Consider the following 57,671-nt stretch of genomic DNA (forward strand, 5'->3'; position numbering starts at 1 on the left):
GTAACGATATTATTCGTGATGAAATGAGTGCGCTTGAGCCTATCTCTTCATCAAAAAGCGATTTGCCTACGCCGGTAGAAATTACGGAATTACTTGATCAGTATGTGATTGGTCAAGAAAAGGCCAAGCGGATTTTGGCGGTCGCCGTTTACAACCATTACAAGCGCCTCAAGCATTTGGGTAAGAAGGATGATGTTGAACTAGCTAAAAGTAATATTTTATTAGTTGGACCAACAGGTTCCGGTAAAACTCTGTTAGCGCAAACATTGGCGCGTATGTTGAATGTTCCCTTTGTAATCGCTGATGCGACTACATTGACTGAAGCTGGGTACGTTGGCGAAGACGTTGAGAATATCATCCAGAAGTTACTGCAAAACTGTAATTATGAAGTCGAGCGTGCACAAAAAGGCATCGTGTATATCGATGAGATCGATAAAATCTCGCGTAAAGCAGAAAATCCATCGATTACTCGTGACGTTTCTGGCGAAGGTGTGCAACAAGCCTTGCTTAAATTGATCGAAGGTACGATGGCATCTGTCCCTCCACAAGGCGGACGTAAGCACCCGAATCAAGACTTCATTCAAATCGACACGACCAATATCATGTTTATTTGTGGTGGTGCGTTTGATGGTTTGGCGAAAATTATTTCTGATCGCTCTGAAAAAGGTGGCATTGGATTCGGCGCAAGTGTTAAGAGCGAGAGCCAGAAAAGTGCTAGCGAAGTAATTTTGGATGCAGAGCCACAAGATTTAATTAAATTCGGCATTATTCCAGAATTGGTTGGACGTTTGCCTGTAATTGCGACCTTGATGGAGCTGGATGAAGCGGCATTGATTCAGATTTTGGTTGAACCGAAAAATGCCTTGATTAAGCAATATGCAAAATTGCTTGAAATGGAAGGTTGTGAGTTGGAGATTCGTCCGTCAGCATTACAAGCAATTGCGAAGAAGGCTATTGCACGTAAAACTGGGGCGCGCGGTCTGCGTTCGATTCTGGAGCATGCATTGCTAGACATTATGTTTGAGCTACCTAGCGAGAAAAATGTATCTAAAGTGGTGATTGATGAAAATACTATCAATAATGGCGCAAAGCCTTTATTGATTTACAACGAGCAACCCAAAGTCGCTGGTGCTTAAGTTGCGTCAGCACAAAAATATCAAAACATTGCGCGATTCTTAGGACTTTCTCTGTGAATCGCGTAATTAAGCGGTACAATTTATCCAAACAATAGAAAATTTTGGCTTCAACCGAAAAGCTACCCGGAGTTCTCTCTGTGTGGCTTTTTTTATTGTTTTTTAGGATGACGGGCTTGAGATTTAGCCTAGTGCGCCAATCTATTGAATGAAAGTTTTTTTAAAAAGGTGCGCCATGACAACTTCCACTATTACTGAACGTACAGAATTACCATTGTTGCCACTGCGCGATGTCGTGGTATTTCCTCACATGGTGATCCCATTATTTGTAGGTCGTCCCAAATCAATCAAGGCTTTAGAAGCGGCGATGGAGCAGGGCAAGTGCATCATGCTGGCTGCGCAAAAGGCTGCAGCAAAAGATGAGCCATCAGCCGAAGATATATACGAAATTGGCTGTATTGCGAATATTTTACAAATGTTGAAGCTGCCTGATGGCACCGTCAAGGTGTTAGTTGAAGGGGCGCAACGTGCACGCATTCATCAGATCACTGATTCCGAGTCCCACTTCGTTGCAGATCTCACACCGATTGCTGCCGAGGATGCAGAGGATGCTGAAGTTGAAGCGATGCGTCGTGCCATCGTGCAGCAGTTTGATCAATATGTGAAATTAAATAAGAAGATTCCGCCAGAGATTTTGGCATCTCTGTCAGGTATCGATGATGCTGGGCGTTTGGCAGACACTATTGCTGCCCACTTGCCATTAAAGTTAGAGCAAAAGCAGGTCATTTTAGAGATTGTTAGTGTCGCCAAACGTCTTGAGCATTTGCTTGGTCAGCTTGAAGGTGAGTTAGATATTCTTCAAGTAGAAAAGCGTATTCGTGGTCGTGTAAAGCGCCAGATGGAAAAGTCGCAGCGTGAGTATTATTTGAATGAGCAAGTCAAAGCGATTCAGAAAGAGTTAGGCGAGGGCGAAGAAGGCGCAGATATCGACGAGCTCGAAAAGAAAATCACCGCTGCAAAAATGCCGAAAGAAGCGCGCGACAAAGCAATGAATGAGTTGAAGAAACTCAAAATGATGTCGCCTATGTCCGCAGAAGCGACGGTTGTTCGAAACTACATCGATACCATCGTCAATTTGCCTTGGAAGAAAAAATCCAAAGTGAATAATGATTTGACCAATGCTGAAAAAGTGTTGAGTGATGATCACTATGGTTTGGATAAGGTGAAAGAGCGCATCTTGGAATATCTCGCGGTTCAACAGCGCGTTGATAAATTGAAGGCGCCGATTCTTTGCTTGGTTGGTCCTCCAGGTGTAGGTAAGACTTCATTAGGTCAATCGATTGCGCGCGCAACCAATCGCAAGTTTGTGCGCATGGCTTTGGGTGGCGTACGTGATGAAGCGGAGATTCGCGGTCACCGTCGTACTTACATCGGCTCAATGCCAGGAAAGATTTTGCAAAGTTTATCCAAAGTAGGTGTACGGAATCCTCTATTTTTGTTAGATGAAGTTGATAAGATGGGCGCCGATTTCCGTGGCGATCCTTCTTCTGCGTTGTTAGAGGTGTTAGATCCAGAACAAAATCACACATTCTCAGATCACTATATTGAAGTTGATTTTGATCTCTCCGATGTGATGTTTGTTGCGACATCCAACTCCTATAATATTCCTGCTCCTTTGTTGGATAGAATGGAAGTGATTCGTCTTTCAGGCTACACAGAAGATGAAAAAGCAAGCATCGCTCAACGCTATTTGCTGCCTAAGCAAATCAAGAATAACGGCTTGAAAGAGGATGAGATTTCGGTATCGGAGTCTGCGATTCGCGACATCATTCGTTATTACACCCGCGAGGCCGGTGTTCGCTCTTTAGAGCGCGAAGTTTCAAAGATCTGCCGTAAGGTAGTGAAGATGCTACTGTTGAAGAAGAGCGAGAAGAAGGCCACGATTACCTCGAAAAATTTGGATAAGTTTTTGGGTGTGCGTCGATACGATTTTGGTGTGGCGACTAAAGAGAATCAAATTGGTCAAGTGGTTGGACTGGCTTGGACAGAAGTAGGTGGTGATTTGTTGACGATTGAAGCTGTCTCCATGCCGGGTAAAGGTGCGACCATTCGCACCGGTACGCTTGGTGATGTGATGAAGGAATCTATCGAAGCTGCTCGCACCGTCGTGCGTAGCCGTGCAGCTCGTTTGGGTATCAAAGCCGATCTGTTTGAGAAAACAGATGTGCATATTCATGTGCCTGAGGGAGCGACACCGAAAGATGGTCCATCAGCAGGTATCGCGATGACGACTGCAATGGTTTCTATTTTTACCGGAATACCAGTGCGTGCTGATGTTGCTATGACGGGTGAGATTACGCTTCGTGGCGAGGTTCTGCCAATCGGTGGTTTGAAGGAGAAACTTTTAGCTGCACATCGTGGTGGAATTAAAACCGTGTTGATTCCAGAAGAAAATGCAAAAGATCTGACAGAAATACCAGATAACGTCAAAAACAAATTGGAAATTATCCCAGTGCGTTGGATTGATAAAGTTTTGGAAATCGCGTTAGAACGTCAGCCGGTTGCATTGACTGAGGAAGAATTGGCGGTTCCGGCAGTTGCAAAAAATGATGCTGGCACTGATACATCAGCCATTAAGCATTAATTTGACACTGTCTTTTATAACACTTGATATAGATTTTTTGTGCTAACTTTTCGAAAAGCCAAATTTTGATTTTCAAGATTTGGCTTTTCTATTTTGGAAATTGAAAAGGCTTAAGCCATCATTGCCTTAAGTGAAAGCAGCTATTTCTATTCGCTATAGTTTTGCTTGTGTAGCACGCCAGTCAAGATCACTTAGAAATTTAGTGACTCCCACAAATTGTCCCAGTCTTCTGCTTTGAGTGTGCCTTCGCGTTTCAGGCTTAAATTGCCATCGGCTTGAATTAGAAAGTGGGTAGGATCGGTGTTAAGCGTGCCGAAGCCTTTTATGCTCTCTGCATTTCCACGCCACATCAGAGGAAATTGTTGGTTTTTCGGGATGCTTGCGGACACTATTTGTGTATATAAATCAAATTCGGGTTTGGTTTTGTCGAGATTAACGCCAATCAGAACAAAGTTTTTGTGATTGTTATCTCTGTAAAATTCACGCATGAGTTTGAGATCGCGAGCACAAACCGCACAGCCTGCGCTATAGAAGCTAATTAAGATTGTTTTTCCTTTTAGCTCTCCCAAATCGATTTTTTTACCACTGTAGCTAGAGCCTATTAACTCGAATTGAACGGGAGTATGTAGTTGTTGCGCAATCGTATTTGAGCTGAATACGATAGAAAGACAAAATATTGATACGATTATTGTTAATTTACGCATGATTTGATCGACAAAGTTGAACCTTCTTTTTGTCGTGTCAGCATGCGAGAAACTTACATTGATAAGTAAAAAAGGCTCTCATCTGAGAGCCTTTAACTGTTTGCCTACTTACGAATGCGATTGTTTCGTAATGGGTGTGGTTCTATATCAAGTATCCGACCACTGCTGATGCTGAATGCTGGTGCTGGGGCGTAGCCGCTTGGACCACAAACGCCCGATTTACTGTAGCTTGCTGCATTTGCAAGCAGTCTTTCATTTAAAGAGCCAAGTTCGTTTTCTAGGTCATCAGAAGCAGGGCAGGTTGCGGCAAAACCGTTGACGTAGCCTCCAGTTCCGGCATCATTGATGCCACTAAATTCAATCGCAAAGTATGCAGTGCCGCAATTATCTTTTTGGCTGAAGCCATATGGTTTGCCGCAAGTGGTACCGCCAATCGTAATAACTTGTACGAAAGGAGCTAAACCATTAATGATGGATTCGCTGGCGGAGCAGGTTCGAGAACTAGTTAATACAAAGACTCTCGATAAGTTTAATTGTGGCAAATCTTGTCCGGAACGAGCTTTGTTCGTGAAGAAAAATTTACTTTCGGCTGTCCAGTCGGGATGCTTGTCATTGTATTGAAGTTGTTCAAAGACTCGTCCTTGTGCTTTACTACCCGCTATCATAGAAGCGACTTCATTTGCAATGTAAATATAGCCGCCGCCGTTATATCTTAAATCTAAAACCAAGTCGTCAATACCTTGTTGTTTGAATTCGCGCATGCTTTCAACAAGAGGATCTGAGGCGGTCGCGATGTGGTCGGTGAAAACGATGTAACCAAGGCGTTTGTTATCTGGTGTGGTGATAATTTTGTTTTGAAGAACTGGCTTGGTCGTGACCTTGGTCGCTTTCATTTCGACTAGTCGAGTGCTGCTAGCCCCATTATCACGGATCTCGAATTTCGTGACAGTCTGTGAACTCGTTGGGTACAGGGCGGCAATTTGATTATTGTAACTGACTTGTTCAATCGGTACCCCATTCAAGCCAACGATTTGAGCACCACGCTTTATTTGTTGTAAGTCGGCCGGCGAGTTTGGCTGTACAAAAGTGACGCGTAACTTATTATTTTGATTCACTAATTTGTAGCCAAAACTGACATCTTCACCCGCTTCAAAGTAGCCATCAATTTCATCTTTATCTGCGGTAAAACTGAAGCGATCATTTGGCTTGACAAGTAGTGCATCAAAGTACGACTGTGGTGTGCTGTAGTTGGCTACTGGTACTTCCACTATCTGTTTATACCAGAGGTACACATCATTCAAATGTGCTCGAACCCAAGTCTTTTCGACGCTAGGCGTGCAAATATTCGCATAGGTGCTAGGCAGGCCGATTTCGGTGCTAGTTCCATTGTTATTGCTGTTGTTGTTGCCAGTACTTCCTGAGTTGTTATTCGAGTTATTGTTACCCGTAACTGAGCAGGCACCTGCCCCGTTATTGCAGAGGCTCAGCGTATCGCTTCCCCCGCCGACACCACTACCACCACCGCATGCGCTTAAGCCTGTGATTAATAGAACTCCAAAGAGTTTGGATAATTGGATGGAGCTTGGTTTTGACATTATTAGGCCTTTGTATTCTTCGTCAAATCTATGAGTTGTATGCGCATTGTTCTTATGTAACTGCTTTGGGAAGTATAATCGAAGTTGTTTGGTGTTGATTGTGAACGTATCTAAAAAACAAAAATAATAATACGTAGAACTAAATTTAAGTAAATTGAAAGTTTGAGCGCATGCATGCTTAGAAAATTGACGAGGCCAGGGCTATGAGTAAACCGCGCTGTGGATGGGCAAATATTGCAAATCCACTATATTTACAATATCACGATCATGAGTGGGGCATCCCTTGTCATGATGAGCTCACATTGTTTGAGATGCTTAATTTGGAAGGCGCTCAGGCTGGCCTAAGTTGGGAAACAGTTCTCAATAAACGTGAAAATTATCGTTTGGCTTTTGATTCTTGGGATGCAAAAAAAATTGCGAGATATGATGCGTCAAAAGTAGAGAGCCTGATGCAAAATGCGGGCATCATTCGTAATCGATTGAAAATTCAAGCGGTCGTCTCAAACGCGAAAGCATATATGCAGTTGTGTTCTGAATGCGGAAGCTTGGATGCCTATTTATGGGCCTACGTTAACGGTGAGCCAATTATTAATTGTGGTGAGCGGATTATCACGACGCCGCTGTCGGATCAAATTTCGAAAGACTTAAAAAAACGTGGATTCAAGTTTGTTGGATCGACGATTATTTACGCCTACATGCAAGCGATCGGCATGGTAAATGATCATGCGCGCGATTGCGCTTGGCGTCATTCATCTTTAAACGAGTCATAAAGAGAAAAAATTGAATAGTAAAAGTGTAGATAAGTATCCCGAGGTTTTTATCTCTGAATTTAGAGGTGTTCGTTCTTTGCATCTTGCTAGTGATGTCAACAATGATACGAGTTGTGCGCCAATTCAGGGCTCAATGCGTCTTGCAGTGCCAGATCAAATTGAGCTTGAATATGTACAGCAGATGAATGTGTGGATGCTATTCAATATGCTGCCTAAGCATATTGTGCAATTGGGATTGGGAGCTGCATCGTTAACTAAGTTTTGCTATCGCAATTTTCTTGATGCAAAGATCACCGCAGTAGAGCTCAATCCGAATGTGATTCAAATGTGTCGGGAACAGTTCAAGTTACATGCTGATGATGCGCGGTTAAACGTGCTTGAGATGGATGCATTCGATTTTGTGAGAAATGTAAAACGTCACGGCACAGTTGATGTCATTCAAGTCGATTTGTATGATGCTGAAGCGAATGGTCCGGTGTTGAGTAGCCCTGAGTTTTATGAAGCATGTGCAGCATGTCTTACTGCGGAAGGAATGATGACAGTGAATTTGTTCGCGGATGATGTACAGCGCGAAAAGAACATTCACGCCATGCAGCAATGTTTCGACGTGGTGGTTTGGCTTCCCGAAGTACATGATGCTAATGTGGTGGCGATCGCGTTTAAGACAGCGCCAGTGATCGACTTTGAGACGCTTTATCAGCGCGCGGCAATTTTACGCGTGAACTACAAATTGCAAGCACCAATCTGGGTGAACGGATTGAAGGAGTGGATGCTGGCAGGCGAGGATTAATTAGTTTTAGGTATTTGCCTCAAATTCTTCGTCACGCAACACCTCTGGCTGCAAAGTGATGTGATCGATACCATGTTTTTCAAGTAGCATTTTTTTTATGCTTTCTAAAATTCTTGGCCATGCACTCAAGTCATCGATCTCTAAATGGCCAATTAATGCGGGTTGGCCTGGAGACATATCCCAAACATGCAAGTCGTGTACTGAAGCGACGCCAGGCGTTGTTTCTAGATCGGTGCCAATTTGTACGTAATCAATGTGATGAGGAACGCCTTTCATCAAGAAGTGAAATGATTCTTCCAGAACACCTACGGTTGACTTCAAGATGAGTAGCGAAACGAAGATCGAAAGTATCGGATCAATTGGCATCCAAGCAGTAAAGTAAATAATTGCGCCCGATACGATCGCTGCTGCGGACCCCAATAAATCTCCCATCACATGAATTAATGCTGCACGTGTGTTCATACTATCTTTGTCGTGAGATAGAACCCATGCTACGACGATGTTAATTGCTAGGCCAATCGCGGCAACAATCATGACGACTTTGCCTTGTACTACCTCTGGTGATTGGAGGCGTTGAATTGCTTCAATACTAATCCAAGCAACCACGCCCAACATCACCAATCCGTTGACGAACGCGGCCAAGGCTTCGGATCGTCCAAATCCAAATGTGTGTTTGGCTGTTGGTGGTCGTTTCGCAATTAATTGTGCCAGCAGAGCGAGTCCAAGCGCAGCGGAATCGGTGACCATATGGCCAGCATCTGAAATCAAGGCAAGAGAATTTGATAAGAAACCAAAGACAACTTCGACGCCTGCGAAAAATAATGTTAGACCTAATGCCCACGCCAAAATCGATTGGCTGCGATCTGCAAAGTAATGTTGATGTTCCGCATCGCCATGACGGTGTGCATGTAAATGTGCGCTTTTGGTGTCGTGGGTGCCTACTTTGTTGGGCGTGTGTGCATCGTGTGGCATGGTGAGTTATTTCTATAGATTTGATTTAGTATTGTAAGGCATTGGCGTTTTTCAGCGCATGTATCTTCGATTGGTTTTGCTCTGATTGGCAGGAACTCAGTCATGCTACGGTATTTTTGTAAAATGAATTACATCAGGCTTTTTTGAAATCGAGAAAAAGCACTTTACGATTTAGAGGTTGTTTGCTATAGTCTTACCTCTTCGGGCGGTTAGTTCAGCTGGTTAGAATACTTGGTCGACATCCAAGGGGTCGGGGATTCGAATTCCTCACCGCCCACCAGAATTTTAGAAATAGTAGTACTTTGTAAGAGCGAGAAAGGCATCATGGTTATGACACCGCGAACTACGATCACATTCCTTTGTGAGCGACGCTAGTCGAGGTGTTTTTTCGTCTTTAAGTACGATATGAAAACGCGGCTAGTCCGCGTTTTTTTTCGTCTATTGGTTTTGTTTTTTTAATTTTTTGTTTTTTCTTTGGCTTAGGCCCGTATGGAGATGAATATGATTTCAATTCGCTTGCCCGATGGTTCGCAACGACAATTTGAGTCCGCTGTCACAGTGGCGCAAGTCGCCGCCAGTATCGGCACGGGCTTGGCAAAAGCTGCCTTGGCTGGCAAAGTCAACGGTAAGTTGGTCGATACATCGCACTTGATCGAAGCAGATGCTGATTTGGCGATTGTCACAGACAAAGATGCGGATGGCTTGGAAGTTATTCGTCACTCCACTGCGCATTTGTTGGCGTATGCAGTCAAGGAGTTGTTTCCAGAAGCGCAGGTGACGATTGGTCCTGTGATTGAGAATGGTTTTTACTATGACTTCTCTTACAAGCGTCCATTTACACCAGATGACTTAGTCTCCATCGAAAAGAAAATGGCCGAGCTGGCGAAAAAAGACGAGCAAGTTGTGCGTAAAGTTGTGCCGCGTGATGAGGCCGTCGCTTACTTCAAGTCTATCGGTGAAAACTATAAAGCCGAAATTATTGAATCTATTCCAGTAGATCAAGACGTTTCACTCTATTCAGAAGGTAATTTTACCGATTTGTGTCGCGGTCCTCACGTGCCTTCAACAGGGAAATTGAAAGTATTCAAGTTGATGAAGTTGGCTGGTGCGTACTGGCGTGGTGATTCTAAGAATGAGATGCTGCAACGTGTGTATGGCACAGCATTCGCGAAGAAGGAAGATCAAGAGCAATACCTGCATATGCTGGAAGAGGCAGAGAAGCGTGACCATCGTAAATTGGGTAAAGCTTTAGATCTGTTTCACTTCCAAGACGAAGCTCCAGGCTTGATCTTCTGGCATCCAAAAGGTTGGACTGTGTGGCAGCAAGTCGAGCAATACATGCGTAAAGTTTACCAAGATTGTGGCTACCAAGAAGTTAAAGCGCCACAAATTTTGGACCGTACACTGTGGGAAAAAACCGGCCACTGGGAGAACTATCGCGAAAATATGTTCAGTACCGAGTCTGAAAATCGTAATTACGCATTGAAGCCAATGAACTGCCCAGGTCATGTGCAGATCTTTAATTCAAATATGCGCAGCTATCGCGAATTGCCATTGCGCTACGGTGAGTTCGGCCAATGTCATCGCAACGAGCCTTCAGGTGCATTGCACGGCATTATGCGTGTGCGCGGCTTTACGCAAGATGATGGCCATATTTTCTGTACCGAAGATCAAATTCAAGATGAGGTCATGGCTTTCCATCCGCAAGCGATGAAAGTGTATGATGATTTTGGTTTCGAAAATATTCAAATCAAGATTGCTCTGCGCCCAGATAATCGTATAGGTTCAGATGAAATTTGGGATAAAGCAGAAGATACTTTGCGTGCGGCATTGCGTAACTGCGGAATGACATGGGAAGAGTTGCCAGGTGAGGGCGCATTCTACGGCCCTAAGATTGAATATCATTTGAAGGATAGTTTGGGGCGTCCATGGCAGGTTGGTACGATGCAAGTTGACTTTTCTATGCCTGGACGACTGGGGGCAGAATACGTCTCTGATGACAATTCACGGAAAGTGCCTGTGATGTTGCATCGTGCAATTGTTGGTTCAATGGAAAGATTTATTGGTATTTTGATTGAAAATCATGCGGGCGCTTTACCAACTTGGTTGGCTCCAGTTCAAGTTGCGGTATTAAATATCTCGGAATCTCAGGTTGATTATGCGAAATCTGTGGCTGAAAACCTGAAAAAACAAGGGTTTAGGGTGCATACAGATTTGCGTAATGAGAAGATTACCTATAAAATACGCGAACATTCCATGCAAAAGTTGCCTTATATCATCGTAGTCGGTGATAAAGAACGGGATGCAAATACAGTGGCTGTGCGTACGCGCGGTAATCTGGATCTGGGTGTAATGACTCAGGAAGCTTTCTTGGATCGCCTTAAAAACGACTTGGAAACCAAGGCTTAACCAGCTTTTGCCCGCAGAAATGCATCGCTTGTTGATTTAATTTTTTGAAGGAAACTGCAATAGCTACCGAAAAGTCACATCGTATCAACGGTGAAATTACTGCGCCAGAAGTGCGCTTGTCAGGCGTTGATAACGAGCCGTTGGGCATCGTAAAACTGGGGGAAGCCTTTCGCTTAGCTGAAGAGGCTGAAGTGGATTTGGTGGAAATCGCGCCAACAGCGCAACCACCCGTTTGCCGATTGATGGATTACGGCAAGTTCAAGTACCAAGAGCAGAAGAAGGCGCATGAAGCCAAGCTGAAGCAAAAGGTTATTTTGGTGAAGGAAGTAAAATTCCGTCCAGGTACGGATGACGGTGATTACAACATTAAGTTGCGTAATCTCGTGAAGTTCTTGGAAGACGGCGATAAAACCAAAATTACTTTGCGTTTCCGTGGTCGTGAAATGGCTCACCAAGAAATTGGTATGCGTATGTTGGAACGCTTGAAGGTCGATTTGGATCCGTACGGTCAAGTTGAGCAGTTTCCGAAGATGGAAGGACGTCAGATGGTTATGATTCTGGCGCCTAAAAAGAAAAAATAAGTTGGTAAGCCCAAAAATCCAATTGTAGGGCGCATTACGTCGTTGTTTGTCCTCGCAATACAATCCTGCGGGAAACGCCTAGTACTGCATCCCTAAAATTGAATTTCTGAGCCCACCTTGTGGTCGTGATTTAGATCGCAAAAAAAGTATTTGTCGTGATGGTGATTCGTAAAAATCGCGATCACAACAAAGGGCATTGAACTCGATTTCAAGCCCAAGCTAAGTGAGAAGTAGGCATCCAAGAGTGGCGTCATTGTCACCACCTACCATCATATAAAAAGGAGCTGTCGTAAAAGACAGAGATGTTATGCCTAAAATGAAAACAAAGAGCTCTGCAAAGAAGCGCTTTCGTGTACGCCCAGGTGGAACTGTTAAGAGTGGTCACGCGTTCAAGCGTCACATCTTGACGAAGAAAACCACTAAGAACAAACGCCAATTGCGTGGCACCCGCAACATCAACGCGTCTGACGTAACATCAGTCATGCGCATGATGCCAACAGCTTAACCTCTACTCACTATTTTAAGGAGTTATCATGCCTAGAGTAAAACGTGGGGTTACCGCTCGTGCCCGTCATAAGAAAGTTCTCGATTTAGCCAAAGGCTATCGTGGTCGTCGTAGTAAGGTATTCCGTATTGCTAAGCAAGCAGTTATGCGCGCTGGTCAATATGCGTACCGTGATCGTCGTAACAAAAAACGTGTATTCCGCGCATTGTGGATTACTCGTATCAATGCTGCATCCCGTCAACACGGTATGACATACAGCGTGTTCATGAACGGCTTGAAAAAAGCGAACATCGAACTCGACCGTAAAGTGTTGGCCGATATGGCTGTGATGGACAAACCAGCATTTGCTGCGATTGTTAATCAAGTAAAAACGACTTTGGCTGCTTAATTAGTCATAGTCTGTAGCAGCGTTTTTGCGTAGCTACAACATGAGCGGGGCAGAGGTTCAATCCTGTGCCCCGTTTGTTTTTGTAGGGTTCAAACAAAATGGTTCGGCGATAGCTATCGAATTATTTTGTGTGAGTCTTTTGGAATTCAGCTTCCTCTTATTTAAAAGGAAGGTCGGGGTGGGGTGCAGTCGATTATTTAGAATCATAATTCTTGACTCGAATCCATTTCCGCATTGCCCTTCGCCTGAATGGGAAGGAGCGAAGTGGTGCGGCTAAGCTACCCCATCGTGTGAAACGAAGACTCTATATTTTCTATCATCCACATGAAGTGGGAAAATCGTATGAACTCATTAGATCAAATCGTAACGCAAGCTATCGCTGATTTCGCAGCGGCACCAGATGCAGCTGCTTTAGAAAATGCCAAGGCTTTGTACCTTGGTAAATCTGGTCAAATTACTGAACAAATGAAAGGTCTGGGCAAACTTGCTCCAGACGAACGTAAAGTTCAAGGTGCGGTAATTAATGTCGCCAAAGAGAAAATTGAAAATGCCTTGACGGCACGTCGTGATGCATTAGCGAATGCGCAGATGGAGGCGCGTTTAAATGCAGAAGCCATTGATGTAACTTTGCCAGGTCGCGGTCGAGGCATTGGTGGTATTCATCCAGTGATGCGCACTTGGCAGCGAGTTGAAGAAATTTTCCGCTCGATAGGTTTTGATGTTGCGGATGGACCAGAAATTGAAAATGACTGGACTAACTTTACTGCGTTGAATAGTCCAGAAAATCACCCAGCACGTTCGATGCAGGATACATTCTATGTCGAGGGTAACGATACCTCAGGCAAACCCTTGTTGTTGCGCACGCATACTAGTCCTATGCAAGTGCGTTATGCGCGCATGAATAAGCCGCCGATTAAAGTGATTGCTCCAGGTCGTACTTATCGTGTCGATAGCGATGCCACACATTCGCCTATGTTCCATCAAGTCGAAGGCTTGTGGATAGGCGAGGACATTAGCTTTGCCGATTTGAAAGGTGTGTATCTGAATTTTGTGAAAGCTTTCTTTGAAACAGATGACTTGCAAGTACGTTTCCGTCCATCGTATTTTCCATTTACCGAACCCTCCGCAGAGATCGATATTGCTTTTGGTAGCGGCCCTTTGAAAGGACGTTGGTTGGAAATCTCTGGCTCAGGACAAGTGCATCCTTCTGTAATTAAAAACATGGGACTCGATCCAGAGCAATATATCGGTTTTGCATTTGGCTCAGGTTTGGAACGCTTGACGATGCTACGTTACGGCGTTAGTGATTTGCGTTTGTTCTACGAAGGCGATCTACGCTTCCTAAAGCAATTTAACTAATGGGGGCATCTATAAATCCAATTCTCGGGCGCATATTTTCGTTGCAAAGGCACACAGCATTGAATATCGACGTATTGCTAGTTTTGTGTCTCAATCTGCACTCCGATAATTGAATTTCTAGACGCTCCATCGGCAAGATTACCTTAGATTGAATTTTCCGTACTGCAAAGTACACCATCAACATCACGGTTGAATTATGCAATTTTCTGAAAACTGGTTACGTACCATGGTTGATCCGAACATGACTTCGGATGAGTTGTCTCACTTGCTGACGATGGCGGGTTTGGAAGTAGAGGAAGTGGAGCCAGTTGCTCCGCCGTTTAGCAATGTAGTTGTTGCTGAGATTCGCGAGATCGCTAAGCATCCTGATGCAGATCGTTTAAACGTGTGTCAGGTTGATGTGGGTACTGGCACGCTGCTTAACATCGTATGTGGCGCACCGAATGTGCGCGTTGGCATGAAAGTGCCATGTGCGATGGCTGGCGCAGTATTGCCACCGGGTGCAGACGGTAAACCTTTCTTGATTAAGGTCGGCAAGCTGCGTGGCGTTGAATCGCAAGGCATGTTGTGTTCCGCTAAAGAGTTGAAATTGTCCGAAGAAGGTGGCGGTTTGATGGACTTGCCCGCAGATGCGCAAGTTGGTCAAAATTTCCGTGATTATTATCAGTTAAACGATCTCAAATTCACGATCAAATTGACGCCAAATAAAGCGGATTGTCTGTCCGTACTTGGTGTGGCGCGTGAAGTGTCGGCATTAACTGGTGCGCCTATGCGTTTGCCAGAGGCGCATATTATGCCTGTCAGTTTGACTGAAAAATTACCTGTGAAAATTAGCGCACCGGATTTATGCGGCCGTTTTGTTGGTCGTGTGATTCGTGGTGTGAACGCGAAAGCGCCAACGCCAGATTGGATGAAGCAACGTTTGGAACGTAGTGGTCAGCGCCCAATATCCGCACTCGTCGATATTTCCAATTATGTGATGTTGGAAATGGGGCGTCCTAGCCACGTTTTTGATATGGATAAAATACATGGCGGTCTCGATGTCCGTTGGGGCAAAGCGGGAGAATCCTTAAAACTTTTAAATGGCAACACAGTCGCGGTTGATGAGTGGGTCGGTGTGATCGCTGATCAGCAAGAAATTGAATCATTGGCTGGCATTATGGGCGGTGATTCAACTGCAGTTAGTCTGGAAACTGAGAATATTTATCTTGAGTCTGCATTCTGGTGGCCGCAAGCGATTCAAGGTCGCGCGCGTAAATATAATTTTTCTACTGACGCAGCACATCGCTACGAGCGTGGCGTGGATTTTGAATCTATCGTTGAGCACGTCGAACGTATCACTGCCTTGATTGTTGAAATTTGCGGAGGTACTGAGCACGTTAAGGTCGGCCCGGTGGATGATCTCGTCGTGAATTTGCCAAAACGTTTGCCAGTAAAATTGCGTACCGCACGTGCGAATAAAGTGATTGGTGTTGATTTTACCGACGCGCAAATCGCTGATATTTTCACGCGCCTTGGTTTGCAGTTCACCCAAGAACCTGGATTGTTCTCGGTCACGCCACCATCCTATCGTTTTGATATAGAAATCGAAGAAGATTTGATTGAAGAAGTTGTACGCGTGTATGGCTTTGAAAATATTCCATCCTTGCCACCGGTTGCAGCAAATGCGATGTTAATTGCGCCGGAGAACACACGCTCGACATTTACCTTGCGTCGTCAAATCGCTGATATGGATTATCAAGAGGTCGTCAATTACAGCTTTGTTGAGGAAGCTTGGGAGCGAGATTTCTGCGCAAACGACAACCCTATTAAGTTACAAAATCCAATTGCAAGTCAAATGAGTGTCATGCGTACCAGCTTGATTGCAAGTTTGGTCGCCAATGCGCGCTATAACTTAAATCGCAAGCTCAATCGCGTTCGTATCTTTGAAATTGCTGCGGTGTATCTGCGTGACGATTCTGTGCTTGATGGTGCTTTGAGTTTATCAGGCTACGATCAGCCTAAGCGTTTGGCGGCATTGGCGTATGGCTCAGTTGCTGCAGAGCAGTGGGGACAAATGACTCGGAATGTGGATTTCTTTGATGTGAAATCCGATTTAGAGAATTTATTTGCGCCCAAGGTTTTGCGCTTTAATAAAGTAGATCATCCAGCGTTGCATCCTGGACGTTCTGCGCAAATTGAATGTGATGGCCAAATCATCGGTTTAATTGGTGAGCTCCACCCGCGCCTGCAACAAAAATATGATTTACCTTTAGCACCTATCGTTTTCGAAGTTGCGCTTACTGCTTTGCAGTCCGTGGAGTTGCCTTGCCATCGTGAAATTTCTAAGTTCCAAGCGGTGACACGTGATTTGGCATTGGTTGTTAAGCAATCTGTTTCTGCCCAAGAATTAATCGATGTTTTCAAGGCAGAAATAAATAAAGCAGAATCTTGTAAAATCGTGCAAGACCTTGTTTTATTTGATGAATATCGTGGCAAAGGTTTGGAAAATGATGAGAAAAGTCTTGCTTTCCGCTTTAGCTTGCAAGATACTCAGAATACCTTACAAGATGAAACGGTAGAACTTGCGATGAATGCGCTAGTAGCTGCTGCTAATATCGGTGTATCGGCAAGACTTCGCTAACTCAATCATTTTTTTAACGCTCTGATTGCCAAGAATTTGGCAATTTGGAGCGTTATCGCTTTAAGCAAATAGAAAAATTTGTGGTGAATTTGGTTGTTGCTTCTTTGTGTTTGGAACAACAATTGCTGATTGAGACAGCGTGACTTAAATAGATAAATAAATTAGGTAAATCATGATGAACGATGTGACTTCTGCCGATCTTCAGACTCTATTAGATGAAGATTTAAAGCGTGCCGTGCGTGAAGCGCAGGCACGTTCAAAAGCGGAAAAAGATTTGCCCACCTTAACCAAGGCCGAATTAGCTGAACTGTTATTTGAACAAGTTGGTTTGAATAAGCGTGAAGCAAAAGATATGGTTGAAACTTTTTTTGGCGAAATTCGTGATGCGCTTGAACGTGGTGCTGAAGTGAAGTTGTCGGGTTTTGGTAATTTTCAATTACGTGATAAGCCACAACGTCCAGGACGTAATCCTAAAACTGGCGAAGAAATTCCAATTACTGCGCGTCGTGTCGTCACGTTTCACGCAAGTCAAAAATTAAAGGCCATGGTCGATGATTTGCATGCGCCTCATCAATTTAATAGCACTAATCCAGCGTAAATTCTCGAATGTGTGATACTTGTATGGAAAATTTTGTGTTACCTCCGATCCCAGCTAAGCGTTACTTCACTATTGGTGAAGTGAGTGATTTATGTGGTGTAAAACCGCATGTATTGCGTTATTGGGAGCAAGAGTTTGCACAGCTCAAACCTGTAAAACGTCGTGGAAATCGTCGCTACTATCAGCATCATGAAGTGCTATTAATTCGACGCATTCGTGAGCTGCTGTATGAGCAAGGATTTACGATCAATGGTGCGCGCAATAAGTTGAATAATCAAGCATCGCATGAAGACGTTGTGACAGAAGTGCGTGAACAAAGTCCGTTTAGTTTGCTGCAAATTCGCAATGAATTGCAGTCCGTATTGACTTTGTTAAAGCTGTAATTTAACGCCTCAATAAGTCGTTCAAACTGGATCGAACCACTGGGATTAATTCACTTGCAGTTAATCCTACAGGTCCTACGCCATTTTCAACACAAAGATCCGCTGCTTTTCCATGCAGGTAGACAGCTAGACATGCTGCTTGTGCGGCGTTTAATCCTTGTGCAAGCAGCGCACCGCAAATTCCCGAGAGAACGTCGCCAGTGCCCGCACTCGCTAAGCCTGCATTGCCGCTGCTATTGATCCAAGTCTGCGTCGAATCAACAATCACAGTTCCAGCGCCTTTTAGCACAACACATACTTGAAGTTCCTGTGCCAATTTTTGTGCAGATTTGTAGCGATCGGATTGTATTTCGTTTGCGCTTGTTTGTAGTAAGCGCGCAGCTTCTAAGGGATGCGGGGTAATGAGCGTTTGCCAGTGTTTTTGTGCGCGTTGGCGTACTAGTTCTTTCAGCGTTTCGTCGATCGCAATTACATTTAAGGCGTCCGCATCGATGACAAGACTTGGACTTTCCTCGAGTACTTTTTGTACGAAGTATTTTGCTTCTTCTGATGTGCCTAATCCAGGGCCAATTACCATGACTGGTCGATTCAAATCCGATGATCGTGCACTCGCGACCATGAGTTCTGGGTGGACTATGTCGATGCTAGGAAATCGTTCGTCCATCATGCCTAGGTGAACTTTACCTGCGCCGCACATTAGCGCAGCCCGTCCTGCCAAAATGGGTGCACCTAACATGCCTGAATTTCCACCTAAGATCAGAACTTCTCCATAACTACCTTTGTGGCTATCTTGTCGTCTTCTTGGTAGATATTGATCGAAGGACGACTCTACCAACAGATGCGCATCAGTGGGAGGATAGTCAGTGTGATCGAGGTTTAATGTGTTTAGAAAGATCTGTCCAGCGAAGTCTTTTGCTTTCGCGGTATGTAGTCCAATCTTGTTGCCGATGAAGGTTAGGGTATGGCTCGCACGTAAAGCAACTGCATTGTCGCCAAATATTTGGCCTGTATCGGCATTCAATCCACTGGGGACATCTAAGGCAAGCGTAGGTATTTTTTGTTGGGAATTTTGACGATTTAAGTATTCAATTAGTTCTGCAGCATCGCCTTCAATCGGGCGATTTAATCCTATCCCAAACAGACCATCGATGATTAAATCCCATACGTCTATACCGTGTTTTTTACAATCTTCAAGGTTGGTCCATTTGGCTGTGCTAGCAAGCGCACCTTGTAGGCTTTGATTCGCTTCTACCGAGTAGTTTGTTGTGGAGCCTAACAAAAGGATATGAACGTCGACTTCATTTTTGCACAGTAAATGTGCTGTTTCTAAGGCATCGCCACCGTTATCGCCAACTCCAGCTAGTATCAGTACTTTCCCTTTTTTTGCGCCTAATAATTCCAATGCGAGCTCTGCAGCAGCTTTTCCTGCTGCGCGCATTAAGGTGCCGGTCGCTAGTTGTTGCTTTGCCTCCGATTCGATAGAACGAATTTGTTCACGTCGATAAAGTTCAGTGAATTGCGTTCGCGCAAGCAGCTGATTATTTTGCATCGAGCTATGCATGTTCTGATGAACCCTTACGGTTGTTTGATCGGTACTGGATTTGGATAATTGCCAAGCGTTTTAACGTTGTCCAAACTGTGTACAAAGATGTTTTCTAGCGGTGCCAATAGATACGGCAGGATCAACATGAGCATAAGGAATCCGACCATAATCGTAATTGGAAATCCGATACCAAAGATATTTAATTGTGGCGCGGCACGAGTCAATATCCCAAGAGCTATATTGGTAATCAGTAAGGCCGCTACTAGTGGTATGGAGAGTAGCATGCCAATTTTAAATATTTCTTCACCCCAAATCGCTAGTCTTTGTACGCTAAAACCCATGCTTAACGAAGTCGATATAGGAATGTTTTTAAAGCTATTGATTAAGGCTTCAAACATCGCAAGATGCACGTTTAAACTAAGAAAGAGTAGGGTGGTGATAATTACCAAAAATTGCGCAATCGCTGAGGAACGGCCTCGTGTTTGTGGATCATAGAATGTAGCAAAGCCTAGGCCCATTGTTAGACCAATCACTTCACCAGCCATTTCAACGCCAGCAAAAATAACGCGAACGATAAATCCCATTGCTAATCCGATTACCAATTGTTGCATCAACACTGCAATTCCGGTAATCGAGAGTGGATCAACATTGTTAAGCGGTGGGATGGTTGGCGCAACGATCAGAGCAAGAAAGACGCCGAGTGCAATTTTGACGCGAACTGGAACGCCATTATTTCCAAATGGAGGTGCAATCGCAATGAAGCCGAGGATACGCGTTAGCGGCCACATGAACGAGGCAATTAGTGCGACCAACTCATTGCTACTGATAGAGATCATACGATGGGCTTATGTGGCTTATGTAGCTTTTGCAGCTTAACCAGCTAACAGCGCAATACCAGTGAACACTTCGCGCATATAGTCGCCAAGCACGCTAAGCATCCATGGGCCAGCAATGATTAGTGTCACAAAAATGCCAACCAACTTTGGAATGAAAGACAAGGTGGTTTCATTGATTTGTGTTGCAGCTTGAAAAATACTAACGATAAGACCGATGCCCAGCGCTACTAATAACAAAGGCGCTGAAATCAATAGCGTAATTTCCATTGCATGACGACCCATCGTCATAACACTATCGGGAGTCATAATTTACCTCTACTCAGTAAAAACTACGTGCCAACGAGCCAATCAGTAACTGCCAGCCATCGACCAAAACAAATAACATTAACTTAAATGGCAGCGAGACAATCGACGGTGAAACCATCATCATACCCATCGCCATCAATACACTCGCGACCACCATATCGATGATGAGAAAGGGTATGAAGATCGCGAAACTGATTTGAAAAGCTGTTTTAAGTTCGCTGGTAATAAATGCTGGAATCAGTACGCGTAATGGAATATCTTCAGGACCTTGTAAAGCAGGCGTGTTTGATAGTTTGACATACAAGGCAATATCCGACTCGCGTGTTTGTTTTAGCATGAATCCCTTTAAAGGCTCAACGCCTTTTTCCATTGCCTGTTGCATCGTAATTTTGTTCTCGGAGAAGGGCAGGTAGGCATCTGCATAAATTTTGTCGAACACCGGCCCCATCACAAACAGCGTTAAAAAGAGTGCTAATCCAACTAGAACTTGGTTCGGTGGAGACGATTGCGTACCGAGTGCTTGACGTAATAGGGACAACACGATAATGATGCGCGTAAAGCTGGTCATCATAAGCAAAGCTGCAGGAATAAACGCGAGCGAGCTTAAGAAAATTAAGGTCTGTATACTCAGAGAATAATTTTGGCCGCCACCAGATGCAGGTGAGCTTGTGATTGCAGGTAAGCCGCCGGACTGCGCAAATGCGGTCTGCGAAAACCCTAACAAAATGAGAGCGCTCAATAATGGTAAATATTGGAGCAAGAAGTGGCGCAAGTTTTTCATAAGCTACTTTTAATTTTGCGGCGGATTGCGCTTGTCCATCGTTTTTTTCAACCAATCAGCGAATGGTGCATTCAAGGTTGTGGCGCTGCCCTCAGCCTCTGGTAAGGCTTGCTTTTGCATACTTGAGAGCGTGTTGATTTGTTGTGCGGTGACTCCCAGTACTAACCATTGATCGGCAACCTCTACAACCATAACGCGTTCACGATTGCCTAAGTTAATTCCACCAATAACTTTGACGGGAAGCTTGTGCCCATTTGCAATTGGTCCTACGCGTTTCACCAGCCACGCAAACAGCAACATAATGGCGATAACAAATGCAAGTGCCAGAAAAATTTGCAGCAACCCGGTGCTAGCCGAAACTGTTGCACTTGATGATTGTGCATACACCAAATTACTGACAAACAATGTCGGCAATAGCCAAAGCTTCGTATAGCGCTGTTTAGCGTTGTTGAATATCTTGGACATTATTTATTCAGCTTACGAATACGCTCGGCAGGAGTAACGATATCGGTTAAGCGAATACCGAATTTATCATTAACCACCACCACCTCACCTTGCGCGATTAAACAACCATTCACCAACACGTCCATCGGTTCACCAGCCATACCGTCAAGTTCCACGACGGAGCCTTGCGCGAGTTGTAGCAAATTTTTGATCGCAATTTTTGTACGTCCAAGTTCAACTGTAAGCTGTACAGGAATGTCGAGAATAAAGTCGATGTCATTATGCGTCTGAGTTGCGGGCGCTTTCCCAAACTCTTGAAACATACTGGCACCAGACTGTACTGCGGGCGCAGCTTGAGCAGCCGCGGCGCGAGCAGCCGCTTCTGCATCCGCTTTTTCCTGTTCAGCAATCGCCGCACCCCAATCATCTTCACTGATAGGGCTGTCGTTATTGTCATCCATTGTTTTCTCCGTTTAGCGACTCGTGCGCTATATCATTGACACTTGAGCCTAACATTTTGTCTACACGCAATGCATATTGCCCATTGAATAAACCGTATTTACATTCCATCACTGGTGTTCCATCTACCTTGGCAGAAACGATTTCTGGGACGGAAATTGGGATAACATCACCCACCTTCATGTTCAAAATATCACCAAGCGTCATTCTGGTGGTGCCCAAATCGGCAACAATCTCAACTTCTGCGATCTGAATTTGTTGCGTCATCAAGCGTACCCAACGCTTATCGATTTCTAGTGTTTCACCTTGTAGGCTACTGGTAAGCAAATCACGAATGGGTTCTATCATTGAATACGGCATGCACATGTGCATTTCGCCACTGACTGGACCTAATTCAATCGTAAATGTCGTCGACACCACAACCTCGTTTGGTGTTGCGATATTGGCAAATTGGGTGTTCATTTCTGAACGAATATATTCAAATTGCACTGGATATACGGGCTCCCATGATTTCGCATAGGTTTCGTAAATAATCTCTAGAATGCGTTGAATAATTCTTTGTTCTGTTTGGGTAAAATCTCGTCCTTCTACACGCGTATGGAAGCGTCCATCACCACCAAATAAATTGTCGACTAATAGAAATACTAGTCCAGGATCGAGCACAATTAATGAAGTCCCGCGCAAGGGTTTCATGTGCGTTAAGTTGAGATTCGTCGGTACTACCAAGTTACGAATAAACTCGCTGTATTTCGATACTTTTACCGTGCCGACCGACACCTCTGCACTACGTCGAAGGAAGTTAAATAATCCTATCCGCAATAGTCGCGCAAATCTCTCATTGATAATTTCCAAGGTTGGCATGCGCCCACGAACAATACGTTCTTGGGTGGCCAAGTTATACGGCCTGACACCAGAGGTATCTTCGTTATCCTCTGATTCATCTTGATCGCCGGTGACGCCCTTTAGAAGGGCATCAACTTCTTCTTGTGATAGAAAATTATCAGACACGATTGTTATTGAACAACAAATGAAGTAAAGAATACGCCACTGACTTTTTGTGGCTCACCTTTTGGAACAAATGGAAGATTAACTTGCTCGGTAATTTCTTTGATTAATTCATCTTTCCCTTCAGGGGTCAATAAACCTTCTGCATTTTTACTCGATAACAGCATAATCAAGCGACTTTTTACTTGAGGTAAATTGGCTTTGATTATATTTACTTGCGCCTCATCCTCTACTTGTAAAGTCATTTGTACTTGTAAATATTTTTCTCCGAGCTCTGATTGGAGATTCACTACGAAAGGCTCTAAAGGTAAAAAAACTGGTGCCTTCGCAGGTTCGGCTTTCACTTCTTTTTCTGGTTTTTTCTTGGATAAAAACACTGCTGCTCCACCACCAATTCCACCTAAAAGCAGCACGGCTGCAGCGATGATAATAATTAATTTTTTCTTAGATTTACCTGCTGGGGCGGCATCTGCTGGTTTTGCTGGTGCTTTTGACATAAAAAATTCTCACCGATTTCAATTGTGTGTTTGATTAAGAAAAATTATCGCGCATCTGGACTCAATTTGATCTTCGAAATAGAGGCCAATTTCTTGCTCAACTCTAGTTTTTCTGATCGTTCCATTGCATGACTTATCGCATGAATATTTTTTGCGCTCACTTGGTGACGAAAGCCTGTCAAGTGAATGCCGTCTTCTACCCGGAAATACCAAGTAAAATATTTCTTGGTAGAAAGTATTCAGTACACAATTATAGTATCGTTTTCCCTTGGCTAGCCGTGAATGAAATAAGCGTGATGAAAATCAATGATTTTCACCACGCTTTGGCAACATTCATTCAAATATGCTAGTGCTTAGACGTACTGAATTAAACAAACGTATCGACTAAACCTAGATCTCTACCGGTATTCCGATTGCTTAATGTGTTTAAAACTTGATCTGACTCGATGTCAGTTCCTGACGATAGCGTGGTTTGTGAGCTGGTATTGCGAAATGACTTTTCAGCGCTAAATTGATTATTTGACTGTGCCGATTCTGCACTGACAGAAAATCCGGATAAAGAAATACCGGCATTCTCCATCATTTCGCGCAATTTTGGCGCGGCTGATTCTATCGCTTCTCTGACATCCAGATGTGATGAAACGAAGCTAGCATCAACAAAATTGTCGCTAATGCTTAAGACGACTTGCACTGGTCCCAAATCAGGAGGATTTAAGGTAAGTTGCGCACTCTGTTCACCACCCGCTACCATCCACACAATTTTTTGTCCTACTGCTTGATCCCATCCTTTAGTGCCGACGCGAGGTGCGATGTAGTCGGAGATAATTGGTGTAGCCAACTTCTCGGGTTTGATCGTTGTTACATGCGTGGTGTTGATGACTTCCTGTTTAACTTGTGTTTCATTGACATGGACTTTCACTTCAAGTTTGCCAAATTTTTCTAAATTTTGCTCGTCAAGCTTATTTGACGCTTGTGCTTCAAGCTCGTGTGCAAACGAATCAGAAACTACTGTAGCGGTATTCCACGTTTTTTCAGTTGTTTGACTATCTTTATTGTCTATTTTTGTCGTTGCAATATTTAATTCAACCTGAGATGCTTGTGACTCATTCTTGTTAGTCACTTGCTGTGGGTTGGTGTTGGCAACAAGCACTTGGGCTTGTTGCTGAAGTAGATCGGACTCAACTGGAGGCTCTGCTACATCGTTTGCAATTGGTGTCGATGATTTTGTATTATTTAGCTGTGGTTGTGGCGACAATATGAGATCGTCATGTGATTCTAATATCTCCTTGGCCTTGATATTAGGTTCAATGATTTGCTTCTCGTCTGTCAAATTGTTTAGTGGCGTGGAGAACATTACCCGATCATTTTCACCGTTATTTTTATTGATAGTTGAGAGGTCAGGCGTATCACTCGCGTCTATATCGGTGCTGATCAAGTCATCGTTCACTAAGCTGTCAGTTGTCGCTATTTTCTGAGTCTCTATACTTACATCAATTACAGAATCAGTCGTGTCGGCTTGAGACAAGGCACTAATATTGTTGACAAACATGAGTAGGGTAGTTGGATCGTTGATCGCAACGGTCGTTTGTTCATCGTCTTGCGGTGGTTTGCTTGGTTCAACTTCATTCAGTTCTTTTTGTTCCTCTGAAGTCATGGATTTATTGTTTTGAGTGACGACAGTTTTGTGCTCATTATTGTTTTTTGCAGATACTTCTGCACTTGTTTTCTTTGATTTGTTCGCCACCTCGTTTTTTAAAACTTGGTTGAACGTATTGGTATTTTTGGATTCCGTAGGCGCATTAGACGCCTTGTTTGCGACGATACCGGGCAAGACTGGATTGAGAGTTGGCGCATTGGGCATGTTGTCACCTACGGTATAGATTTGATCGATTGGTTAATAAAACGCGTTTTGATACTGTGTTTGTTTGTTTGTTTGTTTTGTTGAGTCTAATTACTTGTCTGTTCAGGCTTTACTTCTTATAAAACAGCGCTCGTGTCGCGCGTTCGTCGGTTTGTTTTTGATCGCGTTTGTTTTCTTTTTTTAATTCACTGGCGGCATTTCGATCAATTAAAGTCTTGTACGAAAGGCGTTTTTTTTCACATTCTTGCCAATTTTTTTTCGCGATTTCAATGCGATATTCGGCATCCTGAATTAGTTTTTTTTGTCCATCTACCGCTTGGTCAAGTTTCACAATAAATGCTTGAAAGTTGGTGAATTGTGTGACATTCAGTCCCTGTTTTGCATTGCTTTGAAATCTTAGTTCATAGTCACTGCGATACTGATTTAATAAATTTAATTGTTCGTTCGCATCATCTCTCGCCTTAATCATTCGGCCAAGATTTTTTGCTGCATTTTCTACTTCATTTTCAGCTAATTCGATTAATGTTGATAAGGCTGAATTTGCCATTTTCTTTGCTACCTATACCGATTGTACGGATGATTGTTTTTTTCTAAGCGTCGAATAGAGCGGAAAGTCCGGCTAAGCTCTCATTTATGGATGATTTTTCCGTGATTTCTTGTTGTAAGAAGGATTGGATTTGCGGATATTTTTTGATCGCTTCATCTAATACTGGATCAGAGCCGGCAGAGTAGGCACCGACATTAATCAAATCGCGACTTCGTTCGTATCTTGAATACAATTGTTTGAGCTTGCGAGATAGTCGCTGATGCTCAGGTGATGTAATGCCGTGCATTGCTCGACTGATGGATTGCTCAATATCAATTGCTGGATAGTGGCCACTCTCTGCTAATGTCCGGTTTAAAACGATGTGCCCGTCCAAGATCGCGCGTGCCGCGTCGGCAATCGGATCTTGTTGATCATCGCCCTCCGTTAAGACGGTATAGAAGGCGGTAATCGATCCACCGCCTAATTTGCCATTGCCAGCGCGTTCTACCAATATCGGTAACTTAGCGAATACAGATGGGGGATAACCTTTGGTTGCGGGAGGTTCACCGATCGCGAGTGCGATTTCACGTTGCGCCATGGCGTAGCGAGTTAGTGAATCCATGATCAACAAAACATTTTTGTCTTGATCTCGAAAATACTCTGCGATCGTGGTTGCGTAGGCAGCACCTTGCATTCGCATCAAAGGCGGTGCGTCTGCGGGGGCCGCGACAACAACTGAACGCGCTAATCCTTCTTCGCCTAGAATTTCTTCAATAAATTCCTTTACCTCGCGTCCCCGTTCACCGATCAGTCCTACCACAATCACATCGGCAGTCGTATATCGAGCCATCATCCCCAATAATACGCTTTTACCAACACCGGAACCCGCAAACAAACCTAGACGTTGACCGCGACCAACTGTCAGCATGCTATTGATCGCTCGCACACCGACGTCGAGCTTTTCCTTGATCGGCGCACGTGATAGTGGGTTATAAATTCGTGCACCTAAAGGTGCGGTGGCGCGACTGGTGAGTGGACCTAAAGAGTCTAATGGACGTCCATTGGCATCAAGAACACGACCAAGTAGCTCTTCACCAACCGGCAAATGTTTAGTTCGGTCAGCATTGCGTCTATGTTGCGTGCTTTCGCCTGAGGCAAATGGCGGTGTGACGGGAAATACTGGCGCACCTGGGATCACGCCATCTAAGTCGCTTTGTGGCATCAAAAAAAGCCGATCGCCATCGAAGCCAACCACCTCAGCCTCAATTTTTACGCCATTTTGCAAATGAATCAGACAGGCACTGCCAACTGGCAATTTGATCCCGACTGCTTCCATCACTAGCCCTGTCACTTTGACGATACGGCCCGAGATATTTTCACTGTGGGCCGTTGCTAGGCTTTTTTTGCTTATCGCAAATTGGTCTTTCCAAGCCTGTGATGAAAATAGTTCACTCATGGTGTGACTGCTTGGATATTGTTACTGTTTTCAAGAGCGTCTATCAGTCGAGCCCAGCGTGTCTCATAACTTGCATCGATTAGATTTTGGGCTGTTTCAATGCGGCAGCCACCTCGGCTTAGATGTTGATCTGGAATGAGTCGCCATCCATCTTTTTCAAGTTCATTACACATGAATTCCTTCAAAAGATAAAGGTCGTCGGGGTGTAAATAAATCTGCGCCGGTTGATGAATCGCTGGAAGCATGTCTATCGATTCTTTGACGATTTCCACAATCGCGTCGGATTCGTAGGCAAACTTGTGTTTCGTCATAGCACTTGCGAGACTGATTGCCAACGCGACAAAATCATGACCAATCTCATTGTGCGCCTTAGATAATTGCTCTTTAAAACTATCTTTGAGCTCGCTTAAGTTGGCTAATACTTGAGTTGCTTGTTCTCTCAACTCTTGTTCACCTACAGTCCGACCCTCTTGATAACCAAGCGCATAAGCTTCTTTATAGGCTTCAGCGTAAGCTTCATTTTTTGCTTGTTCACGAATGGCGAGCAGTTCAGCTTGAGAAACTTTCTCAACCTCAGCTGCTTTTTCTATTTGTGATGGACGAAGATCTCCAAAGGAAGTCATTTCCCAACGTTGGAATGCAGTGAGTTTTTCTTTAGGGATTACGCTAGACATAAGCGTCTTCGCCTTTCGCACCTAACATGATTTGGCCTTCGTCTGCTAAGCGGCGAACGATGAGCAAGATTTGTTTTTGCTGTGCTTCCACCTCTGACAAGCGGACTGGACCTTTCGATTCCAAATCTTCGCGCATCATTTCCGCCGCACGTTGTGACATATTCTTGAAAATCTTTTCACGCATGTCTGCGTTTGCGCCTTTTAATGCGATGATTAGGGAGTCTGATTGAACTTCACGCAACAGCAATTGAATTCCGCGATCATCGATGTCGAGAATATTGTCGAAGACGAACATTTCGTCCATGATTTTCTCTGCCATATCACCATCGTATTTGCGTAAATTCTCCATGATTGATGACTCGTTTTCACCGCTCATAAAGTTGAGAATTTCCGCCGCTGCGCGAACACCACCGATAGATTTTTTCTTCAAACTCTCATTACCAGTTAGCAGCTTAGTCAACACATCATTCAACTCGCGCAAAGCAGTTGGTTGAATACCATCTAAGGTGGCGATCCGAAGTACTGCATCATTGCGTAATCGCTCACTGAAGTGATTGAGAATTTCACTTGCTTGATCACTTTCTAAGTGCACCAAGATGGTGGCAATAATTTGTGGATGTTCGTTCTTAATGAGTTCGGCGACAGAAGCCGAATCCATCCACTTTAAGCTTTCGATTCCGCTTGCATCTTTACCGCCTAGGATACGATTTAGCAAGGAAGATGCCTTGTCGTCGCCAAGTGCTTTGGTTAACACATTGCGAATGTATTCGTCAGAATCAAGTCCGACTGTTGAACTTAAGTCAGCCTCTGACTTAAATTCTTCTAAGACCTTTGCAATCGTCTCATGCGGAATCGCACCAATTGCTGCCATCGCAGCACCGATTTTTTGAACTTCTCTTGGACCGAGATGTTTCATCACCTCGGCAGCCGCATCTTCACCAAGTGCGAGCATTAAGGTTGCCGCTTTTTGTACGCCGTCTTCACTCATTGCTGACCCATGATCTAATTACGTTGGCTACGATTTTTGGATCGCTTGAAGCTAATTGCTTTGCCATTTCCATATTTGCTTCGTAGCTTGAATTGTATTGTTTGCTCTTTTCTTCCGCCTCGCCATTGATGCTGACGATCGCAGCTTCTTCCTCTTCTGCTTGGCGCGCTTTTTCTTCCTCTTCTTCTTGACGTTGACGCTCTTTCTCTTTTTTCAGCGATTCTGGGTCTTTGCCAGTTAATTTATTGAGCGTTGGCTTCAAGTAACCAAAGAACAGGTATAACAACAATAAACCACCTATCAGATATTTTCCAATTTCTTTTGCAGTTTGCAATACATCGGGTTGCTTCCAGAGCGGTATATCCTCAGGCGTTACTTTTTCAGGAACTGCAAATGGGCTGTTTACCACGTTCAGTGTGTCACCGCGTTCTTTATTGAAGCCCATTGCTTCACGTGCTAAATCGATGATTTGATTTTTTTCAACTTCAGTTAATGCACGCGTAATGGTTTTGCCAGATTTGTCGGTTTCCGTTTTGTAATTTACGACAACTGCAACGGATAAGCGTTTCAGACCTCCCATCGCTTGTTGGGTGTAGCGTATGGTTTTATCTACTTCATAGTTAAATGTTGCGTCTTTTTGTGTCAAACCATTATTGGCTGCGTTCGCTTGCGCATCATTTGCGTTTGCCGCTGCGGTGATCGGAGCCGTTGCAGGTACCGGAGGTTGATTGGTCAGGGCGCCTGGAATACCAGAAGCGTTTGCCTGTTTGCCATAGGTTTCACTAGTTTGCTGGCTGCGAATAGTGCTTGCTTCTGGCGGTGAATTTGGACGATAGCTTTCGGCGGCTTGTTCACTGCGAGAGAAATCGATATCTGCAGTCGCTTCCGCACGAACGTTCTGAGCACCTACAATCGGTGAAATGATCGATTCCACTTTCTTGACGACGCTTTGTTGAAACTCCTGCACGTATTTCAGTTGAGATGGATCTAAATTATTGGTCGCTGTTTGTTTACTTGGATCGGAGAGTAAGTTTCCATTTTGATCAATAATCGTGACATTCTTCGCTGGTAACTCAGGAATGCTGCTCGCTACTAAATGAATGATTGCACTCACTTGTTGTTGATCTAACACGCGGCTTGGATAGAGATTTAATAGCACCGAGGCGGTTGGCTTTTGCTGCTCCCGTACAAATACCGATGCTTTAGGAATCGCCAAATGAACCCGCGCAGTTTGAACTGCGGATACAGCTTGAATGGAGCGAGCCAATTCGCCTTCTAATGCACGTTGAAAATTCACCTGTTCTAGGAATTGTGAAATGCCGAGTTTTTGATTTTCCATCAACTCAAAACCGACATTGCCACCTTTAGGAAGACCTTGAGATGCGAGTTTAAGTCGTGCATCGTGTACCTGATTGGCTGGAACCAAAATTGCGCTGCCGCCCTCAGAATATTTGTAAGGAATATTCAGCTGCTGCAGCGATGCGACAATCGCGCCGCCATCTCGGTCATTGAAGTTAGAAAACAATACACGATAGTCTGGTGCTTGGCTCCATAGCCAGACACCAACCATGACGGCAATCGTAATGGCCGCACCGACAGACAGAATGATCGTTCTGACCGCCGGCGTCTGAGGAATGCCAAATACCACTGGAACTGGTGGCGCGTCTAAAGTCGCTTCATTTGCGGTTGCCATGAGTGCCCCCGTCAGTGTGTTGAGTTAATTCAAGTTCACGCATCTTATTTCCCTGTGAAGGTTTTTTCCTTGCTAGCAATTGTGCTACAGGTAAATAAAATCAAAGGCTAGAAAAACGCGGATTTCACCTCTCTAATCATCTCTAAGCATTTGCGAACTACTGATAATCTAGTGCAAAGTGATGAGATGGAGGTATAACGTGAGTATAGGTGGAATTGATAAAAGTAGAATTGACGCAATGGTGGCACAGTTGCGTGCAGCGGCGGCAAAAATGGAGAACGTCACGCCCAATCCCATTGCCGGTAATGCTAGTCCTACCCCGAAGTTGGATTTTGCCGATGCATTAAAATCGTCTTTAGAGCAGGTGAGCGCAGCACAAAGTGCTTCACAAGCGCTCGGAAAACGATTCGCAATGGGCGATGACAGTGTCAATATGTCAGATATGATGATCTCGATGCAAAAGGCAAGTATCTCGTTCCAAGCCACTGTTCAGGTAAGGAATAAGTTGATTTCAGCCTATCAAGATATTATGAATATGCAAATTTGAGGCGTTTGTCGTATTTGTGCCATCACATGCCAGTCATCTTGGCATTTCGCTCACGCTCTAGCTTCATGATGTATCTCTGAACCGAAGTTAAGGTGCGGCTAGAGAGATTCACAAAGGCACAACCGATTCGACGAGTGGTTTTGCCATTCAGCAGTGTCAATTCTTGGGAATTTCGAATTTGTAGTGTCAAGTCGATCAATCCGATATTCGGTATGTCTATTTGACAAAATTCATAGCAAGTGCCGATCGTGATATCGATTAAGTTGCGATCATCCAGGATCGCGATTCCACCACAACTAATGTCTACCAAAGAAAATTTCTGGTTTTGTTTGCCAGACTCCGTTTCAATAGGAATCACACATTTAATAGGCATTGAGACCGGCGTGTTAATGCGATAATTTTCTCGGCGCTGTAGTCGTATAACTGAGGTTGGTACTGGCATCTGCAGCGCAGGTCGGCCTTCAAATTGTGTGCGCTGCAATTTAGACGATGAGAATTGAATGCTGATGCGATCTAGCAGGCCATCAAAGAAAACACTCGATGCTTCAACAATTCTCTGGTTCGCTTCGTGTCCCGGCGCACTGTCAATAATCACGGTGTTATTGGCATCGTCAATATCCAACACCGAGGTGATAAATGCCTCACTGCCATTGTTGATCATTAAACTAATCAACTGAGATTTATCTCTAAACCCTTTTAATAAAGCCAAGATCTCACGTCTGGACTCAACTTGATATGGACTTTGATTTTCAGTTCCTAAAGACGGGAGCGCTAATGACATATTGCTTTATTCTGTAATAATTGGACGAGAGGTCGGCGAGATTTGTTGTTTTGTAGTTATCTCGGATTCAATATGGTAAAGCCAAGCGAGTAGTTCTGCAACAACTGTGTAAAGAGCAGGAGGAATGTTGTCGTCTAAATCCACTTTCATCAATAATTTGACTAATTCTGTCGATTGATGAATGAAAATTCCGTGTTCATTGGCTCTAGCGATAATCTCTTCCGCAAGTAATCCTTTTCCTTTGGCGACGACTCGTGGAGCACCATTTTCTGGCTTGTAACTGAGCGCAACCGCGCTTTGATGTCGATTGTTAACGTAGTTATCTGGGGACGAGTTGGGCGTAGAATTAGTCTCGTTCTTCATGTTTCACTGAGAATGATTGGATTTGCGCGCCGCTTGTTTCTATCGAGCGTTCTAGGGATGAGTAAGCTGCTTTTAATAATTCGCTTGAATTTTGATGCTCAGCTTGGATTGCTAGTTGAAGTTGCTTGTTGCGAAGCTGTAATTGAATTTCGACTAGCCCTAGTTGAGGCAAGTGAATGCGTAAACTGCTGAGCCAACTTTGACTTGACTCTGAATCTTTTTTCGAAGAACTCTCTTGCTGAGGCTGTTCGTTCACTTCCCATTCTAAGGGTATATTTGGCGCTAATAGACCCGACCAAGTTAATCTCTGCTGTTCAAGAATATCCAGCTGTTGATGAATGATTTGGGCTAAAGCGTTGTGGTGGCTCTCTTCTTTATTGACCAGCACAGACTGTTCTAATTCAACAGCAATCTTTGCTTGCGGTTCTAATTCGATTTCAGCACGGCTTTTTTGCCCTTGCAACCACTGAGTAACATGCGACTCGTAAAATAATCCACTATTACTTACACTTTGATGTAGGTGACTTTCGATATGCTTTGCAATTTGTTTTTCGGGGATTAAGTTTTTATCAGTCTCTAGCAAGGGAACTAATACTTTGATATTTGATTTTTCTTGAGGATTCTTAGTCTCTTGCAAGAGCGCATTAATTAATTGTCCGGTAGGACTTAAATCAGTTTGCGAACTTTGGTCTATCGGTTCATTTGCAAAATATTGACCTGCAAAGCGTTGATTTGCGGTTAAAAGTTGTGGTGCGTTGAGTTGTGAAGTTGCCAGCTGTTTTGGTGATTGCAGTGTTGTATCTTGCGCAGAAAACGTGGATAGATTGGCTTCACTTGAGATCGATTTGGATAACTGCGTACTAGAATCGTCAGCAAAGGCTGACTTTAACTGTGACGTTTCAATTGAATTTGATCTTCTGGGTGGATCAAGCAAGCTCACTTGGCTTTGTCCATCAAGTAGAAAGATAGTGCGTGGAACAAGCTGAAGTAATGTTAGAGATAGTTTTTGCCCGATCTGCGTTGTCGTCGGCAGCGCAAGACGCATGGCGATACCATCAATTTTTGCGATATAGCTGCCATCATTTAACTTCGCTAGCACTTCGGCTTGAATATGTTTTCCAACCCCTATCTGCCCCAGCCTTTGAACGATTTCATTTTTAATTGCTTCAATAGCTTTTAGTGCGGTTGGTCCTTCCACGCCCGTAGTAATGACCAGATTAGGATCTAAGCGTGGAAAGATGCTCGACATGATTTAGTGACACTACCCCATTTGATTTGCGCCATAACTTTGAGATAGTTTGCGACTTGTGCTGGAACTCTTCATTAGGTTGGCGAGGTTTTTCATCCAAGGTTCAGTAATGTCGCGAATCGCGCGATCATCAGCCAAAATTTGTTTGATGATGGTGATTTTTTTTGCCTTTAAATCGCTGGGCAATTCACTTGGCCCTTCAAATTGACGTAAAGTGCTTACTTGATTGCTGCAATCATTTTCTAACTTAGCCAATAATTCCCAATCGTTGGCACGTGCGGCTTCAAGCATTTCAGACGTAATATGAGCAACTTTTTCATACACAGTTAACAGTTCAAAACTATTCATAGTTATGCCTCAAAAAAAGTTGCACGGCGCGGAGCGAGCGGATCAACTTGTGGTAGTGGTGCGTCTTGCTTGATCGTATTTTTTTCTGGTGCAATAGCTTCCCAAGAAGACTTCAAATCGCGCAGCAAATTTTGAACCTCAATTAAACCTTCTGGCTGGTTGTTAATATTGGCTTGGAGCAAACGGCTGCTCATATATTCATATAAGGTATCGAGACTAGTTGCGATTTCGCCGCCTGCTTTTTTGTCCAAACTAGCGCGCAGACCATTTTCGATGATTGCAATTGCTTTGGATATGGAATGACCCTTCGCCGCAATATCTTGATTCTTCATGTGCATCATCGCATTGTTGAGCGCAACAATGGCACCGTCATATAACATGACAATCAACTTGTGCGGACTTGCAGAAATGACGCCGGTTTCAATGCCTACTTTAGCGTAGGCGTTAGCCCCATGTGAATTAGATGTGCCAAACATAGAAATCCTCAATTATTTGGTGTTGGTGCCAGTTAATGCAGAAAGCTGCTGTGTAAGAAAGCTACTTGTATTGTTCAAACCGCTAATGATCGTATCAAGTGCAGTGAATTGTGCGCGGTAGCGCGCCTCGGTATCGATGAGTCGACTATTCAGTGTATCTCGTTGTTTTCCAATATCTTTGATCGTGCGATTGACGCCATCCGTAGAACTAGAAATACTGCCACCACTTCCAACAATTGAAGTGAACAGATTGCTTAGTTGGCTAGCATAGCCTTTGGAAAAGTGGATGGTGCCGCGATCACCAGTGGTACCACCAGTGACTAGGACTTTTAGCCCCTCAGCCGCTGATCCATTTGATCCAGTTAAAAACTGTCCAGAACCAACCGCAGCAACACCATTTAGTGAACCTGTGACGTTGGTCCCGACTGTGCCGCTGGAAATTGTCCCTGTCAGCGCAGAGACACCAGTTCCAGTACCGTTATTAAGCGAAACATTGGATGTGCTTCCATAGCTATTAGAAGTAAGTTTTAAAAATCCACTTCCAGTGATTGCCGCATTAACCTTGATGCCTGCCGCACTAAATGCACTGGTACCGTTAATAGATGTTTGTAATAAGGTAGTCAATTGGCTGGCGGTATAGTTGCCGGCGGCAAGAGAAACTGATGCTGAAGTGCCATCAATAGTGACATTAATGCTGGTGTTTGGATCTATCGTTGTACTAGCTGCATTTAGATTTAAATCGCCAGTCAAACTTCCTTGCGTCGCTAGTGCGGTTACATTCAGTGCATAATTACCTTGTGCAGTTGCACTCGTAGAGCTACTATAACTTACCAAGCTATCCGTCGCTTTACCAATCGTAGCAAATAGTCCGCTGATGTCTTTGAAATTGTTGTTGAGTGCAGTTTGTAGCTTAGTCGAATCAACACTTAATGTTCCATCTTTTTGAAAGCTAATTCCAATCGAGGAGAGCGTTGTTATATTTCCACCTAGGCCATTTACAGCCGATGACAGCGCATTTCTCACCTGACTTTGTGCTCCGCGTGCAGCGGCATCACCAGTCAAAACACCACCTTTTTTGGTCGAAGCGTCAAAACCTGTTAATGACTTAAACGTGGCTTGCAAATCATTGTATGCTTTGACAAAGCCATTGATCGAGTTCTGTACACCAGAGGTGTTATTGCTCAATGCTAGTGTGGTACTACCAGTTTTTGATAGCGTGATTGCAGCGCCTTGAACTGCGTCGTTGACCGTATTTGAAGCGCTGGTAATATCAATGCCGTTAATTGATAACGTGGCGTTTTGCCCAGTTGTCGTTTCTTTTAAATTCTGTGTGCCTTCAGGGTCATAACTGAGAAGCGACTGCAATGCGGCGTCACCACTCACATCGATTTTTAGACTTGATGTGGCACCAGTTTTATTAGAGCTGAGAACCAAGTGGTATGGAGTAGCAGAGCCGTCGCCAACAATGGAAGCCGTGACGCCTTTTCCTGCAGCATTAATCGCATCGCGAATGCCTTGTAATGAGTTATTAGTACTGTCAATCGTGACAGTACCAATTGCTTGATTCGCATCTTGAGTAAAATCAGCACCACTGTAAATACCGTTTGTTAAGGTTCCACCACTAATAGTTCCAAACTGAAAAGTAATCGTCGTGGTCGCCCCGGTTCCAATGGTGTCTGTGGTGCTTACTTGCCCGGCGCTTGAAATGGTTTGTGCTTTCGCTAATTGCGTAACATTAATGTTGTAGTTGCCGGCAGTCGCGACACTGGTGGTTGTTGCATTTAATATGCTTGCGTCACCTACGTTGGCACTTAAGTTTTGAAATGTCGAAGTACTGCTGAGTCCAACGAAGGCACTTTGAAATGTGCTGAGCGCACCATTTAATGAGCCATATGCAGTGAGTTTAGCAAGATAGCTAGCTTCTTTTTTTGCGAGGGAAGTTAACGGTTGGCTCTCTACCTGCATCAGTTTGCTGATCAGGCTGTTGACATCTAAATTAGAGCCTACCCCAGTTGATTGAATGGCCACAACGTTCCCCTTTTGTAAGTATCGTTACTGTACAAGTTTAACGGCAAAAGCAAATCAGACTTTAGAGGGGCATTTCCCTTTCTATTTTCATCTTGCAATAATTTTGACTTGTGAATTGCATAAAATAGAAAGTCTTCGTATTAGTGAGCATCTAATAGAGTCAGGTGCTTAGAAAGACTAAGCTTCTTGCTTAATTAGTAGACCTTGTAATTTGTCCAATGATTTGGCGATTTCTAGCGCCTCAACGGACGGTATTTGTCGTAACACTTCTTTTGTTTGTTGATCAATGACTTTCACAACTACTTCCTCAGCGTCAGAATCGACACTAAATTCTAAGTTTTGTGATGAGCTTTGAACCATTTTATTGATTTCACTAACAGCTTTGTTCACTTCGCTTAAGGATGGGGATTTCTCCGCTTGAGTAACAGCAGTAGTCGTTTGCGCATTGGTCGCGTTTTGAATATTCGCGACAGCGGGTGAGGAAGGGGGGAGTTTTTCTGCGATCAGTGATCCAGACGGCGAACTTCTGCCTATCGATTGAATGTCCATGATCTTTCCTTTAAGTAAAATTCCCCTGACCAAAAAATTTGGGCAGGGGACAATCTACATCAGAGAATAATGTGATGAACTACATTATTGTTTAACCTCTTAACAGAGCCAACACGCCTTGTGGTAACGCGTTTGCCTGTGCCAAGATCGCTGTACCTGCTTGTTGTAATACCTGACCACGTGTCAATGTTGCAGTTTCTTGCGCGAAGTCTGCGTCACGGATACGGCTACGTGATGCTGACAAGTTTTCAGAGTTCGTTTGCAAGCTAGCAACTGCGGATGAGAAGCGGTTTTGGTACGCACCTAAAGACGCACGAGAGCTGTTAATCGACTGCAGCGCAGCATCGATGGTGGTTAAAGCAGCTGTCGCCCCCGCCGCTGTACCTAAATTCAGAGAGGATACACCAGCTCCAACTGTGGTCGTTGCGGACGTGAAACCACCTGTCAAGTTTGCAGCTGTTAAACCTGTACCAGTACCGTTTGCTAATGTGATGCCAGCGGAACTAGAAGAACTCAAGCTCAAGGTTGATGTTGAGATGTCTGTTGCGCCAGTAGAAGACACCGTGATTCCTGTATTTGCCGCCGCAGCTGCAGCATTGGTGCTCGCTGTAACTGTAATATTGCGTCCGTCAGCCGCAGCCAAAGCGACAGCACCAGTTGTTGTATTGAATGTTGCTGTAACGCCAGTTTGAGTCGAAATTGCATTAACCGCTGCCGCAACTTGTGCACCACGTTGTGCACCAGATGTTGAAGCTGAGAGTGCGCCGAGATTTACGCCGTTAATGGTAATGTCGCCAGATGCAATCGCTGTAGCAGAGGTAGATGCCGTACCAGCAACTGTTGTTGAACCAACTGTTGCAGTTACGCCAGTGCTGCCACTGATTGCGTTGATCGCAGCTGCTTTTGCGATACCACTGCCTGTTGCATTCGAGAATGAAACACCGTCGGAAGCTGAAGCACCAACTTGGAAGCCGTTGATTGACAAGTCGCCAGCTGCCAAAGCAGTCGTAGTAACCGCGCCTGCGCCGGCAACAGTCGTGGAGTAGCTAGAAGATGCACCAACACCCAATGCTGAAGATTTAGCGCTAGCGATCGAAGTAATACTAATTTGATCGTTAGCTGTACCGTTTGCGCCAACTTGGAAAGTTTGAGCAGCAAAAGAGCCATCCAACAAATTAACACCGTTGAAGTTTGTGTTGCTTGCAACACGGTTGATTTCAGAAATCAACTGAGAAGCTTCGTTATTCAAAGCAGCGCGGTCTGTTACGCTGTTTGATGCATTTGCAGATTGAACTGCCAAGTCACGAATACGTTGCAAGTTAGCACCGATTTGGCTCAATGCGCCCTCAGCTGTTTGTGCTAAAGAGATACCGTCGTTAGCGTTACGTGCAGCTTGATTCAAGCCGCCGATTTGTGAAGTCATACGTTCAGAAATCGCCAAACCTGCAGCATCGTCTTTCGCGCTATTAATACGTAAGCCAGAAGACAAACGTTGCAAGGATGTGTTCAATGAACTTTGGGATGTCGATAAATTACGTTGTGCATTTAAAGACGCGATGTTGGTATTGATATATGAAGCCATGATGGTTCTCCTAACTTGGTTAATTCAACTCGACGTTTAGCTTGAACTTCGGTCTGTCTTATTGACCATTGCACCGTCGTTGAATCAGGTAACGGGCGGCATTTTAAAAAATTGAGGAAATTGCTCAAAATAAATATTATTTTTTGTGCTTAAGTTTTTTGGCTTTTTCCGTTAGACGGCAGCTTTTTAAAATACTTAAGGGTTAATTTGAAGAAGATTTACACTTCTTTTTAGGCAATTTGGTGTGAGAGCTAGTTTGTAAAATACTAAAGATTGCCAATTTTTCTGCTTTGCATTAAATTTTTTATCATGATTTGTTGTTCATTAATGGTCATGAATTGTAGAACTTGGCATTAGCTGGTAAAACAGAACTGTCTTTACACGAAAGAGAATGCGATGAGTAAATCGGGGTTCGATATAAAAGCAACAATGCGTGAAGCGCAGGCATTAGTTAAGGCTGGCAAACTTGCCGAGGCGATTGCTTCCGCTTCAAGAGTAATTCAACGCTTTCCCTTACATGAAGAAGCGCATTTATTGTTGGCAAAAATTTATTTTCATCTAGATCAAGATGAAAATGCGATCGAACATTTGCAGAAAGCATTTTCGATTTCGCATAAAACTGTAATTGATTCAAAAGCCTATTACACCATTCTAAATCGCTTTGTATCCCGTAAGTCGTACGCTTTACTGGAGCAAGCCAGTCGCTGGTTGGTTAACTTGCGCCCCAAGGATGGTATCGCTTGGGACTATTTATCGATCGCTTGTCTTGAGCAACAGAAGTATGAAGATGCGCACGAGGCCGCATTGCGTGCATCCAAAATTTTACCGAACAATCCGCATGTACTGAATAATTTAGCTTGCGCATTAACTTCATTAGAGCGTTGCTCAGAATCGTTAGAAGTTTTGAAGCGCACGGTAGAACTTGCGCCGGAGATGGCGACTGCTTATAACAATTTAGGCAATGCACATCGTTTCCTGGGAAATTATGAAGAGGCGATTGAGAGCTTTTCGAGAGCGATTCAGTTAGCACCTGAGATGGCGTATCTCTATAACAATTTAGGTTTAACTTATCGATCTCTTGATCGCTGCCAATCAGCAATCGAGGTTTACCATCAAGCGCTACAAATTCAACCTGATTTATACCAAGTGTATCCAAATCTGATTGAGGCTTATCGCCATGGTGGTCAGATTCAGCAAGCGATTGATTGTAGCCGTAGTGCGCTACAGCTGACCGATCAAATTCCTGAAATTTGGGCAGCCTACGGTGATGCCCTAAGGGATGGTGGATACTTGGATGCAGCGATTGAGGCTTATATTCAAGCTGTCTCTTTCAGAAAAGACGATCATTCAAGTTTTAATCGAAAAGTTTACACAAATATCTTGTTCTGCTTGAATTACCATCCAGACTTGTCTGCAGAAGTAATTTTTAACGCTTATCGAGAATTTGATCAGCGATTCGCGGTGCAACTTCGGGATCGGTGGTTACCGTTTGATAATGAAAAAGTGCCTGGACGACGCTTAAGAGTAGGTTATGTATGCCAATCCTTTTATAACCAGGTTTGTAAGTACTTCTTGATTCCATTACTAGAAAAACATGATCGGACGCAAGTCGAGATTTTTGCTTACGCACAAATCCCATTTGAAGACGAGGTGACAGAGCATTATAAGAAGATCGTCGATCACTGGATTCCTATTCGCGGAATGACGGATGATCAGGCAGTTGCGCAAATTCGTGCCGATAAAATTGATATTTTGATCGACGTTTCTGGACATACGAATTCGAATCGATTGATGATTTTTGCACAAAAGCCAGCACCAGTATCATTACATTGGCTTGAATATGGCTATACGACAGGTTTAAGTGCTGTGGATTATTTCATGACAGATAGTCCAAGCGTAACAGGTGATTGTGATCATTTGTTCTCAGAGAAGATTTGGCGATTAGACGGACCAGCTTATGTTTATCGACCCGACATACGATTGGCGATATTGAACGAATCGCCAGCGAGTCAGACTGGTATCGTTACTTTTGGTAGCCTGTCACGCACCACAAGGATTAATCATCGTGTGGTAAGAATTTGGGCTGCGATCCTCGACGCGATGCCAAATTCTCGACTGGTAATTAATAGTGGTGACTTTAAAGACCCCTTAGTTCAAGAAGAGATGGCGGGGCGATTTATGCGTTACGGAATTGAACGCTCGCGCTTGGATATCGGATTTAGCTCACCATCTTGGGAAGTCTTGAAGCGTATCGATATCGGTTTGGACTGTTTTCCGCATAACTCTGGAACAACTTTGCTAGAGACTCTGTATATGGGCATTCCTTTTGTAACATTGCAAGATAGACCGCCCGTGGGGCGCATTGGTTCTAGTGTATTAATGGGAATGGGGCGTCCGGAATGGATAGCGACAAGCGAAGAGGAATATGCGCAAAAGGCGATTATTCTTGCCCACGATATCGAGGGATTAGTGCATATGCGCAAAACGATGCGACAAGAAATGGAAGCATCGATGTTAATGAACGAAGATGCTTTTGCGAGATCCGTTGAAAAGGCATATCGTCAAATGTGGCAAATCTATTGTGAGAAGGGTTCAGCATGAAAGCAGTGATCTTGGCAGGTGGATTAGGCACGCGGATTTCTGAAGAGACGCATCTAAAGCCAAAACCAATGATTGATATTGGTGGCCACCCTATCCTTTGGCACATTATGAAAACCTACTCCGCGCATGGGGTCAACGATTTTGTGATTTGTTGTGGTTACAAGGGCTATCTAATTAAAGAGTATTTTGCGAATTATTTTTTGCATATGTCGGACGTTACTTTTGACATGAAAACCAATCAAGTTGAAGTACATGAGCATCATGCAGAGCCTTGGCGCGTGACGTTGGTTGATACGGGCGAAGACACGATGACGGGCGGTCGATTAAAACGTGTTGCACAGTATCTAAAAGACGAAGAGGCATTTTGTTTCACATATGGCGATGGTTTGTCTGACGTTAACATTACAGAACAATTGGCATTTCATCGGCAACATGGAAAATTGGCGACAGTGACTGCAGTCTTGCCCCCTGGTCGTTTTGGTGCGCTTGAGCGTGATGGCGATTTTGTTAAAGGCTTTGTCGAAAAGCCGCGCGGCGATGGTGGTTGGATTAATGGTGGTTTTTTCGTGTTATCGCCGAAGGTAATCGATTTGATTGCAGCAGATTCGACAAGTTGGGAATCCGAACCATTGGCCAGTTTGGCGCAAAGTCAGGAATTAATGGCATTTGAACACTCAGGTTTTTGGCAGCCGATGGATACCTTGCGCGAAAAAAATATGTTGGAAGATTTATGGCAAAGCGGGAGAGCACCGTGGAAATGTTGGTGAACTCTATTGGTATGAATCCCGATCCAGATTTCTGGCGCGGACGACGTGTGGCATTAACTGGGCATACCGGCTTTAAAGGAAGCTGGATGGCTTTATTGCTCACGCGATTAGGTGCTCAGGTTTATGGTTATGCATTGGCTCCTAGCACGCAGCCAAATTTGTATACAACTGCGCAAGTTGAAACGCATATCGATAGTCAAATAGGTGATATTCGCGATGCGCACACTTTAAGTGCGTGGTTGGCAAGAGCAAATCCAGAGATTGTTTTTCACTTTGCAGCACAAGCTTTAGTTAAGCAGAGTTATCTCGATCCTGTAGCCACCACGACCAGCAATTTTGTCGGCACTTTGAATTTGCTAGAGGCCGCTCGAACACAAGCCTCAATTCGCGCTATGGTGATCGTGACCACGGATAAAGTGTATAAAAATAATGAGAGTGGACAGGCATACCAAGAGCATGATGCTTTAGGTGGTCATGATCCATACAGCGCCAGTAAAGCAGCTTGTGAAATTTTAGTAAGTAGTTATAAACAATGTTTTCTGCAGCATATCGATGTTGCGACAGCAAGAGCCGGCAATGTTATTGGTGGTGGCGACTGGGCTGCTGATCGACTAATACCCGATGCGGTACGCGCTTGGTCGCAGCATCAGGAATTGGATATCCGCCGTCCCGATGCGATTCGACCGTGGCAACATGTGTTAGAACCACTAGGTGCGTATTTGATATTGGCACAAAAATTGGTACAAAACTGTAACGCTGGAACTGAATTGAGTAATGCCTACAACTTTGGTCCAGACATTATTGATGCGGTAACTGTGCGTGAGGTTATAGAACAAGCGCAGCGAAGCTTTGGTTCAGGGACGGTCAAATTTGCAGAACATATCGCAGGCCCGCATGAGGCTGGGTTATTACACTTAGATAATGGCTTAGCGAAAAAGCAGTTAGGGGTTTATCCACGTTGGCATTTGAAAGAAGCTGTTCAACGTAGCATGGATTGGTACAAATCCTATTTGCACGGAGCTAGTGCAGCTACACTATGTGCAGCTGATATGGATGCCTATTTGTTTGGTGAAAGTTGAGAAGAAACGCGCTGCAAGTTAAAGTGAACATGGATTTAGGGGCCTAATGTGAGCGGACAAAATGGGTTAGTTGCTAAGCCGACTGCGATTTCTGGGCTCTATGTGGTAGAGCGCATCAAACGTGGGGATCAGCGTGGTTTTTTTGAGCGGATTTTCTGTGCAGATACGATGCAAACACTTGGATGGGAGGGGCCAATTGCTCAGATCAACCATAGCTTTACAGCGCAGCAAGGAACAGTGCGAGGTTTGCATTATCAGTTGACACCTTATGCGGAGAGCAAACTTGTGTCATGTTTCGCAGGTGCAGTTTGGGATGTGGTGGTTGATGTCCGACATGGTTCGTCCAGCTTTCTTCAGCATGTCGCGATAGAGCTTTCTGCCCAAAATCAAACAAGCTTGTTAATTCCACCAGGCTGTGCACATGGTTTTCAAACTTTAACTGACAAGGTCGATATGTTTTACTGCCATAGTGCGAAATATGCCCCGGATTATGAAGCCGGATTGAACGCCTTTGATACTCGACTCGGCTTGACCTGGCCTTTGTCCGTGACGCAAAGGTCGGAGCGCGACAATGGGTTCGCTTTTATGACAGAGAATTTTGAAGGAGTCAAACTGTGAAATGCCGTCATTGCTCGAGCCAGCTTGATTTCGTTTGTCTTGATCTAGCTACTGCGCCGCCATCAAATTCGTATTTAAGCAAAGCGCAGTTGTCGCTGCCTGAATCTTATTTTCCATTGAAATTGCTGTTGTGCCGATCCTGTTATTTGGTACAAACCGAGGATTTTTCTCAGCGTGAGTCTTTGTTCACCGAAGACTATGCTTATTTCAGTTCTTATTCGAGCTCTTGGTTAGCCCATGCAAAGCATTATGTGCAAACGATGCAGCAACGCTTTAGTTTGAATTCGAAAAGCTTGGTGGTGGAAGTAGCTGCTAATGATGGTTACCTTCTGCAGTATGTACAAGCCGTCGGTATTCCTTGCTACGGTATTGAGCCTACTCGCAGCACTGCTGCGGCGGCTAAACAACGTGGAATAGATATCATTGAAGAATTTTTTGGAGAGTCGCTTGCTGCTCAATTAAGTTTAGAGGGCAGACAGGCAGATTTGATTGCTGCAAATAATGTGCTGGCGCATGTGCCTGATATCAATGACTTTGTTCGTGGGTTTGCGAAATTGTTGAAGCCAACTGGTGTAGCGACCTTTGAGTTTCCTCATCTGTTGAATATGGTCAATCTCAATCAATTTGATACGGCATACCATGAGCATTATTCATATTTATCTTTAACAGCGGTTAAAAAAATATTTGAAGCAAATGGTTTGTATATATTTGATGTCGAATTCTTGCCTACTCACGGCGGTAGTCTACGTGTTTTTGCTCAAGCAGGCTCAGATCATCTAGTCTCAGATCGTGTTAAGGAATGTCTTCAGCAAGAAGAAGCTGCTGGAATGTTAGGTGATGCATTTTATTTACGATTGCAGAATAATGCCGATCGCGCTAAATATGCTTTGCTGGAGCAGTTAATTCAATTTAAGCGTGAGGGATTACTGGTTGCTGCCTATGGGGCTGCCGCAAAGGGCAACACCTTGTTAAATTTTGCGGGAATACGTAGTGATTTAATTGAATACGTAGTTGATAAAAATCCGCAAAAACAAGGGAAGTATTTGCCAGGCAGTCGTATACCGATTGTTGATATCGATTATTTACGGCAGCATCGTCCCGATCGAGTCATTATTTTTCCGTGGAATTTAGAACAAGAAATCACGCAAGAATTATCATTTGTAAGAGAGTGGGGCGCACAATTTGTTATCGCGATTCCACAACTGCGAATTTTTTGATTGAGATTAAGGGGCATCACTTTGATTGAGATTCATCCGCAAGCGAAAATTTCAAAATTCGCCGATATCGAAGATTCCACCCGCGGTACGCGCATTGTGATTGGAGCGTATTCGAGTATCGACAGCTTTGTCAAAGTGAAACCCGCTGGTGGTACAGGCGATGTAGTCATCGGTGAAAGAACGGTGATTAACTCGGGTTGTGTTCTCTACACCGGAAATGGAATAAGTATTGGCAACGACGTTGCTATCGCAGCAAACTGTACCTTTGCGCCAGTCAATCATGCGTATAAAGATAAATCTCGCAAAATCAACCAGCAAGGATTTTTACCTAGTCGCGGTGGCATCGTGATTGAGGATGATGTGTGGATAGGCGCAAACGTCATCATTTTGGATGGTGCAATTTTGCGTACTGGCTGCGTGATTGGCGCTGGCTCGTTAGTGAGAGGAGAAATCCCTGCTTATTCGATACAAGCAGGGAATCCTCTGCGACACTTAGGATGGCGTGAATGACGAAGGATTTGCATGCAACGCTGATTGGTGCGCGTGGATTTGTTGGTAGCCACTTGCTTGCGCATCTGCGTAGTATTGGCTGGACTTGTGAAGTAATTGCGCGAGATGCACAACCGCAGGCTAATCGTGCTTACGGACATCTATTTTATTGCGCAGGATTAACTGCAGATTTTCGACAACGACCATTCGATACGGTTGAAGCGCACGTCAGTTATTTGTCGAGGTGGTTGCAAATTGCGCAGTTTGATTCACTGACTTATTTGTCGAGCACACGTGTCTATGCGAATGCGTCTTCAACCGCTGAGACTGGGGCGCTTATAGTCAATCCTGAAATTGCGGGTGATCTGTATAACTTATCCAAATTGATGGGTGAAAGCTTGTGTTTGCAAAGTGGTCGCTCAGTGAAGGTTGTGCGGCTTTCGAATGTCTATGGGGAGCAAATGCCGCCGCAGAATTTTTTGGCAGAGATTTTGAGCGCAGCGGCGCGTTTTAAATCTGTGCAGTTTGTTAGCGCGCCAGAATCGGAGAAAGATTTTGTCTCAGTGAGGGACGTCGTGTTGGCACTACCACAGATTGCATTGCACGATGCGACGGGTATTTTTAATTTAGCTTCCGGGCGAAATGTTTCGAATCGAATGATTGCCGATTTTTTGACAAGTGCTGGCGTAATTTGCGAGTTTCAAGCGAATGCGCCTGCAATAAAATTTCCGCGTATAGAGACAAAAAAAGTAGAATCCATAGTTGGTTTTAGAACGCATGATTTGGTGCAGGATTTGCCAAGTCTTCTTCAATATTACGGCGAGGCGATATGAATCCGATACAGCAGTTTGAGAAAGAGCGAGAAGCACGCATTGAAGCACTAGCAAGTGATGTTGAGTTTCAAAAACAATCGAGAGATTGGCTAGAACAAAGCATGCGTCGCCAGTATGTCTATAATTTTTCTTGGTTAGGCCGTCCTATTATTCAAAATCCCATTGATATGGTTGCGATGCAAGAATTGATTTGGACAGTGCAACCTGATGTGATTATCGAGACTGGTATCGCGCACGGCGGCTCAATTATTTACTCAGCTTCGTTATTAGAATTAAATGCTACTTGCGGTGGTAACCCGAATGCTTTTGTCATTGGCGTTGATATTGATATTCGAGAACATAATCGTGAAGCGATCTTGCAGCATCCGATGTCCAAGCGGATCAAAATGCTACAAGGTTCAAGCGTAGCACCCGAGATTGTTCGTCAAGTTGAAGAACTGGTCGCAGATAAAAAGAAAGTATTGGTATTCTTGGATTCGAATCACACGCATGAGCATGTGTTGGCTGAGCTAAACGCTTATGCTAGATTGGTTAGCAAGGATAGCTATTGCGTGGTATTTGATACATTTGTGGAAGATGTTCCTGCAGATGTTTTTGATAATCGTCCTTGGAGTCCTGGCAATAGCCCTAAGACAGCAGTACATACTTATCTTGAATCGCATAATGAATTTGTGATTGATAAAAGTATGCATCACAAGTTGCAGATCACTGTCGCACCGGATGGTTTTTTGAAGCGCATTGCTTAAGCCGAGTAGAGCTGGCGTTACTTAACAACGTGTAAAAATGTCGTGATACTGACTACTGATTAGTGAGATTTTTCTGATGCTAGATTTCCATGAACTTGGGAATCTAGCATTTTGACTTTATCAGGTATAGAAAAAATCTTGGTAAATGGAAGGACTGCATGGCATTTGGCATCATTGTTTAGTGCCTTACTGTGCAACAATAACCCGATTCTTGCCGGTTTTTTTTGCTTCATACATCGCCTTGTCTGCGCGTTTCACCACAGAATCTTGTGCCTCGTGCGGTACTCGTAGAGCGACACCAGCGCTAAATGTAATAAATAGGCGTTGGTCGTTTGCGGTAAAGAAGTGTGTTGTGAGTTCTCTTTGCACTCTGGTCATGGCCTTTGCAGCTTCATCCAAGCTGGTTTCTGGCATGACGATGAGAAATTCTTCGCCACCATAGCGTGCGATGACATCGATGGATCGCAGTGTTTGTTTGACGATTCTCACGACATGAATCAAGGCTTCATCACCTGCAGCGTGACCATGCGTATCATTCAGTTTTTTGAAGTTATCCAAATCAAGCATGGCGATGCATAAACTCGTACCACGGCGGTCTGCGCGGTCTGCTTCACGTTCAAATATGTCATCCATGCCACGACGATTTAAACTGCCAGTTAATTGATCTTCTCTGACGAGTTCGCTCATTTGGCTTAGTTTATCTTCTAATTCTTTGATACGAATTTCTGCTTCTTTGACCTCTTTTTGTGCAGCAAGCATAATTTGCTGTGAACGGCTCGCTTCAGATTGAATCGTTTCTGTTTCATTCAAGATTTCACGAATGATATGTTCTACTTCTGCAGTATTACGTGTATTACTAATTTCTTTTGAGAAGCCACTAATTTTTTGTTGGTAATTGGTGGTGGTGCTCGTCATCACGTCAAGTCGATCGATAAATGTCGCCATCATATTTTTGACCGAGGTTTTTGACTCTGCCAAGCTATGCTTTAACGCACCTTGTTTGTAGATGACATCTTTTAGGCTGCGAGTCGCTTCTTGTAGCGCCCGATGATCAATCGGGCCTGCAATCAGGTTTTGTACGACTTCGATCTGTCCGCGTAACCAGTTGTCATCATCGAGAAGTTCTCTGACATTTTCTAATAGGAGTGAAAACAAGCGCAGTAAGAGTTCTTGCTGTTCTGCGGTATCGCCACTTTTTAGTTCAATTTGAAAACACAGTTGTTTTAGTCGTGAATTGATACTATTGAATTCTGCTTCACTTGAGGCAGTTTTTACTGCATTGGCGAGTGATTCGGATTCTGCAGCGAGTGCAGGGTTGGGCTTGAGTAGAGAGCTCAGCGCCATTCCAAGGGTCCGGAATAACAAATCTTTGAGTAAGCTCTCTGTTTGATTTTCTTCTGACTCGTCATCGACTAGTGAAATTCGTTTAGGTAATGCATTTACCGTCGCTGGTGTGGGAGGGACAGGATCAACTAAACTGATCGAAGGTTTGTTTCCGACTTTGCTCGCTAGTTCGTTTAAGCCCTTGCTAAAGTCATCCCAGTCTTTAGCTTTTAATGCGCGACTAAATCGATGACCAAAATTGGCGAGTTCCCCACTAGATTTTTGTAAGCTGTTTGCAAACTTGGAGAGCAGATTTTCTGCTTCGTTAGGATCCAGCGTGTTGATCGAATTGATCTTGGGAACTTCAACTTTCACAGGCTCGTCATCGTCGACACCAGATATTTCCACGTACAGCTTTTTGTATGCCGCTGGTGTAGGGGCAATACGCTCGATTGCCAGGCGTTTAAATGTCTCGCGTGCGATATCGGTCGGCGTTTTTGGCACTGAATTATTGGGCTTGTCTGACATGACGTTCTTTCAGCAAAGTGCAGCCAAGCTCGCAGCTGAAAATAGCTAGATCGAGGCTCAGTGCAAACGAAGGTTTTATTCTACCAGTTCATTCTTAATCGCATAGTGTGTCAACTCTGCGTTGTGGCGTAATTTCATCTTGATTAAAATTCTAGCCCTATATTCACTGATGGTTTTTACTGACAAGGATAATTCGCGCGCGATATCGCTGACACTTTTTCCTGAGGCAATCATCATCATTGTTTGATACTCGCGATCGGATAGTAGTTTGTGCGGCTCGTTCGCATGTTCGTTATTCAAGTTATTCGCCATTTCCTGCGCGAGTTCTGGACTGATAAATTTAAGTCCAGATGCGACTTGATTAATTGCAGTCAACAACTCTTCTGGATCACATTGTTTGCTCAAAAATCCAGAGGCACCTGCTTTAAGTGCGCGAATTGCATATTGATCTTCGCGGTGGGAAGAAAAAACGATGAGTGCGATATCAGGGAATTCACGTTTGATTTGTTTGATCACATCCATGCCATTACGGTCATTTAGTGCGATCTCGATCAACATAATGTTGATTTCAGTTTGACGTGCGATGCGAATCGCATCTTGTCCAGAGACTGCTTCCGCAACGATTGCGTAGTCGATATGGTCTTGAACAAAAAAACGAATGCCAGCACGTACTACAGGATGAGGGTCAACAATCATTAATTTAATGCGGGCATTTTTTGTCATGCATACGTCTTTCTTGGTGAAGTGCCTATCGCTTTAAGCTTACTCTCAATGCTGGGTTTATTGTAGCGTCACTAGCGGAATATCCCCTATAAATTCAATAAGAATATTGGCGCATAGCGAATGCGAATCTGCTTTTTTGCCTTAAGTACGCAAACCAGTTTGTCGATGATTTGAGTATTTAGAGTAGCCGAGTTTCTGAGCATTATTGCATGATGCACCATGGAAATAAAGTGCGCTAAAGGATTTGCTTCAACTTATCGAGTACGTCGCTTGTATCAAGGTAAAATTAGGCCCTAGTCATCATTATTTTTGATGCCTTGAAACAGACAATGAGAGACGTGAAGTGAGTAAAGCATTTGTGAAAGAAAATGATCAAGACGACGATGAAGAGTTCGGCGCGCCACCCATTCCTCCAGGGGTAAAAAATTATTTGACGCCAGAAGGGCATCAAAGAATGAAAACTGAATTATTAGACTTGATCGATAATCAGCGGCCAGAAGTGGTGAAAATCGTATCGTGGGCAGCTTCGAACGGAGATCGCTCTGAAAATGGTGACTATATTTACGGCAAGCGTCGTTTGCGCGAGATTGATAGACGAATTCGTTTTTTAACAAAGCGTCTTGATCTTGCTGAAATTGTTGATCCTAGTGTTCATTACGGTTCGGATCAGGTTTTTTTTGGTGCAACGGTTGAATATGAAAATCAGCACGGCGATGTCACAGTTATTCGCATCGTCGGTGTAGATGAGTTTGATCCTTTAAACGGCAAAATTAGCTGGATCTCACCTGTAGCAAGGGCGCTGACAAAAGCGCGGGTCGGTGATGCGGTTAGTTTGAAAACCCCACAAGGGACAGAGGAATTAGTGATTCTAGATGTGCAATACCCGCAGCGATCTAGCTAGTCTTTCTTACGCATATTCGCGACGAATTTTGCTAACGCCATTGAGATGTTTGACGTTGCGTAAAATTCTCGCGAGATGTACGCGATCAACAATTTGGATTGTGAAGTAAATCTTCGTCATATCTTTTGATTCGCCGTCTTCCATATTGACGTGAATAATATTTGCATCGGCTTCGCCAATTTCTGCGGCAATACGCGCTAATGCGCCGCGCTCATTATTGACGATTACAGAAATACGACAATCAAATCGACGATTTAAGTCTTCTCCCCATGTGACATCGATCCAGCGATCTGGTTCTTTTACTTGTAAGCGTTTCGCATTTTTGCAGTCATTACTATGAACGACCAGTCCTTGATCACGCTTCAATTGACCAACGATGCTGTCGCCAGGAATTGGTAAACAACAGGGTGATAATTGCACTGAAACGCCTTCGCTACCATAGATAATCACTGGGTCGGGTTTGCTCAGTTTTTCATCGCCGATATGTTGGAATGGAATAGAAGGAGAATCATTCTCTACCAAATCCAAGATGTGACGCGCAACAAGTGCAGCCATCCGCTTGCCGATGCCGATATCTGTGTGCAATTCCTCTAAGGTATTTGCACTCGACTCGTTGAGTAATTTGTCGATGAGGGTATCAGGCAGATCAGGATTTAAATGGAGCGAGACCAAAGCTTGTGCTAAGAGTTGTTTGCCCAGCTCGGTCGATTCATTCAAATTAATCGTTCTTAGATAGTGACGAATCGCAGAGCGTGCTTTTCCGGTGCGCACATAGGTTAGCCAATTCGGTGTTGGTCGAGAGTTTGGTGAAGTAATGATCTCGACGATATCACCATTTTTCAATTCTGTTCGAAGTGGAACTGGCTCGTTGTTAATTCTTGTGGCGATAGCTTGATCACCAATGTCGGTATGAATGTTGTAAGCAAAATCCAGCGCCGTTGCGCCACGAGGTAAAGCAAAAATTTTTGATTTTGGTGTGAACACATAGACCGAATCAGGAAACAAATCGACTTTGACGTGCTCCAAAAATTCAGCGGAGTCACCAGTTTGTTTTTGGATGTCGAGTAAAGACTGTAACCATGCATGCGTGCGTTGTTGTAAGTCAGTCAGGCTCGCATCTTCGTTTTTGTATAGCCAATGTGCTGCAACACCAGACTCAGCAACGCGATGCATTTCCTTGGTTCGAATTTGAAATTCGACGGGTGTTCCGTAGGGGCCGATCAAGGTTGTGTGGAGTGACTGGTATCCATTTGACTTTGGAATAGCGATATAGTCTTTAAATTTGCCAGGCATTGGTTTATACAATGCATGCAAAGTACCGAGTGCGTAATAACTATTCTGAAAATTATCGACGACGATACGGAACCCGTAAATATCTAGCACTTGCGAGAAACTAAGTTGCTTATCGCGCATTTTGCAGTAGATCCCGTACAGGGTTTTCTCTCTGCCATCTATTTGTGCTTCTAGACCCGCATCGGCTAGCGTCGTTTTGACTGCTGCTAGAATTTTATTGACTACTTCGCGTCGATTTCCCCGTGCAGCTTTAATTGCTTTTGCTAAGGTCCGATAACGCATAGGGTAGATGTGTGCGAAGGATAAATCTTGCAGTTCGCGGTAAATATTGTTCAGCCCTAAGCGATGTGCAATCGGGACATAAACTTCCATCGTTTCACTTGCAATGCGGCGCTGTTTTTCGGGCGACATCACACCAAGTGTGCGCATGTTATGTAGCCGATCTGCCAACTTGACCAAGATAACACGTACATCACGTGCCATTGCTAATAGCATCTTACGGAAATTTTCTGCTTGTGCTTCGATGTGGCTTTGAAATTCTATTTTTTCTAATTTTGATAAGCCATCAACCAGTGCTGCTACTGGTGCACCAAAGCGCTCAATTAATTCTTCTTTTTTGACATCTTGATCTTCCATCACGTCGTGCAGCAAAGCCGCCATGATTGCTTGCACATCGAGCTTCCATTCTGCACAAATTTCGGCTACCGCAATTGGATGCGAAATATAGGGCTCGCCAGATTTTCTAACCTGACCTAAGTGCATTTCATCGGAAAAGCGATAGGCTTCTTTGACTTGTTTTAAGTCTGCAGGTGAAAGGTATTCAGATAGACGGTTGGTTAAATCGGTAATGGATGCAACCGCGGTGCTTGGCGTTGGTGTACTTGACGCGTGGGTGTTGATGCGAGGTTTTTTTGTGTTTGCCGAGTTGGCAGAGCTACTGGCAATGCTAGCCGTAACTGACGCTGACTCAGCTTGGCTTGGAACGGCGATAGATAATTTGTCGTCTTGCAAATTCATAACTTGTTATCCATGGCCGTTTCACTTTAGTCGCGCAATTCGAAATTAGAATGGGACTTTTTTCAACATTTCAATGCCAATTTTGCCATCCGCGATTTCGCGTAAGGCAACTACTGTCGGCTTGTTTTTCGCTTCGACTTTTGGTGTATGACCTTGCAACAATTGGCGCGCGCGGTAAGTAGCGCACAAAGTCAATTGGAAGCGATTTGGGATTTGTTTGAGAGAGTCTTCAACGGTAATACGAGCCATGATATTTCCTTAAAACGAGGTAGTGATTTGTATGCCTAACTGGGAGAACACAGCGGCATTCCGCACGATTTGTTGCGAGGTTCGGCAGCGAGTGGCCTTAACGATAGCACTCAATTCTGATAACGCTAATTCAAAATCTTGGTTGATGATAACATATTCGAACTCTGGAGCGTGCGCCATTTCGCCTCCCGCCGCTAAAATTCTACGTGTTATCACCTCTTGCGAGTCTTGACCGCGTTTATTTAAACGCTCTTCGAGTGCTTCGATTGACGGCGGCAAAATAAAAATACTTGCGACATATGGGAACTGTTTTTTGACTTGTTGGGCACCTTGCCAATCAATTTCTAGCAAAATATCGGTGCCTGCTTGCATCGCCTCTTGAATGAGAATTTTCGAAGTCCCGTAATAATTGCCATGCACTTCAGCAAATTCCAAAAATTCTCCACGATTTTTGCGTATTAAAAAATCATCTGGTGTAATGAAATGATATTCACGTCCATTTTCCTCACCGGGTCGTGGTGGTCTGGTTGTAAACGATATAGATAATTTAAGTTTCGGTTCTAACTTCAAGAGACCGTTAACGAGGGACGATTTGCCTGCACCAGAGGGGGCAGAAACCATAAACAAGCTACCAGAGGTAAGTGGACTAGTTCGCATGGTATTTTATGTATTTAATTGGTAAAAAGAGGTGCGATTATTCAAGGTTTTGGACTTGCTCGCGCATTTGCTCGATTAAAAGTTTTAATTCCATCGACGCGTCGGCGAGTTCTTTGAGTGCTGCCTTTGATCCTAAAGTGTTTGCTTCACGATTAAGTTCCTGCATCATAAAGTCGAGTCGTTTGCCAACTTGACCACCTTTTTTAATAATTTGACGGGTTTCAGCCAAATGTCCAGAGAGGCGAGCCAGCTCTTCATTCACATCAATGCGAATGCCGTACATAGTGACTTCTTGTCGAATTCTATCCATCACTTCATCGCGAGAGATGCTTGGCGCAGCGGCGCAATCAGGTTTGTCAAGCGCGAGTCCCAGCGCTTCTTCTAGTCGGTTTACAGCTTTTTGTTGGAATTGTTGAAGTACAGTCGGTAATAGTGGTGTGATTTTTGTAACGATCGCTTCCATTTCATCGACGCAGCGTAGTAGCACATTGGCTAGCGAGGCACCTTCACGCTCTCGACATTGGATAAAGTCTTGTATGGTCTGCTCAATAACTTGGTTGATGTTTTCTTGCAAATTGTCAGAATTAATTTCTGCTTCTTCAATCACGCCAGGCCAACGGAGCAGATCATTCATGCTTAATTCAGCAGAGCTTGGGAAGCTAGTTCTTAAGCTTTCTTGAAATTCTTTTAATTGAATCAAGAGCGCTTGATTCAGTGTTTTTTGTTTGCTATCTGCACTTTTCTTGCCGAAGCTAAAGCGACACTCTACTTTGCCACGGGCGATTTTTTTTGTCAGTGCATCACGAAACAAGGGTTCAATCGCACGAAACTCGTCATTGATGCGGAACTGTAAATCGAGAAAGCGTGAATTGACACTCTTCACTTCTATGGTTATTGTGCCGTTCTCAGTTTCTTTGGTACTGGTAGCGTAACCAGTCATGCTAAAAATGCTCAATTGAATTCCTTTGTTTCGTGTTGCGATTATGCGAATTGCGAATGATTGATTGATTATTTATCTTGCAAATATCGATGCAGTAAAAGTGACGCTGTACAATGCGTAAAGTATTTCCTTAGCTAAATTGCTTCAGTCGTTTTCGTGATTCGGCTGGATCGCAAGGGATCACACAGAATCATATAGGACCACAATTATTATGGCTGCACAAAATAATGCACCTTTGCCGGATGGTTTAGAAATTGCCGGATACCGTATTGTAAAGAAAATTGCCTCTGGTGGCTTTAGTATTGTTTATCTGGCGTCAGACGAAGATGGCAACGCGGTGGCAATTAAGGAGTATTTGCCAAGTTCGTTAGCCTTGCGTCAGGTTGGTGAACTAGTACCTGCAATTTCTGCTGAAAATTTTCCAGTCTATCGAATCGGATTGAAGTGTTTCTTCGAAGAAGGTCGCGCCTTAGCGCGTATCTCTCATCCGAATGTGGTCAGCGTTATCAACTTTTTTCGCGCCAATGAGACAGTTTATATGGTCATGGCTTACGAATCAGGGCGCTCATTGCAAGAACATATTTTACGACGTCGTGACAAAGGTGAAAAACCCTTGGTATCGGAGCGCTTCATTCGTAAAATGTTTAATTTGGTAATGAATGGTCTGCGTGAGGTGCATACCAACAAATTGCTGCATCTCGATCTGAAGCCTGCCAATATTTATTTGCGCATGGACGGCACGCCAATTCTGTTGGACTTTGGCGCTGCACGTCAAACTCTCAAAACCGATATGCCTAAGTTGTATCCAATGTATACGCCGGGTTTTGCTGCTCCCGAGTTATATGTGAAAAACAGTAATCTTGGCCCGTGGACTGACATTTATAGCATCGGCGCCTCAATGTTTGCTTGCATGGTCGGTGCGCCACCGCAACCATCTGATCAGCGCAAAACAAACGACAAGATGGAAGCACATTACAAAAAATTAGAAGGCACTTATTCAGCCGAGTTGATCGATGTGGTGCGTATGTGTTTAAAACTCGATCCGATGGAGCGACCACAAAGTGTCTTTGCGCTACAAAAAGCACTGTCTACCAAAGCGCCACCACAGCGTGAAATTGGATTCTTTGAAAGAGCGAAATTAAAGATTTCCTCTTTGATCGGGAAGAATGGAAAAAATTCAGACGATAGAGATTTTACGACGATCCAAGAGGACACGATTTCTTGATATTTACTTTCACAAACTGAACAAGCGTTCCATTTAGCAAGGCGTTTCTTATAGTGGATAGTGGCAATCGGTATTGGTGAAGTTCTAAGCTTTTATACTCATTAAAAACAGTAAATTTATGCGCTTTTCAGTCTATCAAGAAAGTCATATCGGCGGACGCAAGGTTAATCAGGATCGCATGGGCTACAGCTTTACCCGAGATGCGATTTTATTGCTGTTGGCGGATGGAATGGGTGGTCACATCATGGGTGAGATGGCGGCCACGATTGCGATGCAAACGATCGGTAGTTTGTTCCAGAAGCAAGCTCATCCAATGATCGATAAGCCAGAACGTTTTTTGGAAAAAGGCTTCTTATCCGCACACAATGAAATCCACCGATTTCGTCAATTAAAAAATCTACCTGAGACACCGAGGACAACGATCGTCGCGTGTTTGATTCAAAATGGAAATGCGTACTGGGCGCATTGTGGTGATTCACGTTTATATTGGATGCGTGATGGCCAGATTTTATTGCGTACCAAAGATCACTCTCGTTTAGAAACACTGATTGAGCAAGGCAAAGTTGATCCATCAGAGCGTAATACGCATCCTGATAGAAATAAATTGTTTAATTGTCTTGGTGCGCCAAATGCCCCGATCGTTGAATTGTCTCGCCGTGCTTCACTACAAGCGGGTGATTTGATTTTGCTGTGTTCTGATGGTCTATGGGGAGTGTTACCAGATCATGTTTTGGCGCAACGATTGCACGAGCAAACGATTGTTCGTGCCATTCCAGAATTGGTTCGCTCCGCAGTCGAGATCGCTGGGCGTCAAGGTGACAATGCGACCGCGTTGGCAATGATGTGGGAAGGAAATGACATCCTCGAAAACTCGTCGATCATTTCTACCAACACCTTACCAATTGGTTCGATTGCGACTACGATTCAAGTCCCGATGGACGGCGACGATCCGGTTGAAGATGATATTTTCAATGACGAAGAAATCGAAAAAGCGATCAATGAGATTCGCAATGCAATTCATAATTCTACGAAACTAACAAACAAGAGTTAACAATATGTCTGATTTTTTACGCCCAAGTGGGCGCGTAGCAAATGCGCTAAGAGAAATTCAATTTACACGTCAATTTACCAAGCATGCAGAAGGTTCTGTTCTGGTTGAATTTGGTGATACAAAAGTAATTTGTACCGCTTCGATTGAAGAGAAAGTGCCCGGCTTCTTAAAAGGTAAGGGGCAGGGATGGTTGACCGCAGAATATGGAATGCTGCCGCGATCAACCCATACGCGTATGGATAGAGAAGCGGCAAAAGGTAAGCAATCTGGGCGCACGCAAGAAATTCAGCGTTTGATCGGGCGTTCATTGCGCGCAGCATTTGATCTAGAAAATTTTGGCGAACGCACCTTGCATTTAGATTGTGATGTGATTCAAGCAGACGGTGGCACGCGCACAGCTGCGATATCGGGTGCCATGGTCGCCGCGTATGATGCTTTTACAAAATTACACGCGCAAGGATCAATCGCCGCTATTCCAGTAAAGCATTTCTTGGCTGCGATTTCTGTTGGTGTGTTTAATGGCACACCTGTGTTGGATTTGGATTATGCAGAAGATTCAAATTGCGACACAGATATGAATGTGGTGATGGATGAGAATTGTCATTTCATTGAAGTGCAAGGAACTGCCGAAGGCATAGCCTTTGATCGCCAGGCTTTGAATCAATTATTAGATTTGGCGCAAGCGGGAATTCAACAAATCATCGTGAAGCAAAAGCAAGCGCTCTCAATTTCTTGATAGCGTACAAAAAGAGAAGTACGTTTTGTGCATGAACTTTTGCTTAGAACGACTCTGTTCTGATTGAATTGCCAATATGTGTCGATGCTTTTTTTCGGCGTCTGACTTCATTGAAAGAACGAAAAAATCCATGAATCAAAAAATTGTTTTAGCTTCCAACAACCAAGGTAAGCTAAGAGAGTTCCAACAAATTCTTGCACCGCTAGGTCTTGAGTTTCATGCGCAAGCTGAA

Annotated in this window: 57 protein-coding genes and 1 tRNA gene (2 of these 58 cut by a window edge); 27 read left to right on the top strand and 31 right to left on the bottom strand. The window is 44.0% G+C overall.

Annotated features, from left to right (window positions below; all coding sequences use genetic code 11):
- Both clpX and lon read left to right on the top strand, forming a co-directional pair.
- A protein-coding gene (gene clpX, locus KDM92_RS15750) for an ATP-dependent Clp protease ATP-binding subunit ClpX (protein ID WP_189346642.1) crosses the window boundary here: on the top strand, positions 1 to 1,136 show its 3' portion. It extends 130 nt beyond the left edge of the window; 1,136 of the gene's 1,266 nt are visible here — the last part of the coding sequence; its start codon lies off the left edge, out of view; it ends in the stop codon at positions 1,134 to 1,136.
- 232 nt (positions 1,137 to 1,368) lie between these two features.
- Complete coding sequence (lon, locus tag KDM92_RS15755) at positions 1,369 to 3,777, top strand: endopeptidase La (protein ID WP_212685393.1); 2,409 nt, start codon at positions 1,369 to 1,371, stop codon at positions 3,775 to 3,777.
- 191 nt (positions 3,778 to 3,968) lie between these two features.
- Here lon and KDM92_RS15760 read toward each other — a convergent pair whose 3' ends face one another.
- On the bottom strand, positions 3,969 to 4,481 hold the full coding sequence (locus tag KDM92_RS15760; protein WP_212685394.1) for a peroxiredoxin family protein: 513 nt from the start codon (positions 4,479 to 4,481) through the stop codon (positions 3,969 to 3,971).
- A gap of 104 nt (positions 4,482 to 4,585) precedes the next feature.
- Positions 4,586 to 6,076 (bottom strand): S41 family peptidase, encoded by a 1,491-nt coding sequence (locus KDM92_RS15765; RefSeq protein ID WP_212685395.1) that lies wholly within the window; start codon positions 6,074 to 6,076, stop codon positions 4,586 to 4,588.
- A gap of 203 nt (positions 6,077 to 6,279) precedes the next feature.
- Between KDM92_RS15765 and KDM92_RS15770 the strand changes: the two genes are divergently transcribed.
- Both KDM92_RS15770 and KDM92_RS15775 read left to right on the top strand, forming a co-directional pair.
- The gene (locus KDM92_RS15770; protein ID WP_212685396.1) at positions 6,280 to 6,846 is read left to right on the top strand and encodes a DNA-3-methyladenine glycosylase I; all 567 of its coding nucleotides are present in this window, start codon (positions 6,280 to 6,282) and stop codon (positions 6,844 to 6,846) included.
- Positions 6,847 to 6,856: 10 nt separating this feature from the next.
- The gene (locus KDM92_RS15775) at positions 6,857 to 7,636 is read left to right on the top strand and encodes a spermine/spermidine synthase domain-containing protein (RefSeq protein ID WP_230408382.1); all 780 of its coding nucleotides are present in this window, start codon (positions 6,857 to 6,859) and stop codon (positions 7,634 to 7,636) included.
- A gap of 6 nt (positions 7,637 to 7,642) precedes the next feature.
- Here the strand turns inward: KDM92_RS15775 and KDM92_RS15780 are convergent, their stop codons facing one another.
- Positions 7,643 to 8,608, bottom strand: a complete 966-nt coding sequence (locus KDM92_RS15780; RefSeq protein ID WP_212685397.1) for a cation diffusion facilitator family transporter — start codon at positions 8,606 to 8,608, stop codon at positions 7,643 to 7,645.
- A 203-nt stretch (positions 8,609 to 8,811) separates the two neighbouring features.
- On the opposite strand from KDM92_RS15780, the gene KDM92_RS15785 reads away from it, so the two are divergent.
- The 9 genes from KDM92_RS15785 to KDM92_RS15825 all read left to right on the top strand — a co-directional run bounded on the left by KDM92_RS15785 (position 8,812) and on the right by KDM92_RS15825 (position 17,454).
- A tRNA-Val gene (locus tag KDM92_RS15785) sits at positions 8,812 to 8,888 on the top strand.
- A gap of 221 nt (positions 8,889 to 9,109) precedes the next feature.
- Positions 9,110 to 11,017, top strand: coding sequence for a threonine--tRNA ligase (gene thrS, locus KDM92_RS15790; RefSeq protein WP_212685398.1), 1,908 nt, complete (start codon positions 9,110 to 9,112; stop codon positions 11,015 to 11,017).
- Positions 11,018 to 11,061: 44 nt separating this feature from the next.
- Positions 11,062 to 11,598: a translation initiation factor IF-3 gene (infC, locus tag KDM92_RS15795; protein ID WP_186915149.1), complete on the top strand. Its 537-nt coding sequence runs from the start codon at positions 11,062 to 11,064 to the stop codon at positions 11,596 to 11,598.
- A 307-nt stretch (positions 11,599 to 11,905) separates the two neighbouring features.
- Positions 11,906 to 12,103, top strand: coding sequence for a 50S ribosomal protein L35 (gene rpmI / locus KDM92_RS15800; protein WP_038493025.1), 198 nt, complete (start codon positions 11,906 to 11,908; stop codon positions 12,101 to 12,103).
- Between the two features lie 28 nt (positions 12,104 to 12,131).
- Positions 12,132 to 12,491 carry a 50S ribosomal protein L20 gene (rplT, locus tag KDM92_RS15805; RefSeq protein ID WP_189346649.1) on the top strand — a complete coding sequence of 120 codons (360 nt, stop codon included), beginning with the start codon at positions 12,132 to 12,134 and terminating at the stop codon, positions 12,489 to 12,491.
- Between the two features lie 342 nt (positions 12,492 to 12,833).
- Positions 12,834 to 13,850 carry a phenylalanine--tRNA ligase subunit alpha gene (pheS, locus tag KDM92_RS15810; RefSeq protein WP_212685399.1) on the top strand — a complete coding sequence of 339 codons (1,017 nt, stop codon included), beginning with the start codon at positions 12,834 to 12,836 and terminating at the stop codon, positions 13,848 to 13,850.
- Positions 13,851 to 14,046: 196 nt separating this feature from the next.
- A complete protein-coding gene (gene pheT / locus KDM92_RS15815) occupies positions 14,047 to 16,473 on the top strand; it encodes a phenylalanine--tRNA ligase subunit beta (RefSeq protein ID WP_212685400.1) in 2,427 nt (808 codons plus the stop codon).
- A gap of 175 nt (positions 16,474 to 16,648) precedes the next feature.
- Positions 16,649 to 17,071 (top strand): integration host factor subunit alpha, encoded by a 423-nt coding sequence (locus KDM92_RS15820; RefSeq protein WP_189346776.1) that lies wholly within the window; start codon positions 16,649 to 16,651, stop codon positions 17,069 to 17,071.
- Between the two features lie 23 nt (positions 17,072 to 17,094).
- On the top strand, positions 17,095 to 17,454 hold the full coding sequence (locus tag KDM92_RS15825; protein WP_212685401.1) for a MerR family transcriptional regulator: 360 nt from the start codon (positions 17,095 to 17,097) through the stop codon (positions 17,452 to 17,454).
- Position 17,455: 1 nt separating this feature from the next.
- Here the strand turns inward: KDM92_RS15825 and KDM92_RS15830 are convergent, their stop codons facing one another.
- The 14 genes from KDM92_RS15830 to fliF all read right to left on the bottom strand — a co-directional run bounded on the left by KDM92_RS15830 (position 17,456) and on the right by fliF (position 30,523).
- On the bottom strand, positions 17,456 to 19,003 hold the full coding sequence (locus KDM92_RS15830) for an NAD(P)H-hydrate dehydratase (RefSeq protein WP_212685402.1): 1,548 nt from the start codon (positions 19,001 to 19,003) through the stop codon (positions 17,456 to 17,458).
- A 26-nt stretch (positions 19,004 to 19,029) separates the two neighbouring features.
- Positions 19,030 to 19,833, bottom strand: a complete 804-nt coding sequence (gene fliR, locus KDM92_RS15835; RefSeq protein ID WP_212685403.1) for a flagellar biosynthetic protein FliR — start codon at positions 19,831 to 19,833, stop codon at positions 19,030 to 19,032.
- Positions 19,834 to 19,869: 36 nt separating this feature from the next.
- Complete coding sequence (gene fliQ, locus KDM92_RS15840; protein WP_189346655.1) at positions 19,870 to 20,139, bottom strand: flagellar biosynthesis protein FliQ; 270 nt, start codon at positions 20,137 to 20,139, stop codon at positions 19,870 to 19,872.
- A 13-nt stretch (positions 20,140 to 20,152) separates the two neighbouring features.
- Positions 20,153 to 20,911 (bottom strand): flagellar type III secretion system pore protein FliP, encoded by a 759-nt coding sequence (gene fliP / locus KDM92_RS15845; protein WP_438947486.1) that lies wholly within the window; start codon positions 20,909 to 20,911, stop codon positions 20,153 to 20,155.
- 18 nt (positions 20,912 to 20,929) lie between these two features.
- Complete coding sequence (fliO, locus tag KDM92_RS15850; protein WP_212685405.1) at positions 20,930 to 21,385, bottom strand: flagellar biosynthetic protein FliO; 456 nt, start codon at positions 21,383 to 21,385, stop codon at positions 20,930 to 20,932.
- Positions 21,385 to 21,825, bottom strand: a complete 441-nt coding sequence (gene fliN / locus KDM92_RS15855; protein WP_189346658.1) for a flagellar motor switch protein FliN — start codon at positions 21,823 to 21,825, stop codon at positions 21,385 to 21,387. Before fliN ends, fliO begins: the two co-directional genes overlap by 1 nt.
- Entirely contained in the window at positions 21,818 to 22,831 is a 1,014-nt protein-coding gene (gene fliM, locus KDM92_RS15860) for a flagellar motor switch protein FliM (protein WP_189346659.1), read from the bottom strand. The genes fliN and fliM overlap by 8 nt, the downstream gene beginning before the upstream one ends.
- 5 nt (positions 22,832 to 22,836) lie before the next feature.
- On the bottom strand, positions 22,837 to 23,325 hold the full coding sequence (gene fliL / locus KDM92_RS15865) for a flagellar basal body-associated protein FliL (RefSeq protein WP_212685406.1): 489 nt from the start codon (positions 23,323 to 23,325) through the stop codon (positions 22,837 to 22,839).
- A gap of 367 nt (positions 23,326 to 23,692) precedes the next feature.
- On the bottom strand, positions 23,693 to 25,186 hold the full coding sequence (locus tag KDM92_RS15870; protein ID WP_212685407.1) for a flagellar hook-length control protein FliK: 1,494 nt from the start codon (positions 25,184 to 25,186) through the stop codon (positions 23,693 to 23,695).
- A gap of 109 nt (positions 25,187 to 25,295) precedes the next feature.
- Positions 25,296 to 25,733 carry a flagellar export protein FliJ gene (gene fliJ, locus KDM92_RS15875; protein ID WP_189346662.1) on the bottom strand — a complete coding sequence of 146 codons (438 nt, stop codon included), beginning with the start codon at positions 25,731 to 25,733 and terminating at the stop codon, positions 25,296 to 25,298.
- A gap of 43 nt (positions 25,734 to 25,776) precedes the next feature.
- A complete protein-coding gene (fliI, locus tag KDM92_RS15880) occupies positions 25,777 to 27,168 on the bottom strand; it encodes a flagellar protein export ATPase FliI (RefSeq protein ID WP_212685408.1) in 1,392 nt (463 codons plus the stop codon).
- Positions 27,165 to 27,842 (bottom strand): flagellar assembly protein FliH, encoded by a 678-nt coding sequence (locus tag KDM92_RS15885; protein WP_212685409.1) that lies wholly within the window; start codon positions 27,840 to 27,842, stop codon positions 27,165 to 27,167. The genes fliI and KDM92_RS15885 overlap by 4 nt, the downstream gene beginning before the upstream one ends.
- The gene (fliG, locus tag KDM92_RS15890) at positions 27,835 to 28,830 is read right to left on the bottom strand and encodes a flagellar motor switch protein FliG (protein WP_189346665.1); all 996 of its coding nucleotides are present in this window, start codon (positions 28,828 to 28,830) and stop codon (positions 27,835 to 27,837) included. The genes KDM92_RS15885 and fliG overlap by 8 nt, the downstream gene beginning before the upstream one ends.
- Complete coding sequence (gene fliF / locus KDM92_RS15895) at positions 28,823 to 30,523, bottom strand: flagellar basal-body MS-ring/collar protein FliF (protein ID WP_212685410.1); 1,701 nt, start codon at positions 30,521 to 30,523, stop codon at positions 28,823 to 28,825. Before fliF ends, fliG begins: the two co-directional genes overlap by 8 nt.
- 199 nt (positions 30,524 to 30,722) lie before the next feature.
- On the opposite strand from fliF, the gene fliE reads away from it, so the two are divergent.
- Positions 30,723 to 31,070, top strand: a complete 348-nt coding sequence (gene fliE / locus KDM92_RS15900) for a flagellar hook-basal body complex protein FliE (RefSeq protein ID WP_329603171.1) — start codon at positions 30,723 to 30,725, stop codon at positions 31,068 to 31,070.
- Positions 31,071 to 31,092: 22 nt separating this feature from the next.
- On the opposite strand, the gene KDM92_RS15905 is transcribed toward fliE, so the two are convergent.
- The 8 genes from KDM92_RS15905 to KDM92_RS15940 form a co-directional block, all read right to left on the bottom strand.
- Positions 31,093 to 31,851 (bottom strand): flagellar brake protein, encoded by a 759-nt coding sequence (locus KDM92_RS15905; protein ID WP_212685412.1) that lies wholly within the window; start codon positions 31,849 to 31,851, stop codon positions 31,093 to 31,095.
- Positions 31,852 to 31,857: 6 nt separating this feature from the next.
- Complete coding sequence (locus KDM92_RS15910; protein WP_212685413.1) at positions 31,858 to 32,214, bottom strand: EscU/YscU/HrcU family type III secretion system export apparatus switch protein; 357 nt, start codon at positions 32,212 to 32,214, stop codon at positions 31,858 to 31,860.
- The gene (gene fliK / locus KDM92_RS15915) at positions 32,198 to 33,463 is read right to left on the bottom strand and encodes a flagellar hook-length control protein FliK (RefSeq protein WP_212685414.1); all 1,266 of its coding nucleotides are present in this window, start codon (positions 33,461 to 33,463) and stop codon (positions 32,198 to 32,200) included. Before fliK ends, KDM92_RS15910 begins: the two co-directional genes overlap by 17 nt.
- A 12-nt stretch (positions 33,464 to 33,475) precedes the next feature.
- The gene (locus KDM92_RS15920) at positions 33,476 to 33,811 is read right to left on the bottom strand and encodes a flagellar protein FliT (protein WP_189346671.1); all 336 of its coding nucleotides are present in this window, start codon (positions 33,809 to 33,811) and stop codon (positions 33,476 to 33,478) included.
- Positions 33,812 to 33,813: 2 nt separating this feature from the next.
- Positions 33,814 to 34,287, bottom strand: coding sequence for a flagellar export chaperone FliS (gene fliS, locus KDM92_RS15925; RefSeq protein WP_212685415.1), 474 nt, complete (start codon positions 34,285 to 34,287; stop codon positions 33,814 to 33,816).
- Positions 34,288 to 34,299: 12 nt separating this feature from the next.
- Positions 34,300 to 36,315, bottom strand: coding sequence for a flagellar filament capping protein FliD (gene fliD / locus KDM92_RS15930; protein ID WP_212685416.1), 2,016 nt, complete (start codon positions 36,313 to 36,315; stop codon positions 34,300 to 34,302).
- Between the two features lie 177 nt (positions 36,316 to 36,492).
- On the bottom strand, positions 36,493 to 36,864 hold the full coding sequence (locus KDM92_RS15935) for a flagellar protein FlaG (protein WP_212685417.1): 372 nt from the start codon (positions 36,862 to 36,864) through the stop codon (positions 36,493 to 36,495).
- A 91-nt stretch (positions 36,865 to 36,955) separates the two neighbouring features.
- The gene (locus tag KDM92_RS15940; protein WP_212685418.1) at positions 36,956 to 38,446 is read right to left on the bottom strand and encodes a flagellin N-terminal helical domain-containing protein; all 1,491 of its coding nucleotides are present in this window, start codon (positions 38,444 to 38,446) and stop codon (positions 36,956 to 36,958) included.
- 396 nt (positions 38,447 to 38,842) lie between these two features.
- On the opposite strand from KDM92_RS15940, the gene KDM92_RS15945 reads away from it, so the two are divergent.
- Genes KDM92_RS15945 through KDM92_RS15980 form a run of 8 tightly spaced genes read left to right on the top strand, consistent with a single transcriptional unit; the run spans position 38,843 to position 46,796 of the window.
- Positions 38,843 to 41,047, top strand: coding sequence for a tetratricopeptide repeat protein (locus tag KDM92_RS15945; protein WP_212685419.1), 2,205 nt, complete (start codon positions 38,843 to 38,845; stop codon positions 41,045 to 41,047).
- The gene (rfbF, locus tag KDM92_RS15950) at positions 41,044 to 41,814 is read left to right on the top strand and encodes a glucose-1-phosphate cytidylyltransferase (RefSeq protein ID WP_212685420.1); all 771 of its coding nucleotides are present in this window, start codon (positions 41,044 to 41,046) and stop codon (positions 41,812 to 41,814) included. The genes KDM92_RS15945 and rfbF overlap by 4 nt, the downstream gene beginning before the upstream one ends.
- Positions 41,778 to 42,893 (top strand): CDP-glucose 4,6-dehydratase, encoded by a 1,116-nt coding sequence (gene rfbG / locus KDM92_RS15955; RefSeq protein WP_230408383.1) that lies wholly within the window; start codon positions 41,778 to 41,780, stop codon positions 42,891 to 42,893. Before rfbF ends, rfbG begins: the two co-directional genes overlap by 37 nt.
- Positions 42,894 to 42,941: 48 nt before the next feature.
- Positions 42,942 to 43,511 carry a dTDP-4-dehydrorhamnose 3,5-epimerase family protein gene (locus KDM92_RS15960; RefSeq protein ID WP_212685421.1) on the top strand — a complete coding sequence of 190 codons (570 nt, stop codon included), beginning with the start codon at positions 42,942 to 42,944 and terminating at the stop codon, positions 43,509 to 43,511.
- On the top strand, positions 43,508 to 44,728 hold the full coding sequence (locus KDM92_RS15965) for a methyltransferase domain-containing protein (RefSeq protein WP_212685422.1): 1,221 nt from the start codon (positions 43,508 to 43,510) through the stop codon (positions 44,726 to 44,728). The genes KDM92_RS15960 and KDM92_RS15965 overlap by 4 nt, the downstream gene beginning before the upstream one ends.
- A 21-nt stretch (positions 44,729 to 44,749) precedes the next feature.
- Positions 44,750 to 45,238, top strand: a complete 489-nt coding sequence (locus tag KDM92_RS15970; RefSeq protein ID WP_212685423.1) for an acyltransferase — start codon at positions 44,750 to 44,752, stop codon at positions 45,236 to 45,238.
- Entirely contained in the window at positions 45,235 to 46,050 is an 816-nt protein-coding gene (locus tag KDM92_RS15975) for an NAD-dependent epimerase/dehydratase family protein (protein WP_212685424.1), read from the top strand. The genes KDM92_RS15970 and KDM92_RS15975 overlap by 4 nt, the downstream gene beginning before the upstream one ends.
- Positions 46,047 to 46,796, top strand: coding sequence for a cephalosporin hydroxylase family protein (locus KDM92_RS15980; RefSeq protein ID WP_212685425.1), 750 nt, complete (start codon positions 46,047 to 46,049; stop codon positions 46,794 to 46,796). Before KDM92_RS15975 ends, KDM92_RS15980 begins: the two co-directional genes overlap by 4 nt.
- Positions 46,797 to 46,982: 186 nt before the next feature.
- Here KDM92_RS15980 and KDM92_RS15985 read toward each other — a convergent pair whose 3' ends face one another.
- Positions 46,983 to 48,647: a GGDEF domain-containing protein gene (locus KDM92_RS15985; protein ID WP_212685426.1), complete on the bottom strand. Its 1,665-nt coding sequence runs from the start codon at positions 48,645 to 48,647 to the stop codon at positions 46,983 to 46,985.
- A 75-nt stretch (positions 48,648 to 48,722) separates the two neighbouring features.
- On the bottom strand, positions 48,723 to 49,370 hold the full coding sequence (locus KDM92_RS15990) for a response regulator (protein WP_212685427.1): 648 nt from the start codon (positions 49,368 to 49,370) through the stop codon (positions 48,723 to 48,725).
- Between the two features lie 343 nt (positions 49,371 to 49,713).
- On the opposite strand from KDM92_RS15990, the gene greB reads away from it, so the two are divergent.
- The gene (gene greB, locus KDM92_RS15995; RefSeq protein WP_212685428.1) at positions 49,714 to 50,271 is read left to right on the top strand and encodes a transcription elongation factor GreB; all 558 of its coding nucleotides are present in this window, start codon (positions 49,714 to 49,716) and stop codon (positions 50,269 to 50,271) included.
- A 6-nt stretch (positions 50,272 to 50,277) separates the two neighbouring features.
- On the opposite strand, the gene KDM92_RS16000 is transcribed toward greB, so the two are convergent.
- From KDM92_RS16000 to KDM92_RS16015, 4 genes are read right to left on the bottom strand one after another with little or no spacing between them, the layout of a single operon-like run.
- A complete protein-coding gene (locus KDM92_RS16000) occupies positions 50,278 to 52,581 on the bottom strand; it encodes a RelA/SpoT family protein (RefSeq protein WP_212685429.1) in 2,304 nt (767 codons plus the stop codon).
- Between the two features lie 45 nt (positions 52,582 to 52,626).
- The gene (gene rpoZ, locus KDM92_RS16005) at positions 52,627 to 52,830 is read right to left on the bottom strand and encodes a DNA-directed RNA polymerase subunit omega (protein WP_189346687.1); all 204 of its coding nucleotides are present in this window, start codon (positions 52,828 to 52,830) and stop codon (positions 52,627 to 52,629) included.
- A gap of 9 nt (positions 52,831 to 52,839) precedes the next feature.
- Positions 52,840 to 53,487: a guanylate kinase gene (gene gmk / locus KDM92_RS16010; protein WP_212685430.1), complete on the bottom strand. Its 648-nt coding sequence runs from the start codon at positions 53,485 to 53,487 to the stop codon at positions 52,840 to 52,842.
- 37 nt (positions 53,488 to 53,524) lie between these two features.
- Entirely contained in the window at positions 53,525 to 54,442 is a 918-nt protein-coding gene (locus KDM92_RS16015; RefSeq protein ID WP_230408384.1) for a YicC/YloC family endoribonuclease, read from the bottom strand.
- A 196-nt stretch (positions 54,443 to 54,638) separates the two neighbouring features.
- On the opposite strand from KDM92_RS16015, the gene KDM92_RS16020 reads away from it, so the two are divergent.
- The 4 genes from KDM92_RS16020 to rdgB form a co-directional block, all read left to right on the top strand.
- Entirely contained in the window at positions 54,639 to 55,652 is a 1,014-nt protein-coding gene (locus KDM92_RS16020; protein ID WP_189346689.1) for a serine/threonine protein kinase, read from the top strand.
- A gap of 118 nt (positions 55,653 to 55,770) precedes the next feature.
- Positions 55,771 to 56,703 (top strand): PP2C family protein-serine/threonine phosphatase, encoded by a 933-nt coding sequence (locus tag KDM92_RS16025; protein WP_189346690.1) that lies wholly within the window; start codon positions 55,771 to 55,773, stop codon positions 56,701 to 56,703.
- A 4-nt stretch (positions 56,704 to 56,707) separates the two neighbouring features.
- A complete protein-coding gene (gene rph, locus KDM92_RS16030; protein ID WP_212685431.1) occupies positions 56,708 to 57,439 on the top strand; it encodes a ribonuclease PH in 732 nt (243 codons plus the stop codon).
- A 130-nt stretch (positions 57,440 to 57,569) separates the two neighbouring features.
- Positions 57,570 to 57,671, top strand: the beginning of a protein-coding gene (rdgB, locus tag KDM92_RS16035) for an RdgB/HAM1 family non-canonical purine NTP pyrophosphatase (RefSeq protein ID WP_212685432.1). It continues 483 nt past the right edge of the window; only the first 102 of its 585 coding nucleotides appear in the window; the start codon lies at positions 57,570 to 57,572; the stop codon falls past the right edge of the window.

The sequence above is a fragment of the Affinundibacterium baiyunense genome, from assembly GCF_018139645.1.
Taxonomy (GTDB): domain Bacteria; phylum Pseudomonadota; class Gammaproteobacteria; order Burkholderiales; family Burkholderiaceae_D; genus Undibacterium; species Undibacterium baiyunense.

Coding starts and splice junctions, on each gene's coding strand:
- lon (WP_212685393.1), top strand. CDS start 1,369: ATGACAACTTCCACTATTACTGAACGTACAGAATTACCATTGTTGCCA.
- KDM92_RS15760 (WP_212685394.1), bottom strand. CDS start 4,481: ATGCGTAAATTAACAATAATCGTATCAATATTTTGTCTTTCTATCGTA.
- KDM92_RS15765 (WP_212685395.1), bottom strand. CDS start 6,076: ATGTCAAAACCAAGCTCCATCCAATTATCCAAACTCTTTGGAGTTCTA.
- KDM92_RS15770 (WP_212685396.1), top strand. CDS start 6,280: ATGAGTAAACCGCGCTGTGGATGGGCAAATATTGCAAATCCACTATAT.
- KDM92_RS15780 (WP_212685397.1), bottom strand. CDS start 8,608: ATGCCACACGATGCACACACGCCCAACAAAGTAGGCACCCACGACACC.
- thrS (WP_212685398.1), top strand. CDS start 9,110: ATGATTTCAATTCGCTTGCCCGATGGTTCGCAACGACAATTTGAGTCC.
- rpmI (WP_038493025.1), top strand. CDS start 11,906: ATGCCTAAAATGAAAACAAAGAGCTCTGCAAAGAAGCGCTTTCGTGTA.
- rplT (WP_189346649.1), top strand. CDS start 12,132: ATGCCTAGAGTAAAACGTGGGGTTACCGCTCGTGCCCGTCATAAGAAA.
- pheS (WP_212685399.1), top strand. CDS start 12,834: ATGAACTCATTAGATCAAATCGTAACGCAAGCTATCGCTGATTTCGCA.
- pheT (WP_212685400.1), top strand. CDS start 14,047: ATGCAATTTTCTGAAAACTGGTTACGTACCATGGTTGATCCGAACATG.
- KDM92_RS15820 (WP_189346776.1), top strand. CDS start 16,649: ATGAACGATGTGACTTCTGCCGATCTTCAGACTCTATTAGATGAAGAT.
- KDM92_RS15825 (WP_212685401.1), top strand. CDS start 17,095: ATGGAAAATTTTGTGTTACCTCCGATCCCAGCTAAGCGTTACTTCACT.
- KDM92_RS15830 (WP_212685402.1), bottom strand. CDS start 19,003: ATGCAAAATAATCAGCTGCTTGCGCGAACGCAATTCACTGAACTTTAT.
- fliR (WP_212685403.1), bottom strand. CDS start 19,833: ATGATCTCTATCAGTAGCAATGAGTTGGTCGCACTAATTGCCTCGTTC.
- fliQ (WP_189346655.1), bottom strand. CDS start 20,139: ATGACTCCCGATAGTGTTATGACGATGGGTCGTCATGCAATGGAAATT.
- fliO (WP_212685405.1), bottom strand. CDS start 21,385: ATGTCCAAGATATTCAACAACGCTAAACAGCGCTATACGAAGCTTTGG.
- fliN (WP_189346658.1), bottom strand. CDS start 21,825: ATGGATGACAATAACGACAGCCCTATCAGTGAAGATGATTGGGGTGCG.
- fliL (WP_212685406.1), bottom strand. CDS start 23,325: ATGTCAAAAGCACCAGCAAAACCAGCAGATGCCGCCCCAGCAGGTAAA.
- KDM92_RS15870 (WP_212685407.1), bottom strand. CDS start 25,186: ATGCCCAATGCGCCAACTCTCAATCCAGTCTTGCCCGGTATCGTCGCA.
- fliJ (WP_189346662.1), bottom strand. CDS start 25,733: ATGGCAAATTCAGCCTTATCAACATTAATCGAATTAGCTGAAAATGAA.
- fliI (WP_212685408.1), bottom strand. CDS start 27,168: ATGAGTGAACTATTTTCATCACAGGCTTGGAAAGACCAATTTGCGATA.
- KDM92_RS15885 (WP_212685409.1), bottom strand. CDS start 27,842: ATGTCTAGCGTAATCCCTAAAGAAAAACTCACTGCATTCCAACGTTGG.
- fliG (WP_189346665.1), bottom strand. CDS start 28,830: ATGAGTGAAGACGGCGTACAAAAAGCGGCAACCTTAATGCTCGCACTT.
- fliF (WP_212685410.1), bottom strand. CDS start 30,523: ATGGCAACCGCAAATGAAGCGACTTTAGACGCGCCACCAGTTCCAGTG.
- KDM92_RS15905 (WP_212685412.1), bottom strand. CDS start 31,851: ATGTCATTAGCGCTCCCGTCTTTAGGAACTGAAAATCAAAGTCCATAT.
- KDM92_RS15910 (WP_212685413.1), bottom strand. CDS start 32,214: ATGAAGAACGAGACTAATTCTACGCCCAACTCGTCCCCAGATAACTAC.
- fliK (WP_212685414.1), bottom strand. CDS start 33,463: ATGTCGAGCATCTTTCCACGCTTAGATCCTAATCTGGTCATTACTACG.
- KDM92_RS15920 (WP_189346671.1), bottom strand. CDS start 33,811: ATGAATAGTTTTGAACTGTTAACTGTGTATGAAAAAGTTGCTCATATT.
- fliS (WP_212685415.1), bottom strand. CDS start 34,287: ATGTTTGGCACATCTAATTCACATGGGGCTAACGCCTACGCTAAAGTA.
- KDM92_RS15935 (WP_212685417.1), bottom strand. CDS start 36,864: ATGGACATTCAATCGATAGGCAGAAGTTCGCCGTCTGGATCACTGATC.
- KDM92_RS15940 (WP_212685418.1), bottom strand. CDS start 38,446: ATGGCTTCATATATCAATACCAACATCGCGTCTTTAAATGCACAACGT.
- KDM92_RS15945 (WP_212685419.1), top strand. CDS start 38,843: ATGAGTAAATCGGGGTTCGATATAAAAGCAACAATGCGTGAAGCGCAG.
- rfbF (WP_212685420.1), top strand. CDS start 41,044: ATGAAAGCAGTGATCTTGGCAGGTGGATTAGGCACGCGGATTTCTGAA.
- rfbG (WP_230408383.1), top strand. CDS start 41,778: ATGGCAAAGCGGGAGAGCACCGTGGAAATGTTGGTGAACTCTATTGGT.
- KDM92_RS15975 (WP_212685424.1), top strand. CDS start 45,235: ATGACGAAGGATTTGCATGCAACGCTGATTGGTGCGCGTGGATTTGTT.
- KDM92_RS15980 (WP_212685425.1), top strand. CDS start 46,047: ATGAATCCGATACAGCAGTTTGAGAAAGAGCGAGAAGCACGCATTGAA.
- KDM92_RS15985 (WP_212685426.1), bottom strand. CDS start 48,647: ATGTCAGACAAGCCCAATAATTCAGTGCCAAAAACGCCGACCGATATC.
- KDM92_RS15990 (WP_212685427.1), bottom strand. CDS start 49,370: ATGACAAAAAATGCCCGCATTAAATTAATGATTGTTGACCCTCATCCT.
- KDM92_RS16000 (WP_212685429.1), bottom strand. CDS start 52,581: ATGAATTTGCAAGACGACAAATTATCTATCGCCGTTCCAAGCCAAGCT.
- rpoZ (WP_189346687.1), bottom strand. CDS start 52,830: ATGGCTCGTATTACCGTTGAAGACTCTCTCAAACAAATCCCAAATCGC.
- gmk (WP_212685430.1), bottom strand. CDS start 53,487: ATGCGAACTAGTCCACTTACCTCTGGTAGCTTGTTTATGGTTTCTGCC.
- KDM92_RS16020 (WP_189346689.1), top strand. CDS start 54,639: ATGGCTGCACAAAATAATGCACCTTTGCCGGATGGTTTAGAAATTGCC.
- KDM92_RS16025 (WP_189346690.1), top strand. CDS start 55,771: ATGCGCTTTTCAGTCTATCAAGAAAGTCATATCGGCGGACGCAAGGTT.
- rph (WP_212685431.1), top strand. CDS start 56,708: ATGTCTGATTTTTTACGCCCAAGTGGGCGCGTAGCAAATGCGCTAAGA.